The organism is Pseudomonas iranensis, assembly GCF_014268585.2.
GTDB lineage: Bacteria > Pseudomonadota > Gammaproteobacteria > Pseudomonadales > Pseudomonadaceae > Aquipseudomonas > Aquipseudomonas iranensis.
The window spans coordinates 455,765-512,590 of record NZ_CP077092.1; the positions used below are offsets into that span (position 1 = coordinate 455,765).

Sequence of the window (56,826 nt, forward strand, 5' to 3'; positions counted from 1 at the left end):
CGCAACACGCCGTTGCTGATTCAGCTGTTCTTCGTCTACTTCGCGTTGCCGGCGGTGGGGATCCAGGTTTCCGGTTTCACTGCGGCAATCATCACCATGACTTTCCTTGGCGGCGCCTATCTCACCGAAGTGCTGCGCGCCGGCGTCGATGCGGTGCCCCAGGCACAACTGGAATCCGGGCGGTCGATTGGCCTGTCCCACGGCCAGTTGCTGCGCTATGTGATCCTGCCGCAGGCGGGGATCCTCAGCCTGCCGTCACTGTTCGCCAATTTCATTTTCCTGCTCAAGGAAACCACCGTGGTTTCGGCCGTGGCGGTGCCGGAAATCCTCTACACCACCAAAAGCTACATCGCGCTCTATTACAAAACCTACGAAATGCTCGCCGTGCTGACGCTGATCTGCGTGCTGCTGTTCTTGCCGCTGTCGCTGTTGCTCAGCCGTCTGGAAAGGAGGCTCCAGCATGGCCAGTTCGGGTCTTGAGTTGCTGTGGATATCATTGCCGCAACTGGCAAAAGGCGCCGGGCAAACCCTGTCGATCTCGTTTCTGAGCATCGCCATCAGTACGATCGGCGGTGTGTTCTACGGTGTGTTGCGCACGTTGAACGTCACGTGGCTGAACGCGGTTTTGCGCGTCTATCTGGAGCTGTTCCGGGCGATTCCGGTGCTGGTCTGGTTGTACCTGCTGTTCTTCGGTCTGCCGATTTTCTTCGGCCTGAGCCTGCCGAGCTTCTGGTGCGCGGTGCTGGTGCTGTCGCTGTGGGGCGCCAGCGAAGTTGGCGAGGTGGCGCGCGGTGCGCTGCACTCGTTGCCGCGCGGACAGCGTGAAGCGGGGCTGTCGATCGGCCTCAATGCAGCTCAACTCTATGGCTACGTGCTGCTGCCGCAAGCGCTCAAGCGCATGACGCCGCCGACCATCAATGTCTATACGCGGATCATCAAGACCAGTTCCCTGGCGGTGCTGATTGGCGTGGTGGATGTGATCAAGGTCGGCCAGCAGATCATCGAGCGCACCTACGAATCAGTACTGATTTACGGTGCGCTGTTCCTGTTTTTCTTTTTCATCTGCTATCCGCTCTCGGCCGCTTCGCGCGTGCTGGAGCGACGCTGGACGCAAGCATGAGCGCACTGATCGAGTTTCACGGTTTCAACAAATTCTATGGCGCCCAGCAGGTGCTCAATGGCATCGACCTGCAAGTGCAGAGCGGCGAAGTGGTGGTCATTCTCGGACCCAGCGGTTGCGGCAAAAGCACCTTGCTGCGTTGCCTCAATGGACTGGAAGAGGCCCACAGCGGCAGCTTGAAGTTCATCGGGCGCGAGCTGTTGGACAATTCCATCGACTGGCGCGAAATCCGTCAGCAGATCGGCATGGTGTTCCAGAGTTATCACCTGTTCCCGCACATGAGCGTGCTCGACAATCTGCTGCTCGGCCCGCTCAAGGTGCAGAAGCGCCAGCGTCGCGAAGCGCAGCAGCAGGCCGAAGCCTTGCTTGAGCGTGTCGGCCTGCTGGACAAGCGCGATGCTTTCCCGCGTCAGCTCTCCGGCGGCCAGCAGCAACGCATCGCCATTGTCCGCTCGCTGTGCATGAACCCGCGGGTCATGCTCTTCGACGAAGTCACCGCCGCCCTCGATCCGGAAATGGTCAAGGAAGTACTTCAAGTCATTCAGGGCCTGGCCCGCGAAGGCATGACCCTGTTGATCGTCACCCACGAAATGGCCTTCGCCCGCGCGGTGGCCGACCGCATCGTGTTCATGGATGCCGGACGCATCCTCGAACAGTCCCCACCCGAGATTTTCTTTACGAACCCGCAAACCGCACGCGCGCAGCAGTTTCTGGAGAAGTTCTCCTTCGTTGCCACATCGCCAGAAACGAATCCGAAAAAGGAACTGGAACTATGAAAACTGCCGCTTTGTTATTGCCCCTGCTTAGCCTCGCCTTGCTTGCCGGTTGCAGTAAAACCGAAGAGCCACCAAAGCCGAAAGTCGCTAGCGAAAGCGCCGCACCCGCCGGTTATCTGGACAAGATCAAGGCCCGCGACAAACTGATCGTTGGTGTATTTACCGACAAGCCCCCGTTCGGTTTCGTCGATGAGGCCGGGCGCTACGTTGGCTTCGACACCGACATTGGCCGGCGCTTCGCCAAAGATCTGCTCGGCGATGAAAACAAGGTCGAGTTTGTTGCCGTCGAGCCGGCCAGTCGCATTCCGTTTTTGCAGAGCGACAAGGTCGACCTGATCCTCGCCAACATGACCGTCACGCCCGAGCGCAAGGAAGCGGTGGAATTCACCAACCCGAACCTCAAGGTCGCCGTGCAGGCGCTGGTGCCGCAGGGCAGTTCGGTGAAGAAACTCGATGATCTGGCGACGCGCACCACGATTGTCACCACCGGCACCACCGCGGATATCTGGCTGACCAAAAACCATCCGGACTGGAAACTGCTCAAGTTCGAAAAGAACTCCGAGTCGCTGCAAGCCTTGGCCAACGGTCGTGGCGATGCCTATGCGCAGGACAATCTGGTGCTGTTCAGCTGGGCCAAGCAGAACCCGGGGTATCGCGTGCTTGAAGAAAAGCTCGGAGCCGAGGCGCCGATTGCGCCGGCAGTGAAAAAGGGCAATATCGAGTTGCGTGATTGGGTCAACAGCGAATTGGCCAAATTGGGCGAGGAGAAGTACCTGCTCAAGCTGTATGACCAATATGTGCGCAAAGAACTGAGTGATGACACCCGGCCCGAGAGTGTGATTGTTGAAGGGGGCAAGTGGCAGGGCTAGTGCCTTGATTCAGCGGTGACGCTTGAATCGCTTTCGCGAGCAGGCTCGCTCCCACATTTGACCGCGTACGATTGTGGGAGCGGGCCTGCTTGCGAATTTTTCAGTCACCGCTCAATCCGGCCAATGCCACGCCGGCTCATCCAGCACCCGCTGCCCGACAATCCCGGTCTGCCCCAGCGTCTTCTCCAGCACGATGCAATTGCACTCCGGGTCTTCCTGCAACGCCGAGATCAGTCGCCGCGCGTGGGACACGACCCACACCTGACATTGCTCCGAAGCTCGAATGATCAGCCGCGCCAGCGCCGGCAGCAGGTCCGGGTGCAGGCTGGTTTCCGGTTCGTTGAGCACCATCAGCGTTGGCGGGCGCGGGGTCAGCAGGGCGGCGATCAGCAGCAGATAGCGCAAGGTGCCGTCGGAGAGTTCTGCCGCCGACAACGGCCGCAACAAGCCTTCCTGATAAAACTCGATGGCAAAGCGTCCACCGGCCAACGGCGCAATGTTCAGGCGCGCGCCGGGAAACGCATCGCTGATCGCCGCTGTTAACGCCTGCGGATCGCCGATCTCGATGATCGTCTGCAAGGCTGCCGCCAGATCGCGGCCATCGTGATGCAGCACGGGCGTGCGAGTGCCCAGTTGCGGCTGCCGCACCGGCGCGTCGGCATCGCTGCGAAAGTGATCATAAAAGCGCCAGCGCCGGATGAATTCGCGCATCTGGAACACTTCCGGCGAGCTGCGCAGATTGCCGACCTGATCGAACAGGCTGTCGAAGTTCGGCGTGTGTTGCGCCAGCACATCCCAGGCGCGACCTTCGCGGGCGCGGATCATCGGACCGTTGCGATCGACCAGCAGGCTCGCCGGGCGAAACACCGGGCCGGCCCAGATGCACTCACGCTTGATCTCCGGGTCGAGGGCAAAGCATGAAGTGCTTGGCTCCGGCAGGCCCAGGCCGATGGCGTAGCTGAAATCCTCGCCGGCGAATCCCAGTCGCAAGCGCTTGGCGCCGTGGCGCACCGTCGGCTCGATGGCCACTTCACCGTTGCGCATGCGTCGGCTGATGGTTTCCGGCCCGGCCCAGAACGTCGAATCCAGCCCGCCTTCGCGCGCCAGCGCATTGACCACGCCGCCCTGGGCGGTTTCCGCCAGCAGGCGCAAGGCGCGATAGAGGTTCGACTTGCCGCTGCCGTTGGGCCCGGTAATCAGGTTCAGGCGCCCGAGCGGAATCACCAGTTTGTTGATCGAGCGGTAATTGGCCACCGCCAGGGTGTTGAGCATGAAATCCTTCTCCGGGTCACTGCGATACTCGGGCAGCATACCTTTAATGAGATAAATCTGGTGTTGGCGTCCGCAACCGTGGAACCCTGTTCTAAGCTCTGAAGTCGTATCGTCTCGACAGCAGCATTTAAGGCCAAGGAGTGTGCATGGCAGGTCCCGGATTGAAAGTGCTGATGGCCGTGAGCGCCATGGCGTTGCTCACCGCATGCGGCGACAAGAAACCTGCTCAGGAATATCTGCCACGGGTCTTTGTGCAAGAGGTCGAACCGGCCAACTACGCCGCCGCGGTGACCCTCACCGGTGACGTGCAGGCGCGAGTGCAGACGCAGTTGTCATTCCGCGTCGGCGGCAAGATCATCCAGCGCATGGTCGATGTCGGCGACCGCGTCACGGCCAAGCAGGTGCTGGCCAAACTCGATCCGAAAGATCTGCAGACCAACGTCGATTCCGCTCAGGCCCAGGTCGTCGCCGAACAGGCCCGCGTGAAGCAAGCTGCAGCCGCTTTCGTGCGTCAGCAAAAACTCCTGCCCAAGGGCTACACCAGCCAGAGCGAATACGATTCGGCACAAGCCGCGCTGCGCAGCAGCCAGAGCGCATTGAGCGCGGCGCAGGCGCAGCTGGCCAACGCCAGGGACCAGCTCAGCTACACCGCGCTGATCGCCGATGCACCCGGGGTGATCACCGAGCGCCAGGCCGAAGTCGGCCAGGTAGTGCAGGCCACCGCGCCGATTTTCAGCCTCGCACGCGATGGCGACCGCGACGCGGTATTCAATGTCTACGAATCGCTGCTGGCCGAGCGTCCGTCCGATCGTTCGATCGTGGTCAGCCTGCTCGACAATCCCGAGATCAAAACCACCGGCACCGTGCGTGAGATCACGCCGTCGGTGTCGGCGCAATCGGGCACCGTGCAGGTCAAGGTCAGCCTCGACAAGCTGCCGCCAGGCATGCAGCTCGGTTCGGTGGTCAGTGCCACCGCCAAGGGCACCGGCAAATCGGCGGTGGAACTGCCCTGGTCGGCGCTGACAAAAAACATCAGCGACCCGGCGGTGTGGCTGGTCGATGACAAAGGCGAAGCGCAGTTGCACACGGTCACGGTCGGTCGCTACCTGACCGGCAAAGTGATCATCAGCGAAGGCCTCAAGGGCGGTGAGAAAGTCATTGTCGCCGGCGGCCAGTTGCTGCACCCCGGCATGAAAGTCGAGATTGCCGAAAACACCTACAAGGATCTGCAACCGGGAGCGCAGCCATGAAGCGCCTCGGCCTGTTGTGCATGGCGTTGCTGCTGGGCGCCTGCTCGGAAAAGGAAACCCCGCCGGAACCGGTACGTCCGGTGCTGTCGGTCACGGTCAAAGCCCTCAACGAAGAAAGCCTCGGACGCTTTGCCGGCAGCATTCAGGCGCGTTACGAGAGCAACACCGGTTTCCGCGTCGGTGGACGCATCGCCAGTCGCAACGTCGATGTCGGCGCCGAGGTGCAGAAGGGCACCTTGCTCGCCACTCTCGACCCATCCGACCAGCAGAACCAGTTACGTTCGGCTCAGGGCGATCTGGCGAGGATCCAGGCGCAGTTGATCAACGCCCAGGCCAACGCACGTCGTCAGCAAGCGCTGTTCGATCGAGGCGTCGGTGCGCAGGCGCAACTGGACGTCGCCAACACCGATCTGAAAACCACTCAGGCCTCGCTCGATCAGGCGCGCGCGGCGGTCAGCCAGAGCAAGGATCAGTTGAGCTACACCGAGCTGCGCTCCGATCACAAAGCTGTGGTCACCGCGTGGAACGCCGAAGCCGGGCAAGTGGTAACTGCCGGGCAACAAGTGGTGACGCTGGCGCAACCGGACATCAAGGAAGCGGTGATCGATCTGCCCGATACCCTGGTCGATCAGTTGCCCAGCGACGTGGTGTTCTCGGTGGCTGCGCAACTCGACCCGAGCATCAACACCACGGCGATCATCCGCGAGATCGAACCCCAGGCGCAAAGCGCCACGCGCACCCGCCGCGCGCGCCTGACCCTGTCGGATACACCGGACGGTTTCCGCCTCGGCACCGCGATCAGCGTGACCCTCAGCTCGGCGATCAAGCCGCGCATCGAACTGCCGCTGACTGCGTTGCAGGAAGTCGATGGCAAACCCCGGATCTGGGTGATCGACACGCAAAACAAAACCGTCAACCCGCGTGACGTCAGTGTGGTCAGCCGTGGCGACCACAGCGTGGTGCTGGCCGGCGGCGTGCAGAATGGCGAGCGCGTGGTCAGCGCCGGCGTCAACAGTCTCAAACCCGGACAATCGGTAAAACTTGACGAGGACAGTCAATGAAAGGCTCTTTCAACCTCTCCGAATGGGCCCTCAAGCACCAGTCTTTCGTGTGGTACCTGATGTTCGTCGGGCTGCTGATGGGGGTGTTCTCCTACTTCAATCTGGGGCGCGAAGAAGACCCGTCATTCACCATCAAGACCATGGTGATCCAGACCAAATGGCCGGGCGCGACCCAGGAAGAAACCCTCAAACAGGTCACCGACCGCATCGAGAAAAAGCTCGAAGAGCTCGATTCCCTCGACTACGTGAAAAGCTACACCCGCCCCGGCGAGTCGACGGTTTACGTGTACCTGCGCGACACCACCAGCGCTGAGGACATTCCGCAAATCTGGTACCAGGTGCGCAAGAAGATCGACGATATTCGCGGCCAGTTTCCCCAGGGCATTCAGGGGCCGGGGTTCAACGATGAGTTCGGTGACGTGTACGGCTCGGTCTACGCCTTCACCGCCGATGGCCTGACCATGCGCCAGTTGCGCGATTACGTGGAGCAGGCGCGCGCAGAAATCCGCAACGTGCCAGGGCTGGGCAAGATCGAAATGGTCGGCCAGCAGGACGAAACGATCTACCTGAACTTCTCCACGCGCAAACTCGCCGCACTGGGTATCGACCAGCGCCAAGTGGTGCAGAGCCTGCAATCGCAGAACGCAGTGACTCCGGCCGGGGTGATCGAGGCGGGGCCGGAGCGGATCTCCGTGCGCACCTCGGGCCAGTTCGAGTCGGAGAAGGATCTGGCCGAGGTCAATCTCAAACTCAACGATCGCTTCTATCGTCTGGCCGACATCGCCGAGATCAGCCGTGGCTACGTCGATCCGGCGACACCGGAATTCCGCTTCGACGGCAAACCGGCGATCGGCCTGGCGATTGCCATGCAGAAGGGCGGCAACGTTCAGGAATTCGGAAAGGCGCTGCACGAGCGCATCGACCAGCTCACCGCTGACTTGCCTGTCGGCGTCGGCGTGCACACCGTTTCCGATCAGGCGGTGGTGGTGGAAGAGGCCGTCGGCGGTTTCACCAGCGCGCTGTTCGAAGCGGTCATCATCGTGCTGGTGGTGAGTTTCATCAGCCTCGGCGTGCGCGCCGGTCTGGTGGTGGCCTGCTCGATTCCGCTGGTGCTGGCCATGGTCTTCGTGTTCATGGAATACAGCGGCATCACTATGCAGCGGATTTCCCTCGGCGCGCTGATCATTGCCCTCGGCCTGCTGGTGGACGACGCGATGATCACCGTGGAAATGATGGTTACGCGGCTGGAAATGGGCGAGAGCAAGGAGCAGGCGGCGACGTTCGCCTACACCTCGACCGCATTCCCGATGCTCACCGGTACGCTGGTGACTGTCGCCGGTTTCGTGCCCATTGGCCTCAACGCCAGTTCGGCGGGTGAATATACCTTCACACTGTTCGCGGTGATCGCCGTGGCGATGATCGTCTCGTGGGTGGTCGCGGTGTTCTTCGCACCAGTGATCGGCGTGCACATCCTCAGCGACAAGGTGAAGGCCCACGATGCCGAGCCGGGTCGCGTCGGTCGCGCCTTCAACGGTGGTCTGTTGTGGGCCATGCGCAATCGTTGGTGGGCGATCGGCGTCACCGTGCTGCTGTTCGTGCTGGCGGTATTCTGCATGCGTTTCGTGCAGAACCAGTTCTTCCCCGCTTCGGATCGCCCGGAAATTCTCGTCGACCTGAACCTGCCACAAAACGCCTCGATCGATGAAACCCGCAAAGCCGTGGACAAGCTCGAAGCGACGCTCAAGGGCGACCCGGACATCGTGCGCTGGAGCACTTACATCGGTCAGGGCGCGATCCGTTTCTACCTGCCGCTGGACCAGCAATTGCAGAACCCGTACTACGCGCAACTGGTGATCGTCAGCAAGGATTTCGAAGCCCGCGAGGCCCTGAGTCAGCGCTTGCGTGAGCGCCTGCACAAAGACTTCGTCGGCATCGGCAGCTACGTGCAGGCTCTGGAAATGGGCCCGCCGGTGGGGCGTCCGATTCAGTATCGAGTCAGCGGCAAAGATGTCGATCAGGTGCGCAAACACGCCATCGACCTGGCCACCGAACTGGACAAGAACCCGCACATCGGCGAGATCATTTACGACTGGAACGAGCCCGGCAAAGTCCTGCGCATCGACATCGCTCAGGACAAGGCGCGGCAGCTCGGGCTGTCGTCCGAAGACGTCGCCAACCTGATGAACAGCATCGTCAGCGGCTCGCCGTTGACCCAGGTCGATGACGATATCTACCTGATCAACGTGGTCGGTCGCGCGGTGGATTCCGAACGCGGCACCCCGGAAACCCTGCAGAACCTGCAGATCGTCACGCCGAGCGGCACCTCGATTCCGCTGCTGGCGTTCGCCACCGTGCGCTATGAACTGGAACAGCCGCTGGTGTGGCGTCGCGATCGCTTGCCGACCATCACCATCAAGGCCTCGGTGCGTGACGAGATTCAGCCGACCGATCTGGTGAAACTGCTCAAGCCGTCGATCGATGCTTTTGCCTCGAAACTGCCGGTCGGCTACAAAGTCGCTACCGGCGGTACGGTCGAGGAAAGCGGCAAGGCCCAGGGTCCGATTGCCAAGGTGCTGCCGCTGATGCTGTTCCTCATGGCGACGTTCCTGATGATCCAGTTGCACAGCGTGCAGAAGATGTTTCTGGTCGCCAGTGTCGCGCCGCTGGGCTTGATCGGTGTGGTCCTGGCGCTGGTGCCGACCGGCACGCCGATGGGCTTCGTGGCGATCCTCGGGATTCTCGCGTTGATCGGCATCATCATCCGCAACTCGGTGATTCTGGTGACGCAGATCGATGAGTTCGAGCAGAAAGGCTATGCGCCGTGGGACGCGGTGGTCGAAGCCACCGAACACCGGCGCCGGCCGATCCTGCTGACCGCAGCGGCAGCGAGCATGGGCATGATCCCGATCGCCCGCGAAGTGTTCTGGGGGCCGATGGCTTACGCAATGATTGGTGGCATCGTCGTGGCGACGCTGCTGACGCTGTTGTTTCTGCCGGCGCTGTATGTCGCCTGGTACAAGATTCGCGAGCCGCATAAGGATGAAAAGCCGGCGCAGTGAGCTAGCCCCTGCGATCTTTGGGAAAGGTCTGACTTACAGGGTGAGCTGACTGCGCTAACGTCCCTTCTTCATTCGAAGAGGGACGTGCCATGTCGACTGTTTCCGGCTGGTTACGCGGATGGTTGCTGCTCGCTGGCTTGAGCCTGTCGCCGGCAGTACTGGCCGAAGTGCTGCTGGAAAACCATCTTTGGCGGGTGCAGGTCGATCCTGCGACGCTGGCGGTGCGCGTTGAAGCTGCCGGCGCTGCGCCGGTGCAAGCCTCGGCCGGTGTGCTGCGGCACAAGGTCAGCGACATGGTCAGGCGCGGCAATCGCATCGAATGGCAATGGGACGACGGGCGCTGGTTGCTCAGTGTTGACCTGAATCAGCGTGACCTGACGTTTTCTGTTACGGCTAACTCGCCCTCGCAGATCGAGTTTATTCATCAGCCCGCCAGTGCAATGGGCCAGGCGCTGATCTGGCCGCTTGCCGAAGGGCGCTACGTGCCGCGCGGTGATCGGGTGTGGCAGAAGTTCCTGCTCGCGCAGGGCGCGCTCGATACCACCCAGGACTTGAGCCTGCCGCTTTGGGGCATGGAGTACGAGAAGTTCAGCCTGCACTGGTTGCTGACCAACCCTTACAACAATCAACTGCGCTTCAAGGCCAATGGCGATGCGCTGGGGCTGTCGGCCCGGCATCGATTCACATCGCTTGAACGCTCAAAACCGCTGACCTTCAGCCTGTTTCTCGGCGATGTCGATCCCTTGGCCGGGGCCAAGCGCTACAAGCAGTGGCTCATCGATAGCGATCAATTTGAAACCTTGGCGAACAAGCTGATCAAGACCCCGCAAGCCGCCAGGCTGATCGGTGCCGCGCATGTCTATCTGTGGAGCAACGACTTGCTCGGCCCTGACGATGTGCGCAACTGGCCGCTGCTGATTGCCCGGTTGCGCGGCTCGGGTGTGCTGGTCAGTGAGCTTCGGGCAGCGATGGATCCTGAAGCGCTACGGTTGCTCGCCAGCGAGACCGTACTCGATCGCTATCAACAGACTGTGATGCTGCGCAGTCTCAATCGCGCGCTGAACGTTCAGGCGCGCAAAACCTGGCAGGCGCATGCTGTGCCGGACATGCAGGCGCTGGTCAACGGGTACGCTGAGGTGCGCGAGCAGCTGGCCGTTGTTCTGAAGGGTACGCTGGCGCCTGAGCCTTCGCGCTGGGGATGGACCTTGTCGCGGCGAACCATTGAACGATTGCAGAGCGCAGGACTTTCGCGTTTATGGCTTGGGCTCGGCGAGGGCTGGGAGGGTGGACTCTGGCACCCGGAGGCGGTGCGCGCCGCCGTCTCTGCGGGGTATCTGATTGCCCCCTATGACTCCTACGAAACCGCGCTGCGCCGGGATGAAAACCCGGACTGGACCACTGCGCATCTAGGCGACCAGGCCAATACCGAGTGTGCGATCGTGGAGGAAAACGGTGCGCTGAAAAGCGGGTTTCAGCAGTCCGGTCACTATACCGATCCGCGATGTGTACGACCGTTGCTTGAGCGGCGCATCGATGCAATCCAGAAGGTTGCCGGCTTCAACAGCTGGTTTCTCGATGCCTATGCCGCTGGCATGCTCTTCGACAGTTACCGTCCCGGCGCGCTGATGACCCAGGCGCAGAATGCCGCGGGCAACGTCGCTGCATCGCGCTGGATCAACGAGGTGTTGCAGCTGCCGAGCGGCTCCGAGGATGGCAATTCCGCTACCGCTCAAGGGGTCTTGTTCGCACATGGCATGCAGACGCCAGTGATCGGCTGGGGTGATCGCGACATGCAGCAGCCGGGCACAGCGGACTTTTTCGTCGGCCAATGGTACCCACCGGAGCAGCCGGCGGTGTTCTTCAAACCGACCCGGTTGAAGGCTGACTACCGACGCGTTCATTTCGCCCCCGCCAGCCGTTTACCGCTGTATCAGGCGGTGTTCCACGGCTCTGTCATCACCAGTCATCACTGGTTGTTCGATAACCTGAAGTTGAGCGACGTGCGGGTGGAAAACGAGCTCACCCAGTTGCTCTACAACGTACCGCCGCTGTATCACCTGAGCGCGGCCAGCCTTGATCAGCGCTTGCCGTTGATCGTGCGTCAGGATCGATTCTTTCGTCCGCTGCACGAACGTCTGGCGACGCAAGCGCTGACCGCTTTTGACTGGTTGAGCGAGGATCGCCTGGTCCAGCAGACGACGTTTGCCGATGGCACGCGACTGCTGGCCAATTTCGACGCCGCTCCACGCAATTGGCAGGGCCGAACGTTACCGGGACACAGCATGACTGCACTGTTGGCGGACGGCACCGTCAGCCAGTATCAGGTACAAGCGGCGCCCTGATTCAGACTTTGCGCCACACGCTCGCCAGCCACGGCTGCTGTTCGCGCGGCAACCCCGCTGGCCGGTAGTAATGCTCCAGCTCGACAAACCCCGCCGCCGTCAGCAACCCGCGCCAGGCCTCGAGATCGTGATACGAGCCATAGCGCGGCCCGTTCCAGCCCTCTTGATTGTCGCCACGCGGATTGGAACTGAACAGCACGCCACCCGGTTTCAAGGTGCCGTGCAGTTGCCGTAGCACTTGCGGCAACACCTGCAACGGCACATGAAACAGCACGGCATTGGCGAAGATGCCGTCGAAGCGCTCGGCCGGCAGATCAAGCTTGAGAAAGTCCTGCTGCCAGACTTCGCAACCGCTGTCCTGGCGGGCCATGCGCGCGAATTCCTGTGAACCATCGAGGCCGATCGCGACGTGGCCCATGCGCGTGAAGGTTTGCAAATCCCGGCCCGGCCCGCAGCCGAAATCGAGAATCGTGAAAGGTGCTTCACCGTGAATGTGGCGCAGCAAGGCCTCGATGTTCTGGCTGACATCGTGGTCGCGCGTGCCTTCGCGGAAATCCTCGGCCACCGAGTTGTAGTGACCGAGGGTAGTGGCGGTGATCTGTTCGAGGTCGCTGGGCGTTTGCTTCATGTTCGATGCTGTATTGGCGGTGTGAGGGCGGACTATAAGCTTTTTCACCGGCAAAAAAACGCCGCCTGCGCTGGGGCCAGTGCAGGCGGCGATGGGTGCCAGGCTTCAGTGCTGCTTGGCTCCCAGACAATCGATCGAGCGGTCCATCATCGCTTTGGCCATTTCCAGCAGATGCCAGACCGAGAACACCATGGCCCGATCCGCGCCCCCGAGCTGGTCACCGCATTGATGGACGGTCACCGAAGCGCAGCGCAGCAGATCGGCAACATACAGTTGGGCGTCCTCCAGCGTCACATCTTCGCTGATGCTGTAGACGCGTTTCTGTCCAGCCAACGTGACCTGATTGCCGGCCAGATGTGAGTCGACGGCGCGGCACAGTGCAGAGCGATCCTTGAGCAAATCCTCGGTGAACCGCTTGCTTGAGGTAAGGCTGAGTGGCGGATCGGCAAGTTTCTTTTCCATGGGTAAACTCCTGACTTCAAGTGGGAGCCAACCATTTCGCGACTAAACGAGCAGGACGGCGGCTGCACGCGGATCAGTTGCCGGCCGGACAACTGAATCCAGTCACCGCAAAACAGTGACGACCGGAGATTAGCTACAGGATATTTCGGGTACAAGCGGGCAAATTATTCTAGGAATCGTCCTGCAAACCCGCGTGGTTGGGGCTGGCGAAACGATAAATTCTTCGTAGGAAGTGTCTGATTTTTGCGAAGGGCATTGCCGAAGATATTGCGATCACATGGGCCTGGTTGATGGCCACCTGCCGCTATCGACCTTAGCGCTTATTCAGCCCCCGCGCCAGCCTGTCGCCACCCAACTGAATCACCGCCACCAGCGCCACCAGCAAGACGATCACCGTCAACATGATCTGGCTATCGAAGCGCTGATAACCGTAGCGGTAAGCGATATCCCCCAGCCCACCGGCACCAATTGCCCCAGCCATGGCCGACGAATTGATCATCGTCACCAGCGTGATGGTGAACCCCCCGACAATCCCCGGCAGCGCCTCGGGCAGCAGCACATGCCAGACGATGTGCCAGCGCCGGCAACCCATGGCCTGCGCGGCTTCAATCAGACCATGATCGACCTCGCGCAGACTCACTTCGGCAATCCGCGCGAAGAACGGCGTTGCGGCGATTGTCAGCGGCACCACAGCGGCCCACACGCCATAGGTAGTGCCGACGATCAGGCGGGTGAATGGAATCAGCGCGACCATCAGAATCAGGAACGGGATCGAGCGGAACAGATTGACGAAGGCGCCCAGCGCACGGTTCAACAGTGGCGCTTCGTAGATCCCGCCCTTGTCGCTGGTGACCAGAATCACCGCCATGGGAATCCCCACCAGCAGCGCGATCAACGAGGACACGCCAACCATCAGGAAGGTGTCGATAAAACCCTGCAGCAAGCGATCAAACCACATAGCCCAATACCTCCACTCGTTGCGCCCACTGCCCGGCGCGCTCGCGCAATTGCTCGGCGCTGAACGCCGAACCGCTGACGGCCAGTAAAAGCTGCCCCAGCGCGTGTCCCTGAATTCGTTCGACGCCGCCCTGAAGCAGCTTCACTCGGCCACCCAACGCCGCAAACAACGCGGCCAGATCCGGCTCATCAGCGGCACTGCCGGTGAACTGCAAACGCAACACCACCGCTGCATTTGAAGCCGTTGATTGCGTCAGCAAACGACTCTGCAATTCTTCCGGCAAGGTGTGTTGCAGCGGTGTGAGCAAGGTCTGGCTGACTGCGTGTTGCGGATTGCCGAACACTTGCCACACCGGGCCTTGCTCGACCACATGGCCGTGCTCGAGCACGACGACGCGATCGCAGATCTCGCGGATCACTGCCATCTCGTGAGTGATCAGCACAATGGTCAGGCCCAGGCGTTTGTTGATCTCGCGCAACAGGCCGAGGATCGACTGCGTGGTCTCCGGATCCAGCGCCGATGTCGCCTCATCGCAGAGCAGAATGTCCGGGTCATGCACCAGCGCGCGGGCAATGCCGACACGCTGTTTCTGCCCACCGGAGAGTTGCGCCGGATAGGCCTTGTGCTTGCTGTGCAGGCCGACCAGTTCGAGCAATTCACGAACCTTTTTCTCGCGCTGCTCTTTGGGCACTCCGGCCACCTTCAGCGGCAATTCGACGTTCTGCCAGACGGTCTTGGCCGACATCAGATTGAAGTGCTGGAAGATCATGCCGATGCGCCGGCGCAGGGCGACGAGGCGGTCTTCATCGAACCCGCCGATATCGACCTGATCAATCAACACCCGCCCCGACGTTGGCTGCTCCAGACGATTGATCGTGCGAATCAGCGACGACTTGCCGGCGCCGCTACGGCCGATGATGCCGAACACTTCGCCGCGCTGAATCGCCAGGTCGATGCCCTGCAAAGCCGCGACCGGACCTTGTCGGCCGTCATAGGTTTTGCCCACGCCAATAAAGCGTACGTGAGCGCGTTTCAACTCGGGATGCAGCTCGGTTTTTTCAGCATTGTGTGGCTCTGGAAGCTCCAGTCGCCGTTGTATCGCTGCGGTCATGTTCAGCTTTCCCAGCCGGCCTGATAGAGCTTGCCGTGGGCCTTGTCCAGTGCCGCACGAACGGCCGGCGAATGCTGATAGATGTCGACGAACTTGATCAGGCGCGGGTCGGTTTTGCTCTTCGGCTGGATGACGAACTGGATCACGTATTCCTTGTGATCGAGACCGTCGAACAGCAGCGCCGAGCCGGCATCGAAGGTCTTCGCCAAGCGAATATAGGCTGGATAACCCTGGACCAGATTGGCGTCGTCATAGGCGCGCACCAGCTGCACGGCTTCGACCTGCAGGATCCTGATATTTTTCGGATTGGCGACGATGTCGTCCTCGGTGGCCTTGTAACCGACGCCCGGTTTCAGGGTGATCAAACCGGCCTTGGCGAGCAATTGCAGACCGCGACCGCTGTTGATCGGGTCGTTGGCGATGGCGACGCTGGCGCCTTCGGGCAGTTCATCGAAGCTTTTGTATTTCTTCGAATACAGGCCGACGTTGTTGATGATCCCAGGAGCGAATGGCACCAGATCGAAACCGGACGCGGCTTTGGCGTTTTCCAGAAACGGAATGTGCTGGAAATAATTCACATCGATGTCGCCAGCGGCGAGGCTGACGTTGGGCGCGATCCAGTCGGTGAATTCCACCAGCTCGACTTTCAGGCCTTGTTTGGAAGCTTCCTCGACGGCGGCTTCCAGCGGAATGGCGAAAGCGGCGGTGGTGCCGATTTTCAACGGGGCGTCGGCGGCGAAGATAGCCGAGCTGAACAGGCCGAAGGCCAAGGCCAGTGCTTTGACTGGGTGGGACAGGGTTTTCTTGGTCATGGTGGTTTTTCCAGTCAGTGCATGGATTTGTTGTGCAGGGGAGGGCCTCTTCGCGAGCAGGCTCGCTCCCACAGGGGTACGCATTTCAAATGTGGGAGCGAGCCTGCTCGCGAAGCTTCTGATGCCTGTACGAAGATCCGCTGTGTTGCTCAGGCAACTGCGCCTCACCGTGAAACAACTTCTCGCGCAAGGTGCCGCTGTCATACGCAGTCTTGAACGAGCCGCGTCGCTGCAACTCGGGAATCACCAGTTCGATGAAATCGACATAACTTTCCGGGGTGACGATGCGGGTCAGGTTGAAGCCGTCCAGACCGGTTTCGGCGATCCACGATTCGAGTTCATCCGCCACTTGCTCGGGCGAACCGACCACGGTGATGTAACGGCCGCCGAGGGCGTGCTGGTCGAGCAACTTGCGCCGGGTCCAGTCGTTGTTCTGCAGGTTTTTCGTCGCCGACTGAATCGCATTGCTCTTCACGTACTGGATCGCTTCGTCGATTTCGTACTGGGCAAAGTCGATGCCTGTAGACGCGGAAAAGTGCGCCACGCCGGCTTCGGCGCTGGCGTAGCTGAGGTACTCGGCATGCTTGGCCCACGCCGCTTCTTCGGTGGCGCCAACGATCACATTGAGGCCCATGAACACCTTGATGTCTTCAGGATTGCGTCCGGCTTCGACGGCGCTGGCGCGGACCTTGTCGACCTGCACTTTGGTCGATGGTTTGTTCTGGCCGCTGATGAACACGCACTCGGCATGACGCCCGGCAAACAGCAAGCCGCGATCGGAGCTGCCGGCCTGAAACAGCACCGGCGTGCGCTGCGGCGACGGCTCGCAGAGGTGATAACCCTCGACCTGATAGAACTCGCCCTGGTGCTCGACCTTGTGCACTTTTTCCGGTTGCGCATAGATACGCTGCTCGCGATCGTTGAGTACCGCACCGTTCTCCCAGCTGCCTTCCCAGAGCTTGTACAAGACCTGCAGATATTCTTCGGCCTGGTCGTAGCGGCGGTCATGTTCGACCTGTTCGCGCAGACCCATGGCTTTGGCGGCGCTGTCCAGGTAACCGGTGACAATGTTCCAGCCAACGCGGCCGCGACTCAGATGATCGAGCGTCGACATGCGCCGGGCGAACAGATACGGCGGCTCGTAAGTGAGATTGGCGGTCAGGCCGAAACCGAGATTTCTGGTAACAGCGGCCATGGCCGAAACCAGCAGCAGCGGGTCATTGACCGGCAACTGGATCGACTCTTTCAGCGTGACGTCCACCGAGTTCTGATAGACGTCGTAGACGCCGACGATGTCAGCGATGAACAAGCCATCGAACAATCCACGCTCAAGCAACTGCGCCAGTTCGGTCCAGTACTCAATCGTGTTGTAGCGGGTCGAGGTGTCGCGCGGATGCGTCCACAGGCCATGATTGATGTGGCCGATGCAGTTCATGTTGAACGCGTTGAGCAGAATCTTCTTTTTCGCAGCGCTCATCAGATCGTCCCTCGCAGCGGAGGGTTTTCATCGTTGAGGTAATAATTGCCTACTGCGTGATATTTCCAGCGCACCGGGTCGTGCAGGGTGTGCACGCGAGCGTTGCGCCAGTGGCGGTCGAGGCCGTGCTCGCTCAGGGTGGCCTGGCTGCCGGCGAGTTCGAACAGCGTGCTGCCAGCGGCGAGGGAGATTTCTGTGCTGATCGCTCGCGCTTCGGCGACCGCGATCGAGGCGGCGGCGACGGTTTCGGCGTTGGTTTCGGCTTGCGCGGCATCAAGAAATTCGCCGGCACGTTCGAGCAAGGCTTCGGTGGCGTGCAGGCGGATGCTCAGGTGGCCGAAGCTTTTCAACGTCAGCGGGTCTTCGGTGGCTTTGTCGTTGCCGGAATCGATCCATGGGCGGGTCTTGCTGCGCACGAAATGCAGGGCGTCTTCGTAAGCGGCGCGGGCGATGCCGGTGTCGATGGCGGCGTGGAGAATCTGCGCCAGCGGGCCGACCGGGGTCGGGCGCTCGAAAGCGCTCTGGAACGGCATCACGTCTTCCGCCGCTACATACACATCTTCGAACACTACCGAGCCGCTGCCGGTGGTGCGCTGGCCGAAGCCGCTCCAGTCGTCGATCACCGTTAGGCCCTTGCTTTCGCGCGGGACGAAGGCCAGTTGCTGTACGCCGTTTTCATCGACCACCGACGTTGGAATGCGCTGCGCGTAAATCGCCCCCGTCGAGTAGAACTTGCGACCGTTGATGCGATAACCAGCGCCGTCGCGTTTGAGACTGGTGATACGGTCGTGAGCGGTTCTGGTGCCCAGTTCCGCCAAAGCATTGCCAAAGCGCTGGCCGGCGAGGACCTCGGCGTACAGGCGCTGTTTCTGTTCATCGCTGCCATTCACGCGCAGCACTTCCAGTGCGTAGAAATGGTTCTGCGGAATCTGCCCGAGCGAACCGTCGGCCTGAGCGATGAGTGCGATGACTTTGCCCAGGGTGATGTTGGATACGCCCGCGCCGCCATATTCTTTCGGCACGCTGATGCTCCACAGGCCGGAGCGGGAAAACACTTCCAGCTCGGCCAATGGCAGGCGGCGTTCGCGGTCGCGCAGGGCGCTGTCGCGTTTGAAATCTTCGGCCAGGTCGCTGGCGACGATCAGGGCTTGCTCATCGCTGGTGATGAGCGCGACGTGATGGGAAAGCGTCATAGGGGGTTCTCCAGATGACTGGTCGTCTCAGATCCAGGAATGGCGAGCCGGCAAAGTGCCGTTCAGGCGATAGGCGCCGACCGCGTGATATTTCCAGCGCACCGGGTCGTGCAGGGTGTGCACGCGGGCGTTGCGCCAGTGGCGGTCGAGATTGAATTCGGCAAGGGTCGCGCGGCTGCCGGCCAGTTCGAAGAGCTTTTCGCTGGCCAGCAGCGAAATCTCGGTGGTCAGCACTTTTGCTTCGGCCACGGCGATCGAAGCGCGTGCGGCGGATTCGGCAGTCAGCGGCGCGGCGTGGACGTCATTGAGCACTTTGCCGGCCTTGCGCAGCAGCGCTTCGGCGGCGTGCAGTTCGATTTTCAGTTTGCCGATATCGGCGATCACGTAAAGGTCATCGCAGGCGCGCTCGACCTTGGCGTCGATCCATGGCCGTGCGCGGGTTTTGACGAAGTCGATGGCGTCGTCGATGGCGCCACGGGCGATGCCGGCGTCAATGGCCGCTTGAATCAGCTGCGACACTGCGCCCTGGGTGTTCGGCTTGTCGTTGATCTTCCAGTTGTCGATGACCAGGCTCGACTCGACGCGCACGTTGTTCAGCAGGATCGTGCCGCTGGCCGTGGTGCGCTGACCGAAGCCCGACCAGTCATCGACGATGCGCAGACCTGGCGTGCCGCGCCGGACGAAGGCCAGCACCTGTTTACCGTCATCGTTGAGCGCTTTCACCGCGACCCAATGCGCAAACAGCGCGCCGGTGGAATAGAACTTCTGGCCGTTGATCACGTGATCGTCGCCGTCGGCGCTGATTCGCGCCTTCAGTTCCAAGGTGTTTTTCGTGCCACGTTCCGGGCCGGCATTGCCGATGCGCCAGCCTTCCAGAACACTCTGGAACAGCTGCTTTTTCTGCGCTTCGGTAGCGGTGCCGAGCAGCAGATGGATGATGCCGAACTGGTTCTGCGGGATCTGTCCGAGCGCCGGGTCGGCGGCAGAAATGATCGCGAATACTTCGGCCAATGTGACGAAGGAAACCTGCGGGCCACCGTATTCGCGCGGGATGGCAATACTGCCCAGACCGCTGCGGGTGAACTGTTCGATTTCCGACCACGGCAGCTTGCGCTGCCGGTCGCGTTTGGCCGCCTGCACACGGGCGGCTTGCGCCAGCTCGTGGGCGGCCTTGATGGCTTGAGCGTCGTTGCGCAGTACTTGCGCGGGCAACAACAGCGGGGCGATGTCCAGGTCGGACTGCAGATTCGCATCTGCAAGACTGGACATCAGTGCCGCTCCCTGGCTGCACGCAATGCCCTGGCGATCTGCACTGGGGTGATTGTGTTCCGGACCATACCTACCTCACATCTCATGAAAAACGCCGCGAAGTGCGACGATTGAAAGAATGTCCGGTGGTCCGGTGCATATACCCTAATCGCGTATAAAAATTAAATAAACTAACTTCTAGGAATATGCATAGAAGGGGAGATGTTCGGCTTGGTTAACGAGTTTCAGGTGAGAAGTTATTGACCTCCCACCTTGGGCAGGCCTCACTTGGTACGCGATTCGGCAGCCTTGAATTCGGGTTTCAACGGGACTTTTACGTACGGATTCACGCAACCGATTTTCAACGTGCGCGGCGGCGCCCAGCGCGAGTTGTTACCGACCCGGTCGAGGATGCAGTACGTCACGTCCAGTCGCAGGTCTTCGCCCGCTTCGACGATCACCGCCGGTGGCACCCAGACCTGAATCGGCAGCCCGACATCGGCCGCAGTGAGCGCCGCCAGATCCATACGCACATCCCCCCAGCGCAGGGTGATGGCGTCGTCTTCTGCCATGTTCAGGTAAGGCTCGATAGTCAGCGGCACGCCGCGTTTGATCTGGCTGGGATTCACGCCCTGACGGCGAATCGCTTCGGGGATGATCACTGGTGCCAGTTGCTGATTTTCGTCTTCGCACTGCCCAGTGGGCTGGCCACCGGGGCAATCGAGTTTGACCTGCACCCGAGTCGCCGCCGACAGTGCCGGACCCTGGCCGACCTGCATCACGCGGTAGTGAATGCGCGCGGTGCCATTGGTGATGAAACTCTCCGGCACCCGCAGGCTGACCGACTCGCCCACATCGGCCGCGCTGAGGACTTTTGACGCGACATAGCATTTGTTCCAGAACAGTTCGATCAGATCGCCAACGTCCATGTCGCGGTAGGGCGGTACACTGATCAGCAGATGGGCCGCTGTCGCCTGATTGATGCCGGTTTTTTGTGCGCATGCCAGCGTTGGCGCTGCAAGTTCGGGGGTGTGCGAAGTGCGGGTCATCGGTTTCTCTCCTTGAAGTCTTGCAGCGAAATCCGTTTCTGGAAAACAAAAAAGACGCGAATCAACTGGCAATAAAAGCGAAAACTATTTGTTCGGTTTTAGTGCGAGTTGTTTGAACTAATTGGCGCCGGTTGCCGACTAGATAAAAGTCTGCGGAGAGGGGTGTCAATAGAGCGGCTTAGTTAATGCGTGAATTACAAGTTAATCAGAAAGCTCCTACGTCACCTAGGTAATATGCCTAGTGGTACGCGCGAAACCAGCTACAGATAAACGGCAATTGCGCAGGGTTTTGTGCGGGTTTGTTCGCAGGCAAACGTATGGAAATATGACGAGTCGAAGATGCGCGTAACCGTTGCGCAATATATATCTGCGCTCGCAAGTAACAAATGTAGAGAAGATTGAAATGCCGGGAGAGAGGTAACTTCCATCCGTGGAAGTGGAGGGGTATTGCTGAGAAAGTTCTCAGGCGTGATTCAGAAACTTGCTGAGAAACTGTTTGGTGCGTTCTTCTTTCGGGTTGGCAAACAGTGCCTTGGCTTCACCCTGTTCAACAATTACGCCCTTGTCGAAAAACACCACGCGATTGGCCACGTCACGGGCAAAGCCCATTTCATGGGTGACAATCACCATGGTGCGATTTTCTTCGGCAAGACCGCGAATGGTCGCCAGCACTTCACCGACCAGTTCCGGGTCGAGCGCTGAAGTCGGTTCGTCGAACAGAATCACTTCCGGCTCCATCGCCAGCGCCCGGGCAATCGCCACGCGCTGTTGCTGGCCACCGGAGAGACGGCGCGGATAGGCGTCCTCTTTGCCGGCAAGCCCCACCTTGGTCAGCAGTTTTTTACCCAGAGCAACTGCCTGGTCGCGCGGCATCTTCTTGACCACGATCGGGCCTTCGATGACGTTTTCCAAAGCGGTGCGATGGGGGAACAGGTTGAAGTTCTGGAACACGAAGCCGACGTGCTGGCGCAGGTTGCGCACCAGACTTTGCTGCTGGTTCAGCGGACGGCTGGTATCGATTTCGATATCGCCGACCTTGATCCGGCCGCTGGTGGGTTCTTCGAGGAAATTCAGGCAACGCAGGAACGTCGTTTTCCCCGAGCCACTGGGCCCGATGATCGCGACGACTTCGCCTTCCTTTACCTCAAGGTCGATGCCGTTGAGCACGACCTGACCCTTGAATTGCTTGGTCAGTTTTTCCACGACAATCATCGCGTCAGGACTCCTGGTCGTGCCGATTGACCCGCTCTTCCAACTTGTTCTGCAAGTGCGAAAGCACCGTGGCCAGAATCCAGTAGATCAACGCGGCGGCAAGATACATGGTGAAGACTTCGAAAGTCCGGGCGGTAATCAGCTGCGCCTGACGGAACAGCTCCGGCACCTGAATGGTCGCAGCGAGGGCGGTGTCCTTGACCAGCGAAATGAAGCTGTTTCCCAGCGGCGGCAAAGCCGTGCGCATCGCTTGCGGCAGGATGGCCCGGCGCAGTGTCTGCGCGCGGGTCATGCCAATACTCGCAGCAGCTTCCCACTGACCGCGTTCGATCGAACCGATTGCGGCACGGAGGATTTCACAGGCGTATGCGGCCATGTTCAGCGAGAAACCGATCAGCGCTGCCGGCAGCGGATCAAGCTCCATGCCCAGTTGCGGCAAGCCGTAGTAGATCACGAACAGCTGCACCAGCAACGGCGTGCCGCGAAAGAACGACACGTAGATGCGGGCCAGCCAACTGACCGATTTAAAGCGCGACAGGCGCATCAGCGCGAGGCCGAAGCCCAGCAGCAGACCGAAGAACATCCCGCCGAGGCTGAGGACTACCGTGTAGTACGCGCCCTTCAACAGAAAGGGCGCGGAATCCAGCGCGAGTTGGAAAGCCTCTTCCATTATTTAGTGACGTCTGCGTTGAAGTATTTCTTCGACAGTTTCTCGAGAGTGCCGTCAGCACGCAGTTCGTCGAGCGCCTTGTTCACCGCAGCGAGCAGTTCAGGCTCGCCTTTGCGCAGGGCGATACCGGATTCCTGACGCGAGAAGGCCTCACCGGCTGCGACGGTTTTCGGGGCTTTCTTGGCGTATTCGAGGGCAGCCAGACGGTCGATCAGGATGGCATCGGTACGACCGTTGTTGAGGTCGGCGAACTTGGTCGGATCATCATCGTAGGTGCGCACGTCAGCACCCGGCACGTTGGCGCGAACCCACTGCTCGTAGTTGGTGCCCAGGCCGACACCGACTTTCTTGCCGGACAGGTCAGCGGCAGTCTTGATGTTCAGCGCCGACTCTTTGCTTTTCAGCACGAGGGCCTGGATGCCGGACACGGTGTAGGGTTCGGAGAAGTCATACTTCTTCTTGCGCTCGTCGGAGATGGTCACTTGGTTGACCACCAGATCCAGACGCTTGGATTCCAGCGCGGCGAGGATGCCGTCCCATTTGGTCGGCTGGATCTTGGCCTTGACGCCGAGCTTTTGCGCCAGCGCTTCGGACAGCTCGACTTCGAAACCGGACAGCTTGCCGTTCTCGTCGACGTAGCTGAACGGTGGGTAAGTGCCTTCCAGGCCGACGTTGAGCACGCCTTTGTCCTTGATCTGTTGCAACTGCTCACCGGCCACTGCCTGACCGATCAGGCCAGCGCTGAGCGCAAGACCCAGCGAACCGACCAGCAGAGTGCGACGTAGTGCGGAAAAATTCATGACAAGCCCCTGTGTTTTCTTATGGAAGACGCTTAAGGAATGTAGGCAAATGGTGATTTGAACGACAGCGCTATCCTGCCTTAAAGCAGCTTAAGCGTCTCGCCCGAAATTCGCCTGCGGCGAGACTATAAGATGTCTGTTTTAGACTTGAAAATACCTAATATGGAATCTTTTATTCATTTAAGGAATATAAGTGACTTCTTAAAAGATCGCAGCCTTCGGCAGCTCCTACAGGTGATCTCATGTTGGAGCTGCCGAAGGCTGCGATCTCTTGATCTGCTCTTAGAAAGAATCCTTATACGCAAACAACGCCGGCGCGCCACCGGTGTGCAGGAAGATGATCGGGCCGTCATCGAAGCGCTGCCGGCCAATCCCGTCGAGCAGACCGGCCATGGCCTTGCCGGTGTAGACCGGGTCAAGCAACAGACCTTCCTGAGCCGCCAACAGTTTCACCGCCGCCAAAGTACCGGCATTCGGTTCGCCGTAACGCGGGGCGAAATATTCGTCCCAGAGCTCGACCTTGAAGCTGGTCGGCAATTCGACGCCCAGCAGCTCAGCGGTGCGTTCGGCCAAACCCTGGACCTTCGGGCGCTGGTCTTCTTCACTGCGCGAAACGGTCACGCCGATCACCGGCAGTTGCGGCAGCGCCTCACTCAGCGCCAGTCCGAGACCACTGTGAGTACCGGCACTGCCTGAAGCCAGCACCACCGCGGCGAAATCGAGGCCGCTGTCCTTGATCTGCTCAGCCAGCTCCAGCCCGGCGCGCACATAACCCAGAGCACCGAGCGCATTGGAGCCGCCAATCGGCACCAGATACGGCTTCTTGCCGTTGCCGCGCAGACGTACGGCGAGGGCGGCCAGTTGTTCGTCGGCATTGTCGAGGTTGTCGACCAACTCGACCTTGGTGTCGAACAGATCCAGCAGCAGGCGGTTGCCGTTGCCGGTGTAATTGCTGTCGTCAGTGCCCAGCGGGTTTTCCAGCAGCGCCACACAACCGAGGCCGAGTTTCGCCGCGAGCGCAGCGGTCTGGCGCACGTGATTCGATTGCAGCGCACCGGCCGTGATCAGCGTGTCAGCACCTTGCGCGAGCGCGTCGGCGGCGAGGTATTCGAGTTTGCGCAGCTTGTTGCCGCCCATCGCCAGCGGTGTCAGGTCATCGCGCTTGATGTACACCTCGCGACCGAGCCAGGTGGACAGGCGTTCGAGTTTTTCCAGCGGCGTGGGGTGGCTCAGCAGTTCGAGACGGGGGAAGCGTTGCAGCTGTTGTTTGATCATGGGTCCGTACTGGCGCAGAAGAATGAAAGGACTATAGGCACGCGTTTTTGCCCGGGCAACCGCCAATCGCTTATAGCCAAATGGACTGAGGCCAGCACTATCGGTTCTTAATTCGTCGGCAAAGGCATGCCGTAAAGTAGGCGCCGATGACGCGGCCAGACAGTCCGGCCGCCCGTAAGGAGTCTTTTACCGTGAGCGAGCGTTCCAGCCATTGGCAATTGCACACCATCGTCGGCCAGCTGCGCAGCGCGCGGGATCAGTGGCGCGCACAGAATGGTCGGGCTTCAGGAGAGCAGGGTGGGCGCGAGTTGCCGTCGCGGGCGGCCATGGCGGAAATCCTTGAGGCGCTGTGTGGCGCGCTGTTCCCGATGCGCCTGGGGCCGGTCGATCTGCGTGAAGAAAGTGAAGATTTCTACGTCGGCCACACGCTTGATGTAGCGCTGAATGCCTTGCTGGCGCAAACGCGCCTGGAGTTGCGTTACGTTGCCCGCCACAGCGCGCAGGACGACAGTGAAGTCGAAACCCGCGCCATCCAGATCGTGCAAAATTTCGCGTTGGCCTTGCCGGGGCTGCGCACGCTGCTCGACACCGATGTGCTGGCGGCCTATCACGGCGACCCGGCGGCACGCAGCGTTGATGAAGTGCTGCTGTGCTATCCGGGCATTCTCGCGGTGATTCACCATCGCCTGGCGCACCATTTATACCGTGCCGGGCTGCCGCTGCTGGCGCGGATCAGCGCGGAAATCGCCCACTCGGCGACGGGCATCGATATCCACCCGGGCGCGCAGATCGGCCGCAGCTTCTTTATCGATCACGGCACCGGTGTGGTGATTGGCGAAACCGCGATCATTGGTGAGCGAGTGCGGATTTATCAGGCGGTGACCCTGGGGGCCAAGCGCTTCCCGGCGGATGAGGACGGCCAGTTGCAGAAGGGCCATCCGCGTCACCCGATCGTTGAGGATGACGTGGTGATTTACGCCGGGGCGACGATTCTCGGACGGATCACCATCGGCAAGGGCTCGACCATTGGCGGCAACGTCTGGCTGACGCGCAGCGTGCCGGCGGGGGCGAATCTGACCCAGGCGAATCTGCAGCATGATGACGGGACGCAAAAATAGCCTGCAAACATGCGACCTGTAGGAGCTGACGAGTGAAACGAGGCTGCGATCTTTTGATCTTTGCTTTTAAACATCAAGATCAAAAGATCGCAGCCTTCGGCAGCTCCTACAGGTTCGGGCATCAGGCATTTTGCTGTTGAACAAATCCCCTCAGACCCGCGTCATACCCCTCTTTGGGCGCTGTAGGAAACCTACCGCCCAGCCCTGCGATTAGTCCTTACCACCCCATTCATGTTTAACTTGAACGTTCATTCAAGTTAAACCGGTGGTTCGCTGCCCGCTCACAACAGGAGGCTTGCCTTTGCTGAGTCCGATCATTTCAGCCACGTTTCAACCCCTCGAGGTGCACGTTTCATGAGTGCATCGTCTACCCCCGCCAGCGGTCTGGTGCGCATGAATCCGCCGGTGTTCTACTTCGCCGCGACGGTCATTCTGCTGTTTGGTCTTGTCGTCATTGCCATCCCCGAGCAGGCCGGCGCCTGGTTGCTGGAAGCGCAAAACTGGGCGGCCAATACGGTCGGCTGGTACTACCTGCTCGCGATGACCCTGTATCTGGTCTTCGTGGTGGTCACCGCGTTATCCGGCTACGGCAAGATAAAACTCGGTGCCGACCACGACGAGCCCGAATTCAGTTACCTGTCCTGGGCCGGCATGCTGTTCGCCGCCGGGATAAGCATCACGCTGTTTTTCTTCTGCGTTTCCGAACCGCTGACCCACATGCTGCAGCCGCCGCAAGGGGAGGCCGGCACCGCCGACGCCGCGCGGCAAGCGATGCAGATTCTGTTCCTGCACTGGGGCCTGCATGGCTGGGGCGTGTTTGCCTTCGTCGGCATGGCGCTGGCCTATTTCGCCTATCGGCACAATCTGCCGCTGGCCCTGCGTTCGGCGTTGTATCCGCTGATCGGCAAACGCATCAACGGCCCGATCGGCTATGCGGTGGACGGCTTCGGCATCATCGCCACGGTGTTCGGTCTTGGTGCCGACATGGGCTTCGGCGTGTTGCACCTCAACTCGGGCCTGGATTATCTGTTCGGCATCGCCCATACCCAGTGGATTCAGGTCGGCCTGATTACGCTGATGATGGGCGCGGCGATCATCGTTGCGGTCTCCGGTGTCGATAAAGGCGTGCGGGTGATGTCCGACATCAACATGCTGCTGGCCTGCGGGCTGCTGCTGTTCGTGCTGTTTGCCGGGCCGACGCAGCACCTGCTCAACACCCTCATCCAGAACGTCGGCGATTACCTCGGCGCCTTGCCGATGAAGAGTTTCGACCTCTACGCCTACGACAAACCGAGTGACTGGCTGGGTGGCTGGACAGTGTTCTACTGGGCCTGGTGGATTGCATGGTCGCCGTTCGTGGGCCTGTTCATTGCGCGGATCTCCCGTGGCCGCACCATCCGTGAATTCGTCTTCGGCGTGCTGTTGATCCCGCTCGGTTTCACCCTGGCGTGGATGTCGATCTTCGGCAACAGCGCCCTGGATCAGGTGCTCAATCACGGCATGAGTGCGTTGGGCATGTCGGCCATCGACAATCCGTCGATGAGCATTTACCTGCTGCTGGAAACCTATCCGTGGAGCAAGACGGTCATTGCCGTGACGGTGTTTATCAGCTTCGTGTTCTTCGTGACCTCGGCGGACTCTGGCACCGTGGTCCTCTCGACCCTGTCGGCCAAGGGTGGCAACCCGGATGAAGACGGGCCGAAATGGCTGCGGGTGTTCTGGGGCGCAATGACCGCGCTGATTACCAGCGCGCTGCTGTTCTCCGGCAGCATCGATGCGCTGAAGTCGGCGGTGGTGCTGACCTCATTGCCGTTCTCGTTGATCCTGCTGCTGATGATGTGGGGCCTGCACAAGGCGTTCTATCTGGAGTCGCAGAAGCAGATCGCGCAGTTGCATTCGCTGGCGCCGGTCTCCGGTTCGCGGCGTGGCACCGGTGGCTGGCGTCAGCGCCTGAGTCAGGCCGTGCACTTCCCGTCCCGCGACGAGGTGTACCGCTTCATGGAAAGCACGGTGCGCCCGGCAATCGAGGAAGTGACCGCCGTGTTCGTCGAAAAAGGTCTGCACGTCGTCACCCAGCCAGATCCGGCGCATGACAACGTCAGCCTGGAAATTGGTCATGGCGAGCAGCATCCGTTCATCTATCAGGTGCAGATGCGCGGCTACTTCACGCCATCGTTCGCGCGCGGCGGCATGGGTTCCAAGCAACTCAACAATCGCCGCTACTACCGCGCCGAAGTGCACTTGAGCGAGGGCAGTCAGGACTACGATCTGGTCGGCTACACCAAAGAGCAGATCATCAACGACATCCTCGACCAGTACGAACGGCACATGCAGTTCCTGCATCTGGTGCGTTGATCGACGGCTGAGTGCCGGGTCTGCTCAGGACTCGGCGCTCAGCAGCATGAACAACACCATTGCCGCCACCGGCACGCCGAACACCGCGCTGCCCATTGCAATCTTGGGCCCCGCCGTTGATCCGTCCATCTGTGATGATCATGAAACAGACTATTATTTATCCAAGTGTGTATGGTGTGTATCGCTGCGCGCTTTATCCCCTAGAGTTGTAGCTGTTGCTGTAGATAAGGGCGAAGGACATGCGCAGTCGGGAAATGATCAGGATGATCGAGGACGATGGTTGGTACCTGGTCGCGGTAAAAGGCAGTCACCACCAGTACAAGCATTCGTTCAAGCAGGGAAGGGTGACAATCAAGCATCCTGATTCGGATCTGCCCAAGGGTACGATCAACAGCATTTTGAAACAGGCGGGTTTGAAATGAGGCCCGTATCCGAAGACGAAACGCCCATCATGGACTTGCCAGAGGAAGGGTTCACCTTTATGAAATTCCCGGTCGTTCTGCACAAGGATGCCGACTCGGACTACGGCGTGATCATTCCGGACGTACCGGGGTGTTATTCCGCAGGCGCCACGGTAGCCGAAGCTTTCGAAAACACGCAGGAAGCGCTGGCGCTGCACTACGAGGGGCTGGTCGCCGATGGCGCGCCACTGCCGCAAGTGCGCGACATTGATGCTCATCTTGATAACCCGGATTACGCGGGCGGTATCTGGGGCGTGGTCGACTTTGACATCACGCCTTACTTCGGCAAATCAGTGCGCTTCAATGCCACATTGCCCGAGCAGTTGCTGGAACGTATTGACCAGACCGTCCGGCGAGACCGGCGCTATCGTTCCCGGTCCGGATTTCTGGCGGCCGCTGCGCTGCGCGAATTGTCGGTATGACGCAGATTCTGCGGGAACGAGCCTGCTCGCTCCTGCAGTCAGGTGCTTTCCCGCTCGATCACTTGGCATCGCAGCAGGTTCAGCCGTTGCACTTCGTCGCTCGGCAATACCCCAAGGCTTTCCAGCACCCGCGTTGCCGCCAGCACGCCAATCTCCAGCGAGGCTGAAGCGCAGAAAAAATGTGAAACGTTTCAGCAATTGGTCGAACCGGAGGTCGGCGCCGCGCCGCTTGGGCGTATGCTGGGCGTGTTGTTCAGAACTGGATATGGAGGCCGGACGTTGCGGCAGAACCTGAGGCTGGTTCGACCTGCAAATCGCTTCGCATGATTGATGGGGCCTTTGTGGCGAGGGGATTCATCCCCGTCCGGCTGCGAAGCAGTCGTAAAACCAGCGCACTCGGTACAGCTGATTCACCGAGGTTTCAGATTTTGGGGCGGCTTCGCCACCCATCGGGGATAAATCCCCTCGCCACAGAGTTTGGTTTCACCCTCAATCTGCTGTTAATCAAACAAGAGAGGATTCGATGACTTACACCGCTGCCGAAAACCGCTACGACTCCATTCCTTACCGCCGCGTCGGCCGCAGCGGTCTGGTGCTGCCGGCATTGTCGCTGGGCCTGTGGCACAACTTTGGCGACAGCACGCCGATCGAAACCCAGCGTGCCTTGCTGCGCACCGCGTTCGATCTGGGCATCAACCATTTCGATCTGGCCAACAACTACGGCCCGCCATACGGCAGCGCCGAGATCAATTTCGGTCGCCTGCTGCGCGAAGACTTCAAGCAGTATCGCGACGAGCTGATCATCTCCAGCAAGGCCGGTTGGGACATGTGGCCCGGCCCGTATGGTCAGGGCGGCGGTTCGCGCAAATACGTGCTGGCCAGCCTCGACCAGAGCCTGCAACGCTTGGGTCTGGATTATGTGGACATCTTCTATTCGCACCGCTTCGACCCGGACACTCCGCTGGAAGAAACCGCCAGCGCCCTCGCCACCGCCGTGCAGCAGGGCAAGGCTTTGTACATCGGCATCTCGTCCTATTCCGGGGTGAAAACCCGAGAAATGGCCGCGCTGCTGAAAGAGTGGAAAGTGCCGCTGCTGATTCATCAGCCGGCGTACAACCTGCTCAATCGCTGGGTGGAAAAGGACCTGCTCGATACCACCGATGAACTCGGCACGGGCGTCATCGCGTTTACGCCGCTGGCGCAGGGCTTGCTCACCGACAAATACCTCAACGGCGTGCCGGCGGATGCGCGGGTCAATCGTCCGGGCGGTGGTTCGCTGCAGGCTTCGCACTTGTCCGAGGCCAACATCGCCCACGTGCGAGCGTTGAACGAGATCGCCCAGCGTCGCGGCCAGAGTCTGGCGCAACTGGCATTGGCGTGGACCCTGCGTGATCCACGAGTGACCTCGGCACTGATCGGCGCGAGCCGGCCGGAGCAGATCATCGAGAACGTCGGGGCGCTGAAGAATCTGAATTTCAGTGCTGAAGAGCTGGCGGAGATTGACCGGTTTGCCCAAGAGGGCGGGATCAATCTTTGGGAGAAGCCTTCGACGGCGGAGTGAGTCACCCTCACCCCAGCCCTCTCCCAGAGGGAGAGGGAGCCGACCGAGGTGTCTTGCGTCTTACATCGACCTGAAATACCGAGTCGATTATGGATTCAGCAAAGTACGTTCAGGTCGGCGTACTTCTACAGCATCCCCCAATCAGTCCCCTCTCCCTCCGGGAGAGGGTTAGGGTGAGGGGCTTTTGCCTTTAAAAGGGTTCAGCGAAAAAACGGCACATCCCCCAAAACCGTCGCCCGCTGCATCACCCGCCGCGCCGGGCGGTAATCGTCCACCGCGTAATGCTGCGTCACGCGGTTGTCCCAGAAGGCAATATCGTCTTTCTGCCAGCGCCAGCGAATGGTGAATTCCGGCCGTGTCGCGTGGGCAAACAGAAACTTCAGGATCGCTTCGCTCTCGGTTTCCGACAGTTCATTGATCTTCGAAGTGAAGCCTTCATTGACGAACAGCGAGCGCCGTCCGCTCACCGGGTGCGTACGGATCACCGGGTGCGACAGCGGTGGATTCTTGCGCCGCGCTTCTTCCCACTGCGCCAGCGCTTCAGGCGTGTTGCCGTAGCGCTCGAGTGGAAACGATCGGGTGAAATCGTGGGTGGCGCTCAGACCTTCGAGCAGGGTTTTCATCGGCGCCGACAACGCTTCATATGCCGCGATGCCGCTGGCCCACAACGTGTCGCCACCGAACTCCGGCAGCAACTTGGCGCTGAGCACTGCGCCCATCGCCGGCGTCGGCAGGAAGGTCACGTCGGTATGCCAGATCGCGTTATCGCGCACGTCGGTGACTGCGGTGTCGAGGATCAGTACTTCCGGTTGTTCCGGTACGTTCGGGTAGATCGGGTGAATGTGCAGGTCGCCGAAATAATGTGCGAAACGTGCCTGCTGTGCCGGCTCGATCGGCTGGTTGCGGAAGAACAGCACCTGATACTTGAGCAGCGCCTGCTCGATGGCGTCGCGCTGTTCCAGGCTCAGCGGCTGGCTGATGTCGACGCCACTGATCTGCGCGCCGAGGGCCGAGCTTAACGGGGTGATGTTGAGGGTGCTCATGGTCTTTCTCTTCGAATTCGGAGTGTCATGCTTTTGTGGGAGCGAGCCTGCTCGCGAATGCAGAGTGTCAGGCGACAGGCAGTGACTGATCTGACGCTTTCGCGAGCAGGCTCGCTCCCACAGGGGAATTTTCACAAGGCGATTTAGTGCGCCTGGCCGTGCCACGGCACCAGTCTGCGCTGCAATGCGCGCAGGCCCATTTCCATGGCGAAGGCGATCAGGGCGATGACCAGAATCCCCAGCACCACGACATCGGTGACCAGAAACTGCGCGGCCGACTGCACCATGAAGCCCAGGCCACTGGTGGCCGCGATCAGTTCAGCGGCGACCAGGGTCGACCAGCCGACGCCCAGACCAATGCGCACGCCGGTGAGAATGTCCGGCAGAGCGCTCGGCAAAATCACATGGCGAATCAACTGCGCGCGCGTCGCGCCCAATGACTGAGCGGCGCGCAGTTTTGCTGGATCAACCGTGCGCACGCCCGTCGCGGTGGCAATTGCAATCGGCGCAAAAATCGCCAGATAGATCAACAGCACTTTCGACAACTCGCCGATGCCGCACCAGATCACGATCAGCGGCAGATAGGCCAGCGGCGGGATCGGGCGGTAGAACTCGATCAGCGGATCGAGCACACCGCGGGCGATGCGGTTGGCGCCGATGGCGATGCCTACCGGCACGGCGGTGAGAATCGCAAAAACCAGACCCAGACCGATGCGGCTGAGGCTGGCACTGAGGTGCTGCCACAGCGTCGAATCCATGTATCCGGAGGTCGCCAGCAACCAGCCCTTTTGCAGCACGGCGGAGGGTGGCGGCAGGAACAGCGGTTCGATCAGGCCGGTCGCGGTCACCGCCCACCAGATCGCCAGCAGGCCGAACAGTGTCAGCAGGCTGATCCAGCGAGTGCTGAGGCTGCGGCGCACCGGGATGCTCACCGAAGGTGTTTTCACCGCCGCAGCGGAAACGTCGTAACTGCTCATGCGCGCTCCTGCCGTTGTCCGGCGCTGCGTTGCGAGAAGACTTTGCTCAGCACGTGCTCGCGGGTTTCGATGAAACGCGGATCGGATTTGATCGCGCGCGCCGACTCGCCAGCGGCATAACGCTGACCGAAATCCAATTGCAGGCGCTCGACGATCTGCCCTGGATTCGGCGCCAGCAGAATCAGGTCCGTGGCGAGGAACACCGCTTCTTCAATGTCGTGGGTAATCAGGAAAACCGGCTTGGCCGTGCGTTGCCAGACTTGCAGCAACAGCTCCTGCATCTGCTCGCGAGTGAATGCATCAAGCGCACCGAACGGCTCGTCCATCAGCAACACGCGCGGGTCGGCGGCGAGGGCGCGAGCGAGGCCGACGCGTTGTTTCTGGCCACCGGACAATTGCCAGATGCGTCGGTCTTCGAAACCGGCGAGATCGACCAGCGCGAGCATTTCCCGGGCGCGTTGTTCGCGTTTGTCCTTGCCGACACCGGCCAGTTCGAGGCCGAAGGCGACGTTGGCCAATACATCCTGCCAAGGCAGTAACGCGTCATCCTGGAACACCACGCCACGTTCGGCGCTCGGGCCTTTGACCGGCACGCCGTCAAGGGTGATGCGCCCGGCACTCGGCTCGACGAAGCCGGCAATCAGGTTCAACAGCGAAGTCTTGCCACTGCCGGATGGGCCGAGGGCGACCAGCAATTGCTGCGGCCCCAGGGTCAGAGAAATATCCGCCAGCACCGGCTCCGGGCTGCCCGGGTACTGTGCGCTGATGCGCTCCAGCTGTAGCAAGGCCATCGCTGTATCTCCCGATCAGTTGGTGATGTATTTGGCGCTGACGTAAGGCGCGTAGTCCGGCAGCACGGCTTCGACCTTGCCTTGCTCCTTGAGGAACGCGGCAGTGTCAGTGATGGCTTTGGTGGTCGGCGCGCCGAGATCACTGACCTGATCCGCCGCCAGCGGGTAGACGTTGCCCTGCAACAGCAATGGAATGTCGCTGGCCTTGGCGCCGGAGAGTTTCACCAGTTTGTCGACGTTGCTCTGGTTGGCCAGCCAGGCCTGCGGATCCTTGCGGTAATCGGCGTAGGCGTCGAGGGTGACCTTGGCGAACGCGGTGACGATTTCCGGGTGCTTTTCGGCGAAGTCCTTGCGCACGATCCACGCATCGAAGGTCGGCGCGCCGAACTTGGCCAGCTCGCCGGAGGTGATCAGCACTGTGCCGTTTTCCTTGGCCACGCCCAGTGCCGGATCCCACACGTAAGTGGCGTCGATATCGCCGCGTTTCCACGCCGCGATGATCGCTGGCGGCGCGAGGTTGAGCACGGTGACTTTCGACGGATCGATGTTCCAGTGCTTGAGCGCGGCGAGCAGGCTGTAGTGCCCGGTGGACACGAACGGCACGGCGATTTTCTTGCCGATCAGATCCTGCGGAGTCTTGATGCCGGAGCCGTCGCGCGCGACCAGTGCTTCAGCGGCGCCGATCTGCGTGGCAATCAGGAAGGTTTCTACCGGTACCTTGCGGGTGATCGCGGCGGCCAGCGGACTCGAACCGAGGTAGCCGATCTGCACATCGCCGGACGCGATGGCGGCGATGATATCGGCGCCGTTATCGAACTTGCGCCAGCTGATATCGGCCTTGGTAGCTTTCTCGTAGGCGCCGTCGGCCTGAGCGACCTTGGCCGGGTCGACGGTAGTCTGGTAGGCGACAGTGAGGTCGGCCGCCTGGGCCAAGAAGCTTGCAGCGGCCAGTGAGGCGGCGGCGAGCAGGCGAAGCGGGAAATTCAGTTTCAATTGAGAGCTCCAAATCAGGCGACCGAATGTCGGCGTGAGTGGAGACTAAATGATCTAAGAATCGCGAAATAAATAACTTTTTCGAATGAGCTTATGAGCGGAAAAATCTAAGGCAGGAGAGGATGTGAGCCTTTGACTGATCGTTCCCACGCTCTGCGTGGTAACGCCTCAAGGGACGCTCTGCGTCCGAAGTGACGCGGAGCATCACAGGCTGCGTTCCCACGCAGAGCGTGGGAACGATCAAGGCCGGGGCGGCTTTAATTGCTGATGGCGAGAATACTCGCCTGATACGCGCCAACAAACACATCGAAATCGCCGACTTCGTTCTGCTCAAGCTCGGTCTGCTGCGCCAGCGATGCGCGCGCCAGTTGTTCAAACTTCGCTTGCTCGTCGGCCGCCAACGGCTCGCTGCGGAAGAACTCGGCGTGAGTCTGGCTCTGGCGCAGGGAGAACTGCGCAAAGCTTTCCTTGTGCTCGGCCATGGCCGCCAGCACCTGCGCCGATGGGGTCAGGGACGGGTCGTTGACCTTGGCCAGTTGCGCATCCAGTGCCTTGCTGTGGGCATCGCCGCCGACGCTCTGGTCGAGCATCGCCGCCAGCGGGGCAATCTGTTCCAGCAGCTCCGCCGCCCACTGTTTCATCTCGACCGGCTGACCGTCACGCTGCAATTGCAGGCCCGGACGGCGACCTTCCTTGACCACGCTGAGGAAGTTCGAGGTGGCGTTGCCGCACGAAGTGTTGGTCAGCAGCGGGCTGTCGTTCAGCGCGCAGTACAGCAGGAACGCGTCGATGAAGCGCGATTCGGTGAGGTCGATGCCCATCGGCAGGAACGGGTTGATGTCCAGGCAGCGCACTTCGACGTACTGGATGCCGCGCGCCATCAGCGCCTGGATCGGCCGCTCGCCGGTGTAGGTCACGCGTTTCGGGCGGATGTTGGAGTAGTACTCGTTTTCGATCTGCAGGATGTTGGTATTGAGCTGCACCCACTCGCCATCCTTGTGCGTGCCGACTTCCACGTACGGCGCGTAGGGCGTGGCCACCGCTTCGCGCAGGCTGTCGGTGTAGCTCGCCAGATCGTTGTAGCACGGTGTCAGGCCGGCCTGGGCGTTGCTCTGATAACCGAGATCGCTCATGCGCAGGCTGGTCGCGTACGGCAGATACAGCGTGTCGGGATCGAGCTGTTCGAGCTGATGCGAACGCCCGCGCAGGAAGCCGGCATCCAGCGCGGGCGAGGCACCGAACAGGTACATCAGCAGCCAGCTGTAGCGACGGAAGTTGCGGATCAGCGCGATGTAGGACACCGACTGGAAATCGCGATCGGTGCCGACGAAACCTTCGGCCTCGCGCAGCAATGGCCAGAGTTGTTCCGGCAGGGAAAAGTTGTAGTGAATACCGGCAATGCACTGCATGGTCTTGCCGTAACGCAGGGCCAGGCCCTTGCGATAGACGTATTTGAGCTGACCGATATTGGAGGTGCCGTAATAGGCAATCGGGATGTCTTCCTCGGCCGGCAACGGGCACGGCATCGATGGACTCCACAGATACTCGTTGCCGAGTTTGCTGTAGGCAAAACGATGAATCTTGTCCAGGCTCGCCAGCGTGTCGGCAGGATCCGGCAGGGCAGGCGTGATGAATTCCAGCAGCGACTCGGAGTAGTCGGTGGTGATCTGTTCGTTGGTCAGCGCGGAACCCAGGGCTTCGGGGTGCGGCGTTTGCGCCAGGCGACCTTCACTGGTCACGCGCAGGCATTCACGTTCGATACCGTGCAGGCACTGCTTGAGCAGAGAGAGGTTAGCGCGCTCGCCAAGCAGAGCCAGGCGGCGGTTGAGAAGTTCGCTCAATTTGGATTCCTTCACGCGTCAGTCGCCCCAATATGGGGGTGGGCAGGACGGTCTACAAGGGTGAAGTTGAAACTGGCGTTATCGCCTGGTTTGTAGCGGCAGGCCATTTGCCGGTCAGTCAAGAACTGCACAATCCCTGTGGGAGCGAGCCTGCTCGCGAAGAGGGTTTTGCAGTCAATGTCATCGTCGACTGACACACCGTCTTCGCGAGCAGGCTCGCTCCCACAGGATTCATTGCGCCGAAATTAACTCAAAATGATGAGCAACATCTACAGGACAGCGAAGGTGCCTTGCGCTTTTGCGACCAGTTTGTCGCCCTGCACCACCTCGGCTTCGACCACCAGCGTGCGCCGGCCCGGGTGGATCACCCGCGCCGTGCACAGCACCTCGCCATCGGAAACGGCGCGGATGTAGTTGATCTTGCATTCGATGGTCGCACTCTGCTGATCGAAGCCATGGCTGCTGGAACACGCCAGGCCCATAGCAATATCGACCAGACTGAACAGCGCACCGCCGTGCAGTTTGCCGCCGCGGTTGCGCAGTTCGGGCTCAAGCGCCAGGGCGACTTGCGCCACCCCGGTTTCGAGACTGTGCAGGCGACAGCCCAACAGCTTGAAAAACGCGCTCTCGACGAGCCCGGCCGGCATGTCCATCAGCGTTTCTTCAACTGCTTGGCGTTGGCGAACAGCGAGGCCATCGCATTGTTCACCGGCGCGGCGGTGGCGGTTTCCTTGCGCGGCGCGTTGCCCGAAGACTGGCGCGGTGCCGAGCCCGGGCGCGAGCCACGGGCGCCGTCGACCTTCTCGCCGGGAGTGTCGCTCATGCGCATCGACAGGCCGACGCGTTTGCGCGGAATGTCGACTTCCATGACCTTCACTTTCACCACGTCACCGGCCTTGACCGCTTCGCGTGGGTCCTTGATGAACTTCTCCGATAGCGCCGAAATGTGCACCAGACCGTCCTGATGCACGCCGATGTCGACGAACGCACCGAACGCCGTAACGTTGGTGACGACGCCTTCAAGGATCATCCCCAGTTGCAGGTCCTTGAGGTCCTCGACGCCTTCCTGGAATTCGGCAGTCTTGAACTCCGGACGTGGATCGCGACCGGGTTTTTCCAGTTCTTGCAGGATGTCGGTGACGGTCGGCAGACCGAAGGTTTCGTCGGTGAACTTCTTCGGATCCAGGCGCTTGAGGAACGCGGCATCGCCGATCAGCGAGCGGATGTCGCGGTCGGTTTCAGCGGCAATGCGCTGCACCAGCGGATAGGCTTCCGGGTGCACCGCCGAGGAATCCAGCGGGTTATCGCCGTTCATTACGCGCAAGAAACCGGCGGCCTGTTCGAAGGTTTTCTCGCCCAGTCGCGCAACTTTCTTCAGTGCTGCACGGGTCTTGAACGCGCCGTGTTCGTCACGGTGAGCAACGATGTTCTGCGCCAGCGTTGCGTTGAGGCCGGAGATTCGCGCCAGCAAGGCCACGGAGGCAGTGTTCACATCCACGCCCACGGCGTTCACGCAGTCCTCGACCACGGCGTCCAGACCGCGCGCCAGTTTCAGCTGCGAGACGTCGTGCTGGTACTGGCCGACACCGATGGATTTCGGATCGATCTTCACCAGCTCGGCCAGCGGATCCTGCAGACGACGAGCGATCGACACGGCGCCACGGATCGACACGTCGAGATCCGGGAATTCCTTGGCCGCCAGTTCCGAGGCCGAGTACACCGAGGCGCCGGCTTCGGACACCATGACCTTGGTCATCTTCATCGCTGGATATTTCTTGATCAGTTCGATCGCCAGCTTGTCGGTCTCACGGCTGGCAGTCCCGTTGCCGATGGCGATGAGATCCACCGAATGCTTGGCGCATAGAGCGGCGAGGATGGCGATGGTCTGATCCCATTTGTTGTGCGGCACGTGCGGGTAAACCGTGGCGTGGTCGAGCAGCTTGCCGGTGGAGTCGACCACGGCCACCTTGCAGCCGGTACGCAGGCCCGGGTCGAGGCCCAGGGTCGCGCGCGGGCCGGCCGGAGCGGCCAGCAGCAGGTCGTGCAGGTTGTGCGCGAACACGTTGATTGCTTCGGTTTCGGCACCGTCGCGCAGCTCGCCGAGCAGGTCGGTTTCCAGGTGGGTGTAGAGCTTGACCTTCCAGGTCCAGCGCACCACTTCACCAAGCCATTTGTCCGCCGGGCGGTTCTGGTTCTGGATGCCGAACTGCTGAGCGATCATGCCTTCGCACGGGTGCATGGTGCCGGGCAGCTCATCGCCGACTTTCAGCGCGGAGCTGAGAATGCCTTCGTTGCGGCCACGGAAAATCGCCAGGGCGCGGTGCGACGGCATGCTTTTCAGCGGCTCATCGTGTTCGAAGTAATCGCGGAACTTGGCGCCTTCCTCTTCCTTGCCAGCGATAACGCGGGCACTGAGGATCGCTTCCTGTTTGAGGAAATTACGCAGCTTTTCCAGCAGGCTGGCGTCTTCGGCGAAGCGCTCCATGAGGATGTACTTGGAGCCTTCCAACGCAGCCTTCACATCGGTCACGCCTTTTTCGGCGTCGACGAAGCGCGCGGCTTCGGTCTCCGGCGACAGGTTCGGGTCGTTGAACAAGCCGTCGGCCAGTTCGCCAAGGCCGGCTTCGAGGGCGATCTGGCCCTTGGTCCGGCGCTTCTGCTTGTACGGCAGGTACAAGTCTTCGAGACGGGTTTTGGTGTCGGCGAGCTTGATGTCGCGCTCGAGGGCAGGGGTGAGTTTGCCTTGCTCTTCGATGCTGGCGAGGATGCTGATGCGCCGTTCGTCGAGTTCTCGCAGGTAGCGCAGGCGCTCTTCCAGATGACGCAACTGGGTGTCGTCGAGGCTGCCGGTGACTTCTTTCCGGTAACGGGCGATGAAGGGAACGGTAGAACCTTCATCGAGTAGCGCGACGGCCGCTTCGACCTGTTGTGGGCGTACGCCGAGTTCCTCGGCGATGCGGCTGTTGATGCTGTCCATAAAACCACCTGACATAGTATGAAAGCAGGCTCGCAGGCACGCAGATAATGGCCTGGAGGCTGATTGAGCGGCTGGAAAATTGCCGCTGCCTGGATCAAGAAGCTGCCCATTGACCCGTGAAATCGAACAGTCACTGCACAGGGCCGGAAAAAATACCGGCCACTTACGGTAACGATTCAGACGTTGCCTGGCGCAAAACGCCGCGCATTATAACCAGCGTTCTGTCATTCGGGGGCGTTGCAGGCTGTAGGCATAAACCCCGGTTTTCTGGCAGTGAAGGAAAAATCTGCTAACAATGCACACGGTGCGTATAACGACAGCTACGCCATAATGCGCGCCGAGCTAAAAGGAGCATCCAATGAGCAGCACTGCACAAACGGCTGAAGGCGAAAAAATTCTTATCGTTGATGACGATCCGGGGCTGAGCAGCCTGCTGGAGCGTTTCTTCGTCAGCAAGGGCTACCGTGCCCGTACCGTTCCGAACACCGAGCAGATGGACCGTCTGCTGGCGCGTGAAGTGTTCAATCTGGTCGTCCTCGACCTGATGCTGCCGGGCGAAGACGGCCTGACTGCGTGCCGCCGCCTGCGCAGCGCGAACAACCAGATTCCGATCATCATGCTCACCGCCAAGGGCGATGAGCTGAGCCGTATCAAGGGCCTTGAACTGGGCGCCGACGATTACCTGGCCAAGCCGTTCAACCCCGACGAGCTGATGGCTCGGGTCAAAGCGGTATTGCGCCGTCAGGCCGCACCGGTACCGGGCGCGCCGGGCAGCGAAGACGAAAACGTCACCTTCGGTGATTACGTATTGTCGCTGGCCACCCGCGAGCTCAAGCGTGGCGATGAAGTGCACATGCTCACCACCGGTGAGTTCGCGGTACTCAAGGCGCTGGTAATGAACGCGCGTCAGCCGCTGACCCGCGACAAGCTGATGAACCTCGCCCGTGGCCGTGAATGGGATGCGCTGGAGCGTTCCATCGACGTGCAGATCTCGCGTCTGCGCCGGATGATCGAACCCGATCCGTCGAAACCGCGTTACATCCAGACTGTCTGGGGCGTGGGTTACGTGTTCGTACCGGATGGCACCGCCACCAAGTGATCGGTGATTTGTAGGAGCGGGTCTGCAAGGCTCTGGTCGCACGGCCATTGCCACAGACTCGCAATCCGCAATATGCGAGCATTGCTCGCTCCTGCAAGTGTGTAGCGGTTAAAGATGAAAACCCCCGTCTGGTTCCCCCAAAGTTTTTTCTCCCGCACCCTCTGGCTGGTGCTGATCGTCGTGCTGTTTTCCAAGGCACTGACCCTGGTTTATCTGTTGATGAACGAGGACGTGCTGGTGGATCGCCAATACAGCCATGGTGTCGCTCTGACGTTGCGCGCCTATTGGGCCGCCGATGAAGAAAACCGCGCAAAAATTGCCGATGCCGCAACCCTGATCCGCGTGGTCGGCGCCGGTGTGCCGGAAGGCGAGCAGCACTGGCCGTACAGCGAAATCTATCAGCGTCAGATGCAGGCGGAACTGGGTGCCGACACCGAGGTGCGTTTGCGCATGCACTCGCCACCGGCGCTGTGGGTGAGGGCACCGAGCCTGGGCGATGGCTGGCTGAAAGTGCCGTTGTATCCGCATCCGCTGCGCGGTCAGAAAATCTGGAACGTGCTCGGCTGGTTCCTCGCCATCGGCCTGCTATCGACGGCGTCGGCATGGATTTTCGTCAGCCAGCTCAACCAGCCGTTGAAGCGCCTGGTGTATGCCGCGCGGCAACTCGGCCAGGGCCGCAGCGTGCGCCTGCCGATCAGCGACACGCCCAGCGAAATGACCGAGGTTTACCGCGCCTTCAACCAGATGGCTGAGGACGTCGAACAGGCCGGGCGCGAGCGTGAGCTGATGCTCGCCGGGGTGTCCCACGACTTGCGCACACCGCTGACGCGCTTGCGCCTGTCGCTGGAACTGATGGGCGATCACACCGACCTCACCGACGACATGGTTCGCGACATCGAAGATATGGATGCGATTCTCGACCAGTTCCTCGCGTTCATCCGCGACGGTCGCGATGAGTCTGTAGAAGAAGTCGACCTCAGCGATCTGGTGCGCGAAGTCGCCGCGCCGTACAACCAGAATGAAGAGAAGGTACGTTTGCGCCTGGAACCGATCCAGCCGTTTCCGCTGCGTCGAGTGTCGATGAAACGCCTGCTCAACAACCTGATCGGCAACGCCTTGAACCATGCCGGCACGGGTGTTGAGGTCGCGGCTTATGTGTCCGGAGATACCAGCGCGCCGTATGTGGTCCTGAGCGTGATGGACCGTGGCGCGGGGATTGATCCGTCCGAGCTTGAGGCAATCTTCAACCCGTTTACCCGAGGTGATCGGGCACGGGGCGGCAAAGGCACCGGGCTGGGGCTGGCGATCGTCAAACGGATTGCGGCGATGCATGGCGGCAATGTCGAATTGCGCAACCGTTCCGGGGGGGGACTGGAGGCGCGGGTGAGATTGCCGCTTGGATTGATGTTGCCCCGCGATGCGGTGTAACGGCGGAAAAAAAGATCGCAGCCTGCGGCAGCTCCTACAGGAAATGCATTCCCATGTAGGAGCTGCCGAAGGCTGCGATCTTTTGCTTTAGCCCTTGCCCTTGGTGCGGGTCATATTTGGCCCGCCATTCTTTTCAAGATGCTCGATGATGATCCCGGCGACATTCTTGCCAGTGGTGGTCTCGATGCCTTCCAGTCCCGGCGACGAGTTCACTTCCATCACCAGCGGCCCGTGATTGGAACGCAGGATATCCACACCCGCCACTGCCAGCCCCATGACCTTGGCAGCGCGTAACGCGGTCATGCGTTCTTCCGGGGTGATCTTGATCAGGCTGGCGCTGCCGCCGCGATGCAGGTTGGAACGAAATTCTCCCGGTTTGGCCTGGCGCTTCATTGCCGCGATCACCTTGTCGCCGACCACGAAGCAGCGGATATCCGCGCCGCCGGCTTCCTTGATGTATTCCTGGACCATGATGTTCTGCTTCAAGCCCATGAACGCTTCGATCACCGACTCTGCCGCCGTCGCGGTTTCGCACAGCACCACGCCAATGCCCTGGGTGCCTTCGAGCACTTTGATCACCAGCGGTGCGCCGTTGACCATGGCGATCAGGTCGGGAATGTCGTCCGGCGAGTGGGCAAAACCGGTGACCGGCAGACCGATGCCGCGTCGCGACAGCAGCTGCAGTGAACGCAATTTGTCCCGCGAGCGGGCAATGGCCACCGACTCGTTGAGCGGGAACACGCCCATCATTTCGAACTGACGCAACACCGCGCAGCCGTAGAACGTCACCGACGCGCCGATCCGCGGGATCACCGCGTCGAAACCTTCCAGCGGTTTGCCGCGGTAATGGATCTGCGGCTTGTGGCTGGCAATGTTCATGTAGGCGCGCAAGGTGTCGATCACCACCATTTCATGCCCGCGCTCGATTCCGGCTTCGACCAGACGGCGGGTGGAATACAGACGCGGATTACGCGACAGCACAGCGATCTTCATGCAACACCTGTGGAGGAGGTAGATACCGGGAACACCGGCTTGTCTTGTACATACTTGATGCCCGGATTGACCACCAACTGGCCATCGATCAGGGCTTTGGAACCGAGCAACAGGCGATAGCGCATGGACTTGCGGCAGGCCAGGGTGAACTCCACCGGCCAGACCCGATCACCCAGGGCCAGCGTGGTGCTGATCACGTAGCGCACCTGTGCGTGGCCATTGGAGCTCTTGATGGTTTTGCGCGTGACCAGCGGCGCTTCGCAGCGCCGGTGACGCAACTGCACCACCGTGCCGAGATGCGCAGTGAAGCGCACCCATTTCTCGCCGTCGCGTTCGAACGGTTCGATATCGGTGGCGTGCAGGCTGGAGGTGCTGGCGCCGGTGTCGATTTTTGCGCGCAGGCCCGCGACTCCCAGGCCCGGGAGCGCCACCCACTCGCGCAGACCGACAACGGTCAAATGATCAAATGTCTTCAAAGAAAAAAACCAAGGGTTAACGCTTCCAGGCCTCGTCCGGCACCTGGGCCAACGCTTTGAATGCGGGTCTGGCGAACCAGTAGCCCTGCATCAGGAATATTCCACAGTCCGCGAGGAAATCCCGTTCCCCGGCGCTTTCTATGCCTTCGGCAATGACTGTAACGTCCAACTCCGCACACATTGTGACAATCCCCCGCACGATCACCTGACGGACACGGTCCTGGTCAACATCGCGGATCAGCGCCATGTCGAGTTTGATCAGGTCCGGTTGGAAATCAGCCAGCAGATTGAGCCCCGAATAACCGGCACCGAAATCGTCGATGGCGGTCTTGAAGCCGAATTCGCGGTATTCACGCAGAATATTGGTCAAATGGCGATAATTATCTACGTGCTCGATTTCCAGGGTTTCGAAAATCAGCCGGTCAATCGGAAAGTTGTGTTTGCGTGCGGCCTCCAGTGTGCTGCGAATGCATAGCTCTGGACGGTAGACGGCGTTGGGCAAAAAGTTGATCGACAAGTGTGTCTGCATATTAAGGCTCGCCGCGCCTTCGATGGCGCGGGTCCGGCAGAGCTGGTCGAAACGGTAGCGGTTGTCTTCTGTAACCTGATTTAACACGGACAGCGCACCCTCGCCGGCCACGCCTCGCACCAGCGCTTCGTGGGCGAATACCGATTGGTCGCGCAGGTCGACAATCGGCTGGTAGGCAAAGCAAAAATCGAAGTTCAGCGGCTCGCTCTGCTGGCAGCCCTGGCAACCGCCCTTGGGTGAGGTCAACGAAGTTGGAAATTTAGTCACGCGGTCACTCCAGGCCGGTCAGGCGGCGAAGATCACAGTCTATCTGGAGGGCCGAGTTCTTGCGCCCGACAGAAACGGTAGTACAGTTCCGACTACTGGCTGAGCGAGGAATTCATATGGGACAGAAGCAGGAGGAGGACGACAAGGTCCGTCTCGATAAATGGCTATGGGCAGCGCGGTTCTACAAGACCCGTGCATTGGCCAAAGCCGCCATTGAAAGTGGCAAGGTGCATTGCCGCGGCGAGCGTTGCAAACCGGGCAAGGAGCCGCGCATCGGTGATGAGTTCGAGATTCGCACTGGCTTCGAAGTGCGCACGGTGAAGGTCGAGGCGTTGTCGATCGTGCGACGTGGCGCGCCCGAGGCGCAGACCTTGTATGCCGAGACCGAGGCGAGTGTCGCCAAGCGTGAAGCGGCTGCGGCAATGCGCAAGGCAGGGTCGTTGGGCGTGAGCACCGATGGCAAACCGAGCAAGAAACAGCGGCGGGATCTGTTCAAGTTTCGCGGTAGCAGCAACGAAGATTGAAACGTTGTGCCGGCCTCTTCGCGAGCAGGCTCGCTCACACATTTGATCAAGTCGTCTGTGGCAGCGAGCCTGCTCGCGAATCGAGAGCGACGCGGTATCAGGCGCTACGCACCACACTCATTCGCGACACCATCGGCAGCTTGCCCAGCAACGCGAAAACCGGCGCGGTCAGCTTCAACCAGAAGTTCGCCGCGTGCCAGGCGAACGGCGTGTAGTAACCCCAGCCCAACGCCCACACGGCCAGCAGCACGCCGCCGATGTAGTCGTCCTGACCCCAATGCGCGCCGGCCACCAGACGCGGCAGCATGAACAACACTGCCAGCCCCCATACTGTTAGAAATTGTCCGACAGTGCGGCTGAATACGCCCATGAACAATGCCCAGATCAACAACACTGAGGCATGATCACCGGGGAAACTCTGGCCGGAACGGTCCTTCAGCTCCCAGGTTTTTTCCAGGTGCGGAAAGTAATCGCTGATGTGCACGGCGCCCTCAAGCACCATTGACGGGCTGCTGTGCTGCCAGCCCATGTGATCGGCGAATTTGGAAAACAGCGCGCGGATCACCACCATCAGCAGCAGGATCGAGAAAAAACCGAAGAACGCGCGACGCACGTCGATCGCCCTGAAAACCCAGTCGCCCTTGATCAGCAGCGTCAGCAGAATCAGTCCGACGACGATGTCGAACGGGCGCAGACTTGCAATTGCCCAGATGTGGAGCCATATCGGGTTGCTGGCCAGCGGTGCATTCAGCGAGCGGAACAGCCACTCGTCGAAAATCACACACAGCATCTGGCCGGTAGGCCATAACCAGAAAGCCAGTAGCGCCAACGGCACTACGTTACACAGAACCAGCCGGCCGAGGTTCCACCTTGATTGGAACAAACCCGGATTGTTCATAAAATGCCTCCCATGGCGAAAAAGCGCCGGCACCAAAAAAAGTGCCAGCAAGCGCAAATTTTCACGTTTTGTAATCATTTTGTCATCACATTCAGATACCCAGACCTATGACCGACCTAGCGGATACCGATTTCACTCAACGCTTCATCTTCGATGACAGCGACACTCGCGGCGAACTGGTAGCGCTGGAGCGCAGCTACGCCGAAGTCCTCGCTAAACACCCATACCCGGAGCCGGTCGCGCAGTTGCTCGGCGAACTGATGGCGGCCGCTTCGTTGCTGGTCGGCACGCTCAAGTTCGATGGCTTGCTGATTTTGCAGGCACGCTCGGAAGGGCCGATTCCGCTGCTGATGATCGAATGCTCCAGCGAGCGAGAGATCCGTGGCCTGGCGCGCTATGACGCCGAGCAGATCGCGGCCGACGCTACGCTCAGCGATCTGATGCCGAACGGCGTTCTCGCCCTGACCGTCGACCCGACTGTCGGCCAGCGCTATCAGGGCATTGTCGATCTCGACGGCGAAACCCTGTCCGATTGCTTCACCAACTATTTCGTCATGTCGCAGCAGGTCGGCACGCGCTTCAAGCTGTTCGCCGACGGTCGTCGTGCCCGCGGCATGCTGCTGCAACAACTCCCCGCCGATCGCTTGAAAGACGAAGAGGATCGCGCCGCCAGCTGGCAGCACCTCACCGCGTTGGCCAGCACTCTGAGTGCCGATGAGCTGCTGAGCCTGGACAACGAAACCGTCCTGCATCGCCTGTACCACGAAGAACAAGTGCGCCTGTTCGATGTGCAGCATTTGCGCTTCAGTTGCAGCTGCTCGCGGGAACGCTCCGGCAATGCGCTGGTCAGTCTTGGGCTGGAAGATGCGCTGGCGCTGGCAGCCGAGCAGGGCGGCAAAGTCGAGATCGATTGCCAGTTCTGCAATCAGCAGTACCTGTTCGACGCGGCCGATATTGCTCAATTGTTCGCTGGCGCGGGCGTCGATACGCCGTCAGATACCCGTCACTAAAACGGTTCAGCGCAGGTAAATTCACTGCGGAATGACGGAATATCGCCGTTACGACGGGAGGACCCTACTCTTTTTGGGCTTTTCTGGCATAATCCGGCCCACTTTTTTCGCGGTAGTAGTGCACGACTTTCTACTACAAAACGTTTGGAGCACACTCGGCCACTGGCCGACGGGGAACCTCATGACGCAAGCCAATAACGCCGTGTACACCGATCTGAGTGTTGATGATCTGGTAAAAGAAGCCCTGAATCGCGGTGAAGGCGAGCTTGCCGATACCGGCGCTCTGGTTGTTCGCACCGGTCACCGCACCGGCCGTTCGCCAGTCGACCGTTTCATCGTTGAAGAGCCGTCCACCCAGGCTGCTATTGCCTGGGGCCCGATCAACCGCAAGTTCCCGGCCGACAAGTTCGATGCCCTGTGGGCTCGCGTCGAGGCCTTCAACAACGCGCAAGAGCACTTCGTTTCCCACGTGCATGTAGGCGCGGCGGAAGATCACTACCTGGCCGTGAAAATGACCACGCAGACTGCCTGGCAGAACCTGTTCGGTCGTTGCCTGTTCATCAACCCGGCCCAGTACAACCCGGCTGGCCGTGAAGAATGGCAAGTGCTCAACGTCGCCAACTTCGAGTGTGTGCCTGAGCGTGACGGCACCAACTCCGACGGTTGCGTGATCATCAACTTCGCGCAGAAGAAAGTGCTGATCGCCGGCATGCGTTACGCCGGCGAGATGAAGAAAGCCATGTTCTCGGTGCAGAACTTCCTGCTGCCGGCCGCTGACGTGCTGCCAATGCACTGCGCTGCCAACATCGGCGAAGACGGCGACGTGACCCTGTTCTTCGGTCTGTCGGGCACCGGTAAAACCACCCTGTCGGCTGACGAAAGCCGTTACCTGATCGGTGACGACGAACACGGCTGGGGCGAAGGCGTGGTGTTCAACATCGAAGGCGGTTGCTATGCCAAGTGCATCGACCTCTCCGAGAAGAACGAGCCGGTTATCTGGAAAGCCATCAAGCACGGCGCGGTGCTGGAAAACGTCGTTATCGACGACGCCAAGCACGCCGACTATGCCGATGTCAGCCTTACCCAGAACAGCCGCGCCGCCTACCCGCTGGAGCACGTTGCCAAGCGTTCCGAGAAGAACCTGGGTGGCGAGCCAAACGCGGTGATCTTCCTGACCTGCGACCTGACCGGCGTGCTGCCGCCAGTGTCGATCCTCAACGAAGAGCAAGCGGCCTACCACTTCCTGTCCGGCTACACCGCACTGGTAGGCTCGACTGAAATGGGTTCGGGCAGCGGCATCAAGTCGACCTTCTCCACCTGCTTCGGCGCACCGTTCTTCCCGCGTCCGGCTGGCGAATACGCCGAACTGCTGATCAAGCGCATCCGCGGCTTCGGCTCCAAGGTCTACCTGGTCAACACCGGCTGGACCGGCGGCGGCTACGGCGTCGGCCAACGCTTCAACATCCCGACCACCCGCGCGGTGATCGCAGCGATCCAGAGCGGCGCACTGATCGGTGCCGCCACCGAGCACCTCGACACCATCAACCTCGACGTGCCACTGGCCGTTCCGGGCGTCGACACCAACCTGCTCAACCCACGCAACACCTGGGCTGACAAGGCGGCGTACGACGAGGCAGCCAAAGCATTGGCCGGTCTGTTCATCGAGAATTTCAAGAAGTTCGAAGTGAGCGACGCGATCAAGGCGGCTGGGCCGAAGTTGTAAGTAGCGGTTTGCAGTGAATAAAAAACCGCCCTTTGGGGCGGTTTTTTCATGGGCGAATATTTGGGTAAGCTCATCTCAACGGCGGTTCGTCACTTGCCGTGTAGCAGTATGCATTCATTTTTGGCGTGGTACGGCCAGAGTAATGCCACTCAACAGTACTGCAATATGATCTTCTAATTAAGGCCACTGCCGCCGTGCATGCATGACACGCAGCACTTCCACCCGGTCTTTTTTGATTGCGTAGACGATGACGTAGTTGGCGGCCGCAACGATTTCACGTGTTCCAAGGACCCTGCCCTTTCGGTACAAGGTTGGGCGCTGTCTTGCTATTTCCCCTTTTGATTCGAACATTTCATCGAGATCCGCAGCAGCGTCTGGGTTGTCCTGACCGATTCGATCAATTATCCGGTCACGGTCAGCAAGCGCTTCCGGGCGCCAGACCAACTTCATCAGCGCCCTCGTTGACGCAGGGCATCACGCTTGGCGGCGAATATTCGGCGAGCATCTTCATCGCTGATACTTGGCCTTGGATCATCGATGCTGATCTGCACCTGTCGCTTGAACCATTCCTCATAAGCGGCCGCTTCATGGGCTTGTTTCAACGCTTCAGAGCGATCGGGCCGGGCGTAGGTTTTCAGTTGCAACGGGTCATAACCGGAGGCATCCACGTTGAACTGGCTGATGCCCAAGCCCTGCAGATAGGTCACCAGCGTTTCCAGCCTCTTGAACAGGCGCGCCTGACCACTGCGTTGTGCTGTCAGTGCGCATTTGCGGCTGCCTTGCCGAATCTCGACCGACCAGCCTCCTGGTTTCGCGACGATGATTGTGCCGCTCACAGAACCGTTTTCGACCAAGCGAAGGAGGGTGCTGTGATCGATGATTTCGGTGCTGGCCATAGATGCGAGCCCTTCGCTGAGTAATGGCTCCCATCGTACGCAATCAATAGTAGTTTGCAAAATTTGACTCCTGATGTTGGATACGCCGTGTGCAGCGATGATGTTTCGTTTGTTGCTGGGCCGGGGCTTTCGGACGTGCAGCAGGTCGCAGCCGTCCTGTGTCAGCAGGTACAGAGCGTGGGTGATGTGGGTGTCGCTGACCAAAGCAGCGACACCCACGACTATAGGTTCGCACCACCACCTCGCGATAGCCGACAAGGCATCGCGTGAAGTAGGAATGGGACGAACAAAGCGCCAGACGTTGCTACCGATTCTTCAACGCCTTTCAACGCAGATGCTGGTAACCGGAAATATCCAGCAGGCTTGTGGTCAGTCCGGTTGCCGGGCGGTAAATCGTGCCTTTGACTGCCGAAAACGGCACGCCTTTGCTGCCCAGCGAGACATAGCGCTCGCCTTTGTCCAGTTCGGTGAAATAGGTGTAGGACTGGCTGTGCATCTTCTTGTAGCGGGCTTCGTCGCTAACGATGGCGCCGGTGAGGCGGCGCAGGTCGGTATCGCTCAGGTTGAGCGTTTTGCTCAGTGGCACGCCCCAGCGCTTGAGGCAGGTTTCCGCCAGATGGCGAACGATGCGGCCGGGCTCGATCAGCGCGTTGAGGTCGCTGCTGTTGGTGGGCTCGCCGCCGAGCGCCGTGGCGTTGCCAGCAAGGGTGGCGTGGCGACCGGCCATTGGATAGATCGAAGTCTTGGTGCCGGTAGCGGTTTGCGGGATCACGCAGCTGAAGCCTTTTGAGCGCTCGTCGCGGGCATAGAAGGCGATGTATTCCTTGACGTTGAATTCGAGTTTCACGCGGTTTTCCTGGAAGTTGCCAATTCCAGGGACTGGATCAATCGCGAAGATATTCACCGGAATATGTTTGAGGGCAGCGCCCCTGGACATTGAATTGGCAAGCATATGGCAACTGATACCACCCCGGCTCCAGCCGAGCAGATTGACACGCGTCGGAATAATGCCGTCCTTGCGGAAAGTCTTGATGATCTGTTCCTGCAACTTCTGTTGCGTGATACTCCGGTCGCCATAATTATACTGGCGCCAGAACCAGGAGCCTTCCACTTTTACATCTTCAATAGGAATACCTGCGGCTTTCAGACGGTTATATTCTGCCTCGGTAAGCTGTTTACGCTGCCAGTCGCATTTGCCTTTGATGATATTCAACGCGTGCTGCACGTTTTCATCCCAGCCTTTGCCGAATAGCGTGCCGGACAAGCCGTATTCAGTGGTCTTGGTGAACAGGTCGTCGGCTTGCAGATTGCCGCTGCCAGGGCCATCGACGACGATCCATTCGGCAAATTCGCGTCCGCTGTGGTGTGCAGCGAGCGTAGAAACGATTTCGCCGTCCCAGAAGCTTTTATGGTTTTCGTCAAACTTGTTGGAGCCGGTGCCGCAGAAAAAGATTGTTAAAGTTGTCATTTCGTTGCTCTTGCTTATGAATAAGAGCGGTCAAGTTAGTTTGAAGTGTTGTTATAAATAAAGGGTGCTGTTGTGTCTGCGTTTGTAATTTTTAAGTTTGTTATATATATGTAGCTTGGTTTTTCGAAAGTTTGTCGAGACGCTTCGATTGTTACACGCTTGGTTTTCGCTTCCCATGTATCATTCAGTATCGATTCAACCCCGACCTTTTCTCGACTCGCTGCAATCCCCCGCTAGGCTTTGGGCATGGCAGCAGTCAAAGGAGTGACAGCAAATGCACCACACCCTGGAACAGGTTTTTGGTTATCCACAGTTTCGCCCCGGTCAGGAGGCCGCGATCAGCGCGGTCCTGGCGGGGCGCTCCGCGGCGGCAATCTTTCCCACAGGCTCCGGCAAATCGCTTTGCTATCAGCTGCCGGCGCTTTTACTGCCACACCTGACATTGGTGGTTTCGCCGTTGCTGGCGTTGATGCAGGATCAACTGGCGTTTCTCAAGCGCCACGGTATCTCCGCAGGCAGTATCGATTCGGCGCAGAGCCGCGAGGATGCCAACGACGTCATGGCCCGTGCGCGTTCGGGGGAATTGAAGATTCTGATGATCTCCGTCGAACGCCTGAAAAATGAGCGCTTCCGCAATTTTCTGCAGCAGGTGCCGATCTCGTTGCTGGTAGTTGACGAGGCGCACTGCATTTCCGAATGGGGCCACAACTTTCGGCCGGACTACCTGAAATTGCCGGACTACCAACGTCAGTTCAACATTCCGCAGGCCTTGCTGCTCACCGCCACGGCGACACCAAAAGTCATAACCGACATGCAGGCCAAATTCGCCATCGCCCCGGCAGATGTTGTGACCACCGGATTTTACCGGCCCAACCTCAACCTGCTGGTCGAGCCTGTACGCGGTCAGGACAAACGCCGGCGTCTGGTCGAATGGATGAGCGAGCGTCCCGGGCAACCGAGCATTGTCTACGTGACGTTGCAGAAGACCGCCGAGCACATCGCCGAGCATCTTCAACGCAACGGAGTTCAGGCCGAGGCATACCACGCAGGTTTGCCCCACGATCAGCGTGAAGACATTCAACGCCGCTTCATGGCCGGGCAGTCCAATTGCATTGTCGCCACCATTGCCTTCGGCATGGGAATCGACAAGAGCGACATCCGCAACGTGGTGCATTTCGATCTGCCCAAATCCATCGAAAACTACAGCCAGGAAATCGGCCGCGCCGGGCGTGACGGACAGCCCTCGGACTGCCTGGTATTGGCCAATCGCGACAGCCTCAATGTGCTGGAAAACTTCGTCTACGGTGATACGCCCGAGCGTGATGGCATTCGTTATGTGCTCGATGAACTGAAAGCCTCGGTGCCGGAACGACAGTGGGAGTTTCTGCTTGGGCCATTGGCGGATCAGAGCAATATTCGCTCGTTGCCGTTGAAGACTTTGCTGGTGCAGCTGGAACTGCGAGGCCTGATCGCGCCGCGCTACGCTTATTACGCTGAATACCGCTTCAAATATCTGCTTGAGCCTGAAGCATTGCTCCAGCGCTTCGAAGGCGAGCGCAGGGATTTCGTTGCGGCGATCATCAGAACGTCCACGCGAGCACGCACCTGGGCCACAGTAGATTTCGAGGCGATGTATTCGCAGTATTCCGCCGAGCGCAATCGCGTGGTGACAGCGCTTGATTACTTCCAGGAAAAAGGCTGGGTCGAGCTTGAAAGCAAGCAGATGACCGAAGTTTACAGCCTGCTGCACAGTGATTTTGACAGCGACGCCCTGAGCGCTGAGCTCCACGAGTATTTCACTCGCCATGAACGGACTGAGGTGGCGCGGATTCACGCCATGCTTGAGGTGTTCGCCACCGAACGCTGCCTGGGTTATCGCCTGGCCGAGTATTTCGGTGACCACAATGCCCCTGAACATTGCGGGCATTGTTCGGTATGTCACGGCCAGATCGCGCGATTGCCCGAGCCGCCGCCGTTGCCAGCACTTGTGGATAAAAACTTCGCGCAATTGTGTGGTGAATTTATCCACAGGCATGAGCAGCACACAGGCAGCCTTCCGACGGCCGAACGCCTGACACGGTTCCTGTGCGGAATCAGCGTGCCGTTGTTCACCAAACTCAAGGCGCGGGCGATACCGGGTTTTGCTGCGTTGGAAGAGTATCCCTACGCAGAGGTCCGCGAGTGGGCGGACAGTCACTTGCTCGATTAAGCAGAGAGTCTGTGGTCGCTGCATCCATCCGCTGAATGTCGATCATCACGCTAATAAACTTCAAAAAGCGTCGTGGCCTGACTAAGGTTGGAATCTGTCTTCGGGCAACTCACAAGAGAACAACATGAGCCAGACAAGCTTCGAGATTCAGCAGGCTGCCGTGATCGGCGCGGGCACCATGGGCCGTGGCATCGTCATGTGCCTGGCCAATGCCGGGGTGAACGTGCAATGGGTGGATAACAATCCACAGATGCTTGAGCAGGCGCTGACTACGGTCGCCGAAACTTATGCACACAACGTGCGCCAGGGCCGCATTGATCAGGCCGAGGCGGATGCGCGAATTGCTCGTATATCTGCGGCGGCGGATTACGCGGCGATTCGCAACGTCGATCTGATGATCGAAGCGGTGTACGAGAACCTCGAACTGAAGCAGAAGATTTTTCGCGAGCTGGATGGCCTGCTCAAGCCTGAGGCCCTGCTGGCGAGCAACACCTCGGCGCTGGACATCGACGCCATCGCAGCTGCGACCCGGCGCCCGGCACAGGTGCTGGGTCTGCACTTCTTCAGCCCGGCGCACATCATGAAACTGCTGGAAATCGTGCGCGGTGCGCAGACCTCGCCAGCGGCGCTGGAGGCAGCGCTGGCACTCGGCAAGCGCATGGGCAAGGTCAGCGTGGTGTCTGGCAACTGCCACGGTTTTATCGGCAACCGCATGCTGCATCCGTATGTACTGGAAGCGCGCAAGATGCTTCTCGAAGGCGCTTATCCACAGCAGGTGGATGCCGCGCTGCAAGGCTTCGGCTTCGCCATGGGGCCGTTTCGCATGTACGACGTGGTCGGCATCGATCTGGAATGGCGTGCTCGGCAGCTAGCTGGCAAGGGGCAGGATGCGCCCGAGGTTCAGGTGGATAACCGCCTGTGTGAGATGGGTCGGTTCGGGCAGAAGTCCGGCAACGGCTACTACCACTATGAGCCGGGCAGTCGCCAGGCCGAGCATGATCCCGAAGTGGACGCGCTGGTGCTGCGAGTCAGCGAAGAACTGGGTTTCCAGCGTCGCGACATCGGTCCTGAAGAAATCCTTGAGCGCTGTTTGCTGGCGCTGGTCAACGAAGGCGCGAAAATTCTGCAGGAAGGCATTGCCGGCTCGGCCCACGACATCGATCTGGTGTATTTGAACGGCTATGGTTTTCCAGCAGAAAAGGGTGGGCCGATGGCCTGGGCGCATCAGCAGGGGCTAGCGGATATCCATCAGCGCTTGCTGGCGCTGGAGACACGCCAGGGCGATCAGTGGAAGCCGGCGCGGCTGATTGGCGAGCTGGCGGCGCAGGGGAAGGGGTTTGCTGATCGTTGACACCGGTCGGGTGTGCTGACGCGTTCGCGGGCAAGCCCGCTCCCACAGGTAAAGTGTTCGTCCTCACGATCAAATTCAAGTAAGAAAATGCGAGAACCCTGAATGAATCAACGCTCCGACTACCCCCACTTCCAGCCCATCACCACACGCTGGCACGACAACGATGCCTACGGTCACGTCAACAACGTTACCTACTACAGCTTCTTCGACACGGCGGTGAACACTTATCTGATTCAGATCGGTGGCCTGGATATCCATGAAGGCGAAGTGGTGGGATTCGTGGTGAGTTCGGCCTGCGATTACTTTGCCTCGATCGCTTTCCCCGATCTGATCGAGATCGGGCTGCGGGTTGGCAAGCTGGGCCACAGTTCGGTGCAATACGAACTGGCTGTGTTCAAGGTTGGCGAAAGCGAGGCGTGTGCGGCGGGGCGGTTCGTGCATGTGTTTGTCGATCGCGCGAGCAATCAGCCGGTGCCGATTCCTGCCGGTTTGCGCGGGGCGCTGGAACGGCTGGTGGTCTAGACGCGCAAAAAAAATCGCAGCTAAAAAGCTGCGATTTTTTGTTCAAGCCTTCGCCTTAGTGGTGGCGATAGTACTTGTGATGCTTGCGGTGGCCGTAGGCATGGCCGCGACCTGGATGACCACGGTCGCGGTAGTAGCGACGGTCATCATGGCGACGGTCGTAGCGACGATCATCATCGTCGCTCTTGTTGCCCATGTAGTTACCCAGCGCGCCGCCTGCACCGCCACCAGCGGCGGAGCCGATCAGGCTGCCGGTGGTGCCGCCGAGACTGCGGCCAACCACGTTACCGCCGGCTGCACCCAGTGCACCACCAATGGCTGCTTCGCCACGGCTGCGCTTGTCTGCGCCGACCGCACTACCACCCGCGCCGCCCAAGGCAGCGCCGATGGTGGAACCTGTATTGCCGCCTAACGATTGACCGACGACCGAGCCAAGAACCCCGCCCAATGCGCCGCCCACACCTGCTTCGGTGGTGCCTCCGGCAGAAGCGAAGCCACTGACCAGGCCAAGGGACAACAAGAGAATCGAGGAGAACTTCATAGAGGATGAGCCTCAAAGGGATGACGGCGCCGATCCTGAGGCTCTGCAATGGGCGTGACAATCAAAATCCGACGAATAACACGACTTGTATACAATATTGCAAGTTACTGTTTTTTCACCGGAACTTAACCGATTTTCGCCGGTCTTTAGCTACTTCGGACAGGCCGTTTTCATGCAAAAACGGCCTTTTTTGTGGGCGGTCGAAAATCTTCGCCACGGCATATCTGTTGACAGGTCGATCGCATTTGCGAGCAGGCTCGCTCCCACCTTTGAAATGCATTCCAAGTGTGGGAGCGAGCCTGCTCGCGAAGAGGTCATTCCAAGCGCCGGGTCAAGCCGACTTGGCCATGATCAACCCTGTCTCACTCGCCGCTTCCAGCCGGATCGCAATGAACTTCGACGTCGGCGTGTGGCTGCCATCGCCAGTGCTCTCCAGCGGCACCAGCGGATTGACTTCCGGATAGTATGCCGCTGCCTGCCCGGCAGGAATATCGAACGCCAACAATGTAAAACCTTTCACCCGACGCTCGCGACCGTCGTTCCAGATCGACACGATGTCGGCCTTCTGCCCTGGACGGAAGCCCAGGCGAATGATGTCGGCCTCGTTGGCGAACAGCACGTCACGCTGGCCCTTCACGCCACGGTAGCGGTCGTCGAGACCATAGATCGTCGTGTTGTACTGATCGTGGGAGCGCATCGATTGCAGGATCAGATCCGGCACCTGCCCGGTGGCGCGGGTGCGTTCGTGAACCAGATCTTTTGGCAACTGGTTAGCGCGGAAGTTGGCACGGCCCGAGGGCGTGTTCCACTTGCGGGCGCCAGCCGAGTTGCCCAGGTAGAAGCCGCCCGGGTTTTTGATCTTGTCGTTGAAGTCTTTGAAACTCGGGATGGTGTCGGCGATCAGTTCGCGAATGCGCCCGTAATCGGCCACCAGCCAGTTCCAGTCGACCGGTTGGCTGCCCAGCGTCGCGGCAGCGATGCCGGCGATGATCGACGGTTCCGAGCGCATCTGGTTCGACAGCGGCTGCAACTGGCCGTTGGAAGCGTGGACCATGCTGAACGAGTCTTCCACGGTGACCGCTTGCGGGCCTTCGGTCTGGATGTCGATGTCGGTACGGCCCAGGCACGGCAGGATCAGCGCGTCTTTACCGTGAGCGAGGTGGCTGCGGTTGAGTTTGGTGCTGATCTGCACAGTCAGGTCACAGTTTCTCAGCGCTTCGAAGGTGCGCGAGCTGTCCGGCGTGGCCTGGGCAAAGTTGCCGCCCAAGCCGATGAACACCTTGGCGCGACCTTCGGCCATCGCATGAATCGCCTCGACCACGTTGTGGCCATTGTGGCGCGGCACCTTGAACTGGAAGCGACGCTCCAGCGAGTCGAGGAACGCCACCGGTGGACGCTCGTTGATGCCCATGGTGCGGTCGCCCTGCACGTTGCTGTGACCACGCACCGGGCACAGACCGGCGCCAGGTTTGCCGATATTGCCGCGCAGCAGCATCAGGTTGGCGATTTCCTGAATGGTCGGCACCGAATGACGGTGCTGGGTGATGCCCATGGCCCAGCACATGATCACGTTCTTGCCTTTGGCGTACATGCGCGCGGCTTGCTCGATCTCGACCAGGGTCAGCCCCGATTGCTCGACGATCTGCTCCCACGAGGTGTCGTCGACAGTAGCGAGGTACTCCAGCACGTTGGCGCTGTGGGCATTGAGG

The 56,826-nt window shown here is 60.1% G+C and carries 51 protein-coding genes and 1 pseudogene (2 of these 52 only partly in view); 21 read left to right on the plus strand and 31 right to left on the minus strand.

What is annotated here, in order from left to right; all coding sequences use genetic code 11:
• The 4 genes in view from HU724_RS02010 to HU724_RS02025 are tightly spaced (each overlapping or abutting the next) and all read left to right on the plus strand, a layout consistent with a single transcriptional unit that may run on beyond the window.
• Positions 1-480, plus strand: the 3' portion of a protein-coding gene (locus HU724_RS02010; RefSeq protein WP_186568507.1) for an amino acid ABC transporter permease. 186 nt of this gene lie to the left of the window's left edge; 480 of the gene's 666 nt are visible here — the last part of the coding sequence; its start codon lies off the left edge, out of view; the stop codon is at positions 478-480.
• Positions 461-1,120, plus strand: coding sequence for an amino acid ABC transporter permease (locus HU724_RS02015; protein ID WP_186568509.1), 660 nt, complete (start codon positions 461-463; stop codon positions 1,118-1,120). The genes HU724_RS02010 and HU724_RS02015 overlap by 20 nt, the downstream gene beginning before the upstream one ends.
• The gene (locus HU724_RS02020) at positions 1,117-1,896 is read left to right on the plus strand and encodes an amino acid ABC transporter ATP-binding protein (RefSeq protein ID WP_186568511.1); all 780 of its coding nucleotides are present in this window, start codon (positions 1,117-1,119) and stop codon (positions 1,894-1,896) included. The genes HU724_RS02015 and HU724_RS02020 overlap by 4 nt, the downstream gene beginning before the upstream one ends.
• Positions 1,893-2,765, plus strand: a complete 873-nt coding sequence (locus tag HU724_RS02025) for a transporter substrate-binding domain-containing protein (protein WP_186568513.1) — start codon at positions 1,893-1,895, stop codon at positions 2,763-2,765. The genes HU724_RS02020 and HU724_RS02025 overlap by 4 nt, the downstream gene beginning before the upstream one ends.
• Positions 2,766-2,876: 111 nt before the next feature.
• Here the strand turns inward: HU724_RS02025 and HU724_RS02030 are convergent, their stop codons facing one another.
• The gene (locus HU724_RS02030) at positions 2,877-4,037 is read right to left on the minus strand and encodes an AAA family ATPase (RefSeq protein ID WP_186568515.1); all 1,161 of its coding nucleotides are present in this window, start codon (positions 4,035-4,037) and stop codon (positions 2,877-2,879) included.
• Positions 4,038-4,183: 146 nt separating this feature from the next.
• Between HU724_RS02030 and HU724_RS02035 the strand changes: the two genes are divergently transcribed.
• From HU724_RS02035 to HU724_RS02050, 4 genes are all read left to right on the plus strand, one after another.
• On the plus strand, positions 4,184-5,287 hold the full coding sequence (locus HU724_RS02035) for an efflux RND transporter periplasmic adaptor subunit (RefSeq protein ID WP_133337506.1): 1,104 nt from the start codon (positions 4,184-4,186) through the stop codon (positions 5,285-5,287).
• Positions 5,284-6,348: an efflux RND transporter periplasmic adaptor subunit gene (locus HU724_RS02040; protein ID WP_130912088.1), complete on the plus strand. Its 1,065-nt coding sequence runs from the start codon at positions 5,284-5,286 to the stop codon at positions 6,346-6,348. The genes HU724_RS02035 and HU724_RS02040 overlap by 4 nt, the downstream gene beginning before the upstream one ends.
• The gene (locus tag HU724_RS02045; RefSeq protein ID WP_186568517.1) at positions 6,345-9,407 is read left to right on the plus strand and encodes an efflux RND transporter permease subunit; all 3,063 of its coding nucleotides are present in this window, start codon (positions 6,345-6,347) and stop codon (positions 9,405-9,407) included. The genes HU724_RS02040 and HU724_RS02045 overlap by 4 nt, the downstream gene beginning before the upstream one ends.
• An 89-nt stretch (positions 9,408-9,496) precedes the next feature.
• Positions 9,497-11,749 (plus strand): glycoside hydrolase, encoded by a 2,253-nt coding sequence (locus HU724_RS02050; protein ID WP_186568518.1) that lies wholly within the window; start codon positions 9,497-9,499, stop codon positions 11,747-11,749.
• A gap of 1 nt (position 11,750) precedes the next feature.
• Here HU724_RS02050 and HU724_RS02055 read toward each other — a convergent pair whose 3' ends face one another.
• From HU724_RS02055 to HU724_RS02115, 13 genes are all read right to left on the minus strand, one after another.
• Positions 11,751-12,377, minus strand: coding sequence for a class I SAM-dependent methyltransferase (locus HU724_RS02055; protein ID WP_071174050.1), 627 nt, complete (start codon positions 12,375-12,377; stop codon positions 11,751-11,753).
• Positions 12,378-12,482: 105 nt separating this feature from the next.
• Positions 12,483-12,839: a DUF6124 family protein gene (locus HU724_RS02060; protein WP_016772210.1), complete on the minus strand. Its 357-nt coding sequence runs from the start codon at positions 12,837-12,839 to the stop codon at positions 12,483-12,485.
• 313 nt (positions 12,840-13,152) lie between these two features.
• Positions 13,153-13,797: a methionine ABC transporter permease gene (locus HU724_RS02065; RefSeq protein WP_039756400.1), complete on the minus strand. Its 645-nt coding sequence runs from the start codon at positions 13,795-13,797 to the stop codon at positions 13,153-13,155.
• The gene (locus tag HU724_RS02070) at positions 13,787-14,908 is read right to left on the minus strand and encodes a methionine ABC transporter ATP-binding protein (RefSeq protein ID WP_186568520.1); all 1,122 of its coding nucleotides are present in this window, start codon (positions 14,906-14,908) and stop codon (positions 13,787-13,789) included. Before HU724_RS02070 ends, HU724_RS02065 begins: the two co-directional genes overlap by 11 nt.
• Before the next feature lie 2 nt (positions 14,909-14,910).
• Positions 14,911-15,720: a MetQ/NlpA family ABC transporter substrate-binding protein gene (locus HU724_RS02075; protein WP_186568522.1), complete on the minus strand. Its 810-nt coding sequence runs from the start codon at positions 15,718-15,720 to the stop codon at positions 14,911-14,913.
• A gap of 85 nt (positions 15,721-15,805) precedes the next feature.
• A complete protein-coding gene (locus tag HU724_RS02080; RefSeq protein WP_186568524.1) occupies positions 15,806-17,197 on the minus strand; it encodes an LLM class flavin-dependent oxidoreductase in 1,392 nt (463 codons plus the stop codon).
• Positions 17,197-18,390 (minus strand): SfnB family sulfur acquisition oxidoreductase, encoded by a 1,194-nt coding sequence (locus HU724_RS02085; protein ID WP_186568526.1) that lies wholly within the window; start codon positions 18,388-18,390, stop codon positions 17,197-17,199. The genes HU724_RS02080 and HU724_RS02085 overlap by 1 nt, the downstream gene beginning before the upstream one ends.
• 27 nt (positions 18,391-18,417) lie before the next feature.
• On the minus strand, positions 18,418-19,659 hold the full coding sequence (locus HU724_RS02090; protein ID WP_186568528.1) for an SfnB family sulfur acquisition oxidoreductase: 1,242 nt from the start codon (positions 19,657-19,659) through the stop codon (positions 18,418-18,420).
• A gap of 263 nt (positions 19,660-19,922) precedes the next feature.
• Positions 19,923-20,687, minus strand: coding sequence for a hypothetical protein (locus tag HU724_RS02095; protein ID WP_186568529.1), 765 nt, complete (start codon positions 20,685-20,687; stop codon positions 19,923-19,925).
• Positions 20,688-21,149: 462 nt separating this feature from the next.
• The gene (tcyN, locus tag HU724_RS02100) at positions 21,150-21,899 is read right to left on the minus strand and encodes an L-cystine ABC transporter ATP-binding protein TcyN (RefSeq protein ID WP_076565047.1); all 750 of its coding nucleotides are present in this window, start codon (positions 21,897-21,899) and stop codon (positions 21,150-21,152) included.
• 4 nt (positions 21,900-21,903) lie between these two features.
• The gene (gene tcyL, locus HU724_RS02105; protein ID WP_016772200.1) at positions 21,904-22,569 is read right to left on the minus strand and encodes a cystine ABC transporter permease; all 666 of its coding nucleotides are present in this window, start codon (positions 22,567-22,569) and stop codon (positions 21,904-21,906) included.
• Complete coding sequence (gene tcyJ / locus HU724_RS02110) at positions 22,569-23,369, minus strand: cystine ABC transporter substrate-binding protein (RefSeq protein ID WP_016772199.1); 801 nt, start codon at positions 23,367-23,369, stop codon at positions 22,569-22,571. The genes tcyL and tcyJ overlap by 1 nt, the downstream gene beginning before the upstream one ends.
• A 282-nt stretch (positions 23,370-23,651) precedes the next feature.
• Positions 23,652-24,644 carry a D-cysteine desulfhydrase gene (locus HU724_RS02115; RefSeq protein ID WP_186568531.1) on the minus strand — a complete coding sequence of 331 codons (993 nt, stop codon included), beginning with the start codon at positions 24,642-24,644 and terminating at the stop codon, positions 23,652-23,654.
• A 191-nt stretch (positions 24,645-24,835) separates the two neighbouring features.
• Between HU724_RS02115 and epsC the strand changes: the two genes are divergently transcribed.
• From epsC to HU724_RS02135, 4 genes are all read left to right on the plus strand, one after another.
• Entirely contained in the window at positions 24,836-25,762 is a 927-nt protein-coding gene (gene epsC / locus HU724_RS02120; protein WP_186568533.1) for a serine O-acetyltransferase EpsC, read from the plus strand.
• 393 nt (positions 25,763-26,155) lie between these two features.
• Complete coding sequence (gene betT / locus HU724_RS02125; RefSeq protein ID WP_186568641.1) at positions 26,156-28,117, plus strand: choline transporter BetT; 1,962 nt, start codon at positions 26,156-26,158, stop codon at positions 28,115-28,117.
• A 239-nt stretch (positions 28,118-28,356) separates the two neighbouring features.
• The gene (locus HU724_RS02130; RefSeq protein WP_110644779.1) at positions 28,357-28,539 is read left to right on the plus strand and encodes a type II toxin-antitoxin system HicA family toxin; all 183 of its coding nucleotides are present in this window, start codon (positions 28,357-28,359) and stop codon (positions 28,537-28,539) included.
• 59 nt (positions 28,540-28,598) lie between these two features.
• The gene (locus tag HU724_RS02135) at positions 28,599-29,000 is read left to right on the plus strand and encodes a type II toxin-antitoxin system HicB family antitoxin (RefSeq protein WP_039756416.1); all 402 of its coding nucleotides are present in this window, start codon (positions 28,599-28,601) and stop codon (positions 28,998-29,000) included.
• A gap of 38 nt (positions 29,001-29,038) precedes the next feature.
• On the opposite strand, the pseudogene HU724_RS02140 reads toward HU724_RS02135, so the two are convergent.
• Positions 29,039-29,161: pseudogene (locus HU724_RS02140) on the minus strand (LacI family transcriptional regulator); the annotation flags it as partial.
• 362 nt (positions 29,162-29,523) lie between these two features.
• Between HU724_RS02140 and mgrA the strand changes: the two are divergent.
• Positions 29,524-30,561, plus strand: coding sequence for an L-glyceraldehyde 3-phosphate reductase (mgrA, locus tag HU724_RS02145; RefSeq protein WP_016772192.1), 1,038 nt, complete (start codon positions 29,524-29,526; stop codon positions 30,559-30,561).
• 200 nt (positions 30,562-30,761) lie between these two features.
• Here mgrA and tauD read toward each other — a convergent pair whose 3' ends face one another.
• From tauD to HU724_RS02180, 7 genes are all read right to left on the minus strand, one after another.
• A complete protein-coding gene (gene tauD, locus HU724_RS02150) occupies positions 30,762-31,604 on the minus strand; it encodes a taurine dioxygenase (RefSeq protein WP_186568535.1) in 843 nt (280 codons plus the stop codon).
• A gap of 143 nt (positions 31,605-31,747) precedes the next feature.
• Entirely contained in the window at positions 31,748-32,581 is an 834-nt protein-coding gene (gene tauC, locus HU724_RS02155; RefSeq protein ID WP_186568537.1) for a taurine ABC transporter permease TauC, read from the minus strand.
• Positions 32,578-33,372 carry a taurine ABC transporter ATP-binding subunit gene (gene tauB, locus HU724_RS02160; RefSeq protein WP_186568539.1) on the minus strand — a complete coding sequence of 265 codons (795 nt, stop codon included), beginning with the start codon at positions 33,370-33,372 and terminating at the stop codon, positions 32,578-32,580. The genes tauC and tauB overlap by 4 nt, the downstream gene beginning before the upstream one ends.
• Before the next feature lie 15 nt (positions 33,373-33,387).
• Positions 33,388-34,365, minus strand: coding sequence for a taurine ABC transporter substrate-binding protein (tauA, locus tag HU724_RS02165; RefSeq protein ID WP_186568541.1), 978 nt, complete (start codon positions 34,363-34,365; stop codon positions 33,388-33,390).
• Positions 34,366-34,622: 257 nt separating this feature from the next.
• Positions 34,623-36,206 carry a glutamate--cysteine ligase gene (gene gshA, locus HU724_RS02170; RefSeq protein ID WP_125918284.1) on the minus strand — a complete coding sequence of 528 codons (1,584 nt, stop codon included), beginning with the start codon at positions 36,204-36,206 and terminating at the stop codon, positions 34,623-34,625.
• 269 nt (positions 36,207-36,475) lie between these two features.
• Complete coding sequence (locus HU724_RS02175) at positions 36,476-36,859, minus strand: PaaI family thioesterase (RefSeq protein WP_016772188.1); 384 nt, start codon at positions 36,857-36,859, stop codon at positions 36,476-36,478.
• Entirely contained in the window at positions 36,859-39,183 is a 2,325-nt protein-coding gene (locus tag HU724_RS02180) for a Tex family protein (RefSeq protein WP_186568543.1), read from the minus strand. Before HU724_RS02180 ends, HU724_RS02175 begins: the two co-directional genes overlap by 1 nt.
• Positions 39,184-39,541: 358 nt before the next feature.
• Here HU724_RS02180 and ompR point away from each other — a divergent pair, with 358 nt between their 5' ends.
• Together ompR and HU724_RS02190 are read left to right on the plus strand one after the other, a co-directional pair.
• Positions 39,542-40,282 (plus strand): osmolarity response regulator transcription factor OmpR, encoded by a 741-nt coding sequence (gene ompR / locus HU724_RS02185; protein WP_016772186.1) that lies wholly within the window; start codon positions 39,542-39,544, stop codon positions 40,280-40,282.
• Positions 40,283-40,396: 114 nt separating this feature from the next.
• Positions 40,397-41,710, plus strand: coding sequence for an ATP-binding protein (locus tag HU724_RS02190; protein ID WP_016770645.1), 1,314 nt, complete (start codon positions 40,397-40,399; stop codon positions 41,708-41,710).
• Positions 41,711-41,797: 87 nt separating this feature from the next.
• On the opposite strand, the gene rimK is transcribed toward HU724_RS02190, so the two are convergent.
• Genes rimK through rimA form a run of 3 tightly spaced genes read right to left on the minus strand, consistent with a single transcriptional unit; the run spans position 41,798 to position 43,975 of the window.
• On the minus strand, positions 41,798-42,703 hold the full coding sequence (gene rimK, locus HU724_RS02195) for a 30S ribosomal protein S6--L-glutamate ligase (protein WP_024011184.1): 906 nt from the start codon (positions 42,701-42,703) through the stop codon (positions 41,798-41,800).
• Positions 42,700-43,179 (minus strand): retropepsin-like aspartic endopeptidase RimB, encoded by a 480-nt coding sequence (gene rimB / locus HU724_RS02200; RefSeq protein WP_016772184.1) that lies wholly within the window; start codon positions 43,177-43,179, stop codon positions 42,700-42,702. The genes rimK and rimB overlap by 4 nt, the downstream gene beginning before the upstream one ends.
• A 16-nt stretch (positions 43,180-43,195) precedes the next feature.
• Positions 43,196-43,975: a S6 modification regulatory phosphodiesterase RimA gene (gene rimA, locus HU724_RS02205; protein WP_186568545.1), complete on the minus strand. Its 780-nt coding sequence runs from the start codon at positions 43,973-43,975 to the stop codon at positions 43,196-43,198.
• A gap of 116 nt (positions 43,976-44,091) precedes the next feature.
• Here rimA and HU724_RS02210 point away from each other — a divergent pair, with 116 nt between their 5' ends.
• Positions 44,092-44,499 (plus strand): RNA-binding S4 domain-containing protein, encoded by a 408-nt coding sequence (locus HU724_RS02210; protein ID WP_122747926.1) that lies wholly within the window; start codon positions 44,092-44,094, stop codon positions 44,497-44,499.
• A gap of 97 nt (positions 44,500-44,596) precedes the next feature.
• On the opposite strand, the gene HU724_RS02215 is transcribed toward HU724_RS02210, so the two are convergent.
• A complete protein-coding gene (locus HU724_RS02215; protein ID WP_122693213.1) occupies positions 44,597-45,397 on the minus strand; it encodes a phosphatase PAP2 family protein in 801 nt (266 codons plus the stop codon).
• A 107-nt stretch (positions 45,398-45,504) separates the two neighbouring features.
• Here HU724_RS02215 and hslO point away from each other — a divergent pair, with 107 nt between their 5' ends.
• Together hslO and HU724_RS02225 are read left to right on the plus strand one after the other, a co-directional pair.
• On the plus strand, positions 45,505-46,407 hold the full coding sequence (hslO, locus tag HU724_RS02220) for an Hsp33 family molecular chaperone HslO (protein ID WP_186568547.1): 903 nt from the start codon (positions 45,505-45,507) through the stop codon (positions 46,405-46,407).
• Positions 46,408-46,588: 181 nt separating this feature from the next.
• Entirely contained in the window at positions 46,589-48,130 is a 1,542-nt protein-coding gene (locus HU724_RS02225) for a phosphoenolpyruvate carboxykinase (protein WP_016772179.1), read from the plus strand.
• Positions 48,131-48,307: 177 nt separating this feature from the next.
• Here HU724_RS02225 and HU724_RS02230 read toward each other — a convergent pair whose 3' ends face one another.
• The 3 genes from HU724_RS02230 to HU724_RS02240 form a co-directional block, all read right to left on the minus strand.
• Positions 48,308-48,580 (minus strand): type II toxin-antitoxin system RelE/ParE family toxin, encoded by a 273-nt coding sequence (locus HU724_RS02230; protein ID WP_186568549.1) that lies wholly within the window; start codon positions 48,578-48,580, stop codon positions 48,308-48,310.
• Positions 48,580-49,230, minus strand: a complete 651-nt coding sequence (locus HU724_RS02235; protein ID WP_225927655.1) for a hypothetical protein — start codon at positions 49,228-49,230, stop codon at positions 48,580-48,582. The genes HU724_RS02230 and HU724_RS02235 overlap by 1 nt, the downstream gene beginning before the upstream one ends.
• 121 nt (positions 49,231-49,351) lie before the next feature.
• Complete coding sequence (locus tag HU724_RS02240) at positions 49,352-50,494, minus strand: hypothetical protein (protein WP_186568551.1); 1,143 nt, start codon at positions 50,492-50,494, stop codon at positions 49,352-49,354.
• Positions 50,495-50,768: 274 nt separating this feature from the next.
• Between HU724_RS02240 and HU724_RS02245 the strand changes: the two genes are divergently transcribed.
• From HU724_RS02245 to HU724_RS02255, 3 genes are all read left to right on the plus strand, one after another.
• Positions 50,769-52,703 carry a RecQ family ATP-dependent DNA helicase gene (locus HU724_RS02245; protein ID WP_186568553.1) on the plus strand — a complete coding sequence of 645 codons (1,935 nt, stop codon included), beginning with the start codon at positions 50,769-50,771 and terminating at the stop codon, positions 52,701-52,703.
• Between the two features lie 124 nt (positions 52,704-52,827).
• Positions 52,828-54,054, plus strand: a complete 1,227-nt coding sequence (locus HU724_RS02250; protein ID WP_186568555.1) for a 3-hydroxyacyl-CoA dehydrogenase — start codon at positions 52,828-52,830, stop codon at positions 54,052-54,054.
• Positions 54,055-54,156: 102 nt separating this feature from the next.
• On the plus strand, positions 54,157-54,576 hold the full coding sequence (locus HU724_RS02255; protein ID WP_186568557.1) for an acyl-CoA thioesterase: 420 nt from the start codon (positions 54,157-54,159) through the stop codon (positions 54,574-54,576).
• Between the two features lie 55 nt (positions 54,577-54,631).
• On the opposite strand, the gene HU724_RS02260 is transcribed toward HU724_RS02255, so the two are convergent.
• Positions 54,632-55,117 (minus strand): glycine zipper domain-containing protein, encoded by a 486-nt coding sequence (locus HU724_RS02260; protein WP_039756448.1) that lies wholly within the window; start codon positions 55,115-55,117, stop codon positions 54,632-54,634.
• 331 nt (positions 55,118-55,448) lie between these two features.
• A protein-coding gene (locus HU724_RS02265) for an FdhF/YdeP family oxidoreductase (RefSeq protein WP_186568559.1) crosses the window boundary here: on the minus strand, positions 55,449-56,826 show its 3' portion. The gene runs 971 nt beyond the window's last position; only the last 1,378 of its 2,349 coding nucleotides appear in the window; its start codon lies off the right edge, out of view; its stop codon occupies positions 55,449-55,451.

What these genes read in the sequence shown, in the direction of transcription:
- HU724_RS02115 (WP_186568531.1), bottom strand. Translation starts at nt 24,644, where the DNA reads ATGATCAAACAACAGCTGCAACGCTTCCCCCGTCTCGAACTGCTGAGC.
- HU724_RS02025 (WP_186568513.1), top strand. Translation starts at nt 1,893, where the DNA reads ATGAAAACTGCCGCTTTGTTATTGCCCCTGCTTAGCCTCGCCTTGCTT.
- tauB (WP_186568539.1), bottom strand. Translation starts at nt 33,372, where the DNA reads ATGGCCTTGCTACAGCTGGAGCGCATCAGCGCACAGTACCCGGGCAGC.
- HU724_RS02245 (WP_186568553.1), top strand. Translation starts at nt 50,769, where the DNA reads ATGCACCACACCCTGGAACAGGTTTTTGGTTATCCACAGTTTCGCCCC.
- HU724_RS02075 (WP_186568522.1), bottom strand. Translation starts at nt 15,720, where the DNA reads ATGACCAAGAAAACCCTGTCCCACCCAGTCAAAGCACTGGCCTTGGCC.
- HU724_RS02085 (WP_186568526.1), bottom strand. Translation starts at nt 18,390, where the DNA reads ATGACGCTTTCCCATCACGTCGCGCTCATCACCAGCGATGAGCAAGCC.
- HU724_RS02030 (WP_186568515.1), bottom strand. Translation starts at nt 4,037, where the DNA reads ATGCTCAACACCCTGGCGGTGGCCAATTACCGCTCGATCAACAAACTG.
- tauD (WP_186568535.1), bottom strand. Translation starts at nt 31,604, where the DNA reads ATGAGCACCCTCAACATCACCCCGTTAAGCTCGGCCCTCGGCGCGCAG.
- HU724_RS02090 (WP_186568528.1), bottom strand. Translation starts at nt 19,659, where the DNA reads ATGTCCAGTCTTGCAGATGCGAATCTGCAGTCCGACCTGGACATCGCC.
- HU724_RS02230 (WP_186568549.1), bottom strand. Translation starts at nt 48,580, where the DNA reads ATGAAGTTGGTCTGGCGCCCGGAAGCGCTTGCTGACCGTGACCGGATA.
- HU724_RS02045 (WP_186568517.1), top strand. Translation starts at nt 6,345, where the DNA reads ATGAAAGGCTCTTTCAACCTCTCCGAATGGGCCCTCAAGCACCAGTCT.
- HU724_RS02035 (WP_133337506.1), top strand. Translation starts at nt 4,184, where the DNA reads ATGGCAGGTCCCGGATTGAAAGTGCTGATGGCCGTGAGCGCCATGGCG.
- rimK (WP_024011184.1), bottom strand. Translation starts at nt 42,703, where the DNA reads ATGAAGATCGCTGTGCTGTCGCGTAATCCGCGTCTGTATTCCACCCGC.
- HU724_RS02050 (WP_186568518.1), top strand. Translation starts at nt 9,497, where the DNA reads ATGTCGACTGTTTCCGGCTGGTTACGCGGATGGTTGCTGCTCGCTGGC.
- HU724_RS02135 (WP_039756416.1), top strand. Translation starts at nt 28,599, where the DNA reads ATGAAATTCCCGGTCGTTCTGCACAAGGATGCCGACTCGGACTACGGC.
- HU724_RS02055 (WP_071174050.1), bottom strand. Translation starts at nt 12,377, where the DNA reads ATGAAGCAAACGCCCAGCGACCTCGAACAGATCACCGCCACTACCCTC.
- HU724_RS02015 (WP_186568509.1), top strand. Translation starts at nt 461, where the DNA reads ATGGCCAGTTCGGGTCTTGAGTTGCTGTGGATATCATTGCCGCAACTG.
- HU724_RS02095 (WP_186568529.1), bottom strand. Translation starts at nt 20,687, where the DNA reads ATGACCCGCACTTCGCACACCCCCGAACTTGCAGCGCCAACGCTGGCA.
- HU724_RS02060 (WP_016772210.1), bottom strand. Translation starts at nt 12,839, where the DNA reads ATGGAAAAGAAACTTGCCGATCCGCCACTCAGCCTTACCTCAAGCAAG.
- mgrA (WP_016772192.1), top strand. Translation starts at nt 29,524, where the DNA reads ATGACTTACACCGCTGCCGAAAACCGCTACGACTCCATTCCTTACCGC.
- HU724_RS02040 (WP_130912088.1), top strand. Translation starts at nt 5,284, where the DNA reads ATGAAGCGCCTCGGCCTGTTGTGCATGGCGTTGCTGCTGGGCGCCTGC.
- tauC (WP_186568537.1), bottom strand. Translation starts at nt 32,581, where the DNA reads ATGAGCAGTTACGACGTTTCCGCTGCGGCGGTGAAAACACCTTCGGTG.
- ompR (WP_016772186.1), top strand. Translation starts at nt 39,542, where the DNA reads ATGAGCAGCACTGCACAAACGGCTGAAGGCGAAAAAATTCTTATCGTT.
- HU724_RS02175 (WP_016772188.1), bottom strand. Translation starts at nt 36,859, where the DNA reads ATGGACATGCCGGCCGGGCTCGTCGAGAGCGCGTTTTTCAAGCTGTTG.
- HU724_RS02255 (WP_186568557.1), top strand. Translation starts at nt 54,157, where the DNA reads ATGAATCAACGCTCCGACTACCCCCACTTCCAGCCCATCACCACACGC.
- HU724_RS02190 (WP_016770645.1), top strand. Translation starts at nt 40,397, where the DNA reads ATGAAAACCCCCGTCTGGTTCCCCCAAAGTTTTTTCTCCCGCACCCTC.
- HU724_RS02065 (WP_039756400.1), bottom strand. Translation starts at nt 13,797, where the DNA reads ATGTGGTTTGATCGCTTGCTGCAGGGTTTTATCGACACCTTCCTGATG.
- tcyJ (WP_016772199.1), bottom strand. Translation starts at nt 23,369, where the DNA reads ATGAATTTTTCCGCACTACGTCGCACTCTGCTGGTCGGTTCGCTGGGT.
- HU724_RS02215 (WP_122693213.1), bottom strand. Translation starts at nt 45,397, where the DNA reads ATGAACAATCCGGGTTTGTTCCAATCAAGGTGGAACCTCGGCCGGCTG.
- tcyN (WP_076565047.1), bottom strand. Translation starts at nt 21,899, where the DNA reads ATGATTGTCGTGGAAAAACTGACCAAGCAATTCAAGGGTCAGGTCGTG.
- tcyL (WP_016772200.1), bottom strand. Translation starts at nt 22,569, where the DNA reads ATGGAAGAGGCTTTCCAACTCGCGCTGGATTCCGCGCCCTTTCTGTTG.
- HU724_RS02210 (WP_122747926.1), top strand. Translation starts at nt 44,092, where the DNA reads ATGGGACAGAAGCAGGAGGAGGACGACAAGGTCCGTCTCGATAAATGG.
- hslO (WP_186568547.1), top strand. Translation starts at nt 45,505, where the DNA reads ATGACCGACCTAGCGGATACCGATTTCACTCAACGCTTCATCTTCGAT.
- HU724_RS02240 (WP_186568551.1), bottom strand. Translation starts at nt 50,494, where the DNA reads ATGACAACTTTAACAATCTTTTTCTGCGGCACCGGCTCCAACAAGTTT.
- HU724_RS02070 (WP_186568520.1), bottom strand. Translation starts at nt 14,908, where the DNA reads ATGACCGCAGCGATACAACGGCGACTGGAGCTTCCAGAGCCACACAAT.
- HU724_RS02250 (WP_186568555.1), top strand. Translation starts at nt 52,828, where the DNA reads ATGAGCCAGACAAGCTTCGAGATTCAGCAGGCTGCCGTGATCGGCGCG.
- HU724_RS02180 (WP_186568543.1), bottom strand. Translation starts at nt 39,183, where the DNA reads ATGGACAGCATCAACAGCCGCATCGCCGAGGAACTCGGCGTACGCCCA.
- HU724_RS02260 (WP_039756448.1), bottom strand. Translation starts at nt 55,117, where the DNA reads ATGAAGTTCTCCTCGATTCTCTTGTTGTCCCTTGGCCTGGTCAGTGGC.
- HU724_RS02225 (WP_016772179.1), top strand. Translation starts at nt 46,589, where the DNA reads ATGACGCAAGCCAATAACGCCGTGTACACCGATCTGAGTGTTGATGAT.
- HU724_RS02080 (WP_186568524.1), bottom strand. Translation starts at nt 17,197, where the DNA reads ATGAGCGCTGCGAAAAAGAAGATTCTGCTCAACGCGTTCAACATGAAC.
- betT (WP_186568641.1), top strand. Translation starts at nt 26,156, where the DNA reads ATGAATCCGCCGGTGTTCTACTTCGCCGCGACGGTCATTCTGCTGTTT.
- HU724_RS02130 (WP_110644779.1), top strand. Translation starts at nt 28,357, where the DNA reads ATGCGCAGTCGGGAAATGATCAGGATGATCGAGGACGATGGTTGGTAC.
- HU724_RS02020 (WP_186568511.1), top strand. Translation starts at nt 1,117, where the DNA reads ATGAGCGCACTGATCGAGTTTCACGGTTTCAACAAATTCTATGGCGCC.